52 protein-coding genes and 3 pseudogenes (1 of these 55 running past the window's edge) are annotated in these 55564 nt (G+C 63.6%); 23 read left to right on the top strand and 32 right to left on the bottom strand.

The features are described 5' to 3' along the window. From CXY75_RS04795 to CXY75_RS04805, 4 genes are all read right to left on the bottom strand, one after another. A protein-coding gene (locus tag CXY75_RS04795) for an aldo/keto reductase (RefSeq protein WP_104081699.1) crosses the window boundary here: on the bottom strand, positions 1–444 show its 5' portion. It extends 534 nt beyond the left edge of the window; the window shows 444 of its 978 coding nt (coding positions 1–444); the start codon lies at positions 442–444; its stop codon lies off the left edge, out of view. A gap of 111 nt (positions 445–555) precedes the next feature. Continuing rightward, the gene (locus CXY75_RS04800; protein ID WP_104081700.1) at positions 556–1623 is read right to left on the bottom strand and encodes an NAD(P)-dependent alcohol dehydrogenase; all 1068 of its coding nucleotides are present in this window, start codon (positions 1621–1623) and stop codon (positions 556–558) included. A gap of 206 nt (positions 1624–1829) precedes the next feature. Next, on the bottom strand, positions 1830–2057 hold the full coding sequence (locus tag CXY75_RS20035) for a sulfurtransferase TusA family protein (RefSeq protein ID WP_104190802.1): 228 nt from the start codon (positions 2055–2057) through the stop codon (positions 1830–1832). A 60-nt stretch (positions 2058–2117) separates the two neighbouring features. Next, positions 2118–3230: a YeeE/YedE family protein gene (locus tag CXY75_RS04805; protein WP_199182368.1), complete on the bottom strand. Its 1113-nt coding sequence runs from the start codon at positions 3228–3230 to the stop codon at positions 2118–2120. A gap of 369 nt (positions 3231–3599) precedes the next feature. Between CXY75_RS04805 and CXY75_RS04810 the strand changes: the two genes are divergently transcribed. The 6 genes and pseudogenes from CXY75_RS04810 to CXY75_RS04835 all read left to right on the top strand — a co-directional run bounded on the left by CXY75_RS04810 (position 3600) and on the right by CXY75_RS04835 (position 8944). Beyond that, positions 3600–4631 carry an NADPH:quinone reductase gene (locus CXY75_RS04810; protein ID WP_104081701.1) on the top strand — a complete coding sequence of 344 codons (1032 nt, stop codon included), beginning with the start codon at positions 3600–3602 and terminating at the stop codon, positions 4629–4631. Positions 4632–4696: 65 nt separating this feature from the next. Further along, complete coding sequence (locus tag CXY75_RS04815; protein WP_104081702.1) at positions 4697–6385, top strand: long-chain-fatty-acid--CoA ligase; 1689 nt, start codon at positions 4697–4699, stop codon at positions 6383–6385. A 204-nt stretch (positions 6386–6589) separates the two neighbouring features. Then, positions 6590–7077 (top strand): annotated as a pseudogene (locus CXY75_RS04820) (type I restriction enzyme endonuclease domain-containing protein); the annotation flags it as partial. A 377-nt stretch (positions 7078–7454) separates the two neighbouring features. Next, positions 7455–8375, top strand: a complete 921-nt coding sequence (locus tag CXY75_RS04825) for a pseudouridine synthase (RefSeq protein ID WP_104081703.1) — start codon at positions 7455–7457, stop codon at positions 8373–8375. Between the two features lie 57 nt (positions 8376–8432). After that, entirely contained in the window at positions 8433–8693 is a 261-nt protein-coding gene (locus CXY75_RS04830) for a type II toxin-antitoxin system Phd/YefM family antitoxin (RefSeq protein ID WP_104081704.1), read from the top strand. After that, positions 8690–8944: a type II toxin-antitoxin system RelE/ParE family toxin gene (locus CXY75_RS04835; protein ID WP_104081705.1), complete on the top strand. Its 255-nt coding sequence runs from the start codon at positions 8690–8692 to the stop codon at positions 8942–8944. Before CXY75_RS04830 ends, CXY75_RS04835 begins: the two co-directional genes overlap by 4 nt. Here the strand turns inward: CXY75_RS04835 and CXY75_RS04840 are convergent. Further along, entirely contained in the window at positions 8935–11388 is a 2454-nt protein-coding gene (locus CXY75_RS04840) for a DEAD/DEAH box helicase (protein WP_158251125.1), read from the bottom strand. The two genes, CXY75_RS04835 and CXY75_RS04840, sit on opposite strands and share 10 nt — an antisense overlap. 218 nt (positions 11389–11606) lie before the next feature. Here CXY75_RS04840 and CXY75_RS04845 point away from each other — a divergent pair, with 218 nt between their 5' ends. The 5 genes from CXY75_RS04845 to arfB are packed head-to-tail and all read left to right on the top strand — an operon-like array spanning position 11607 to position 14785. Then, a complete protein-coding gene (locus tag CXY75_RS04845; protein ID WP_104081751.1) occupies positions 11607–12278 on the top strand; it encodes a bifunctional 2-polyprenyl-6-hydroxyphenol methylase/3-demethylubiquinol 3-O-methyltransferase UbiG in 672 nt (223 codons plus the stop codon). Between the two features lie 40 nt (positions 12279–12318). Continuing rightward, on the top strand, positions 12319–13026 hold the full coding sequence (locus tag CXY75_RS04850; RefSeq protein WP_104081707.1) for a histidine phosphatase family protein: 708 nt from the start codon (positions 12319–12321) through the stop codon (positions 13024–13026). A gap of 9 nt (positions 13027–13035) precedes the next feature. Then, on the top strand, positions 13036–13572 hold the full coding sequence (locus tag CXY75_RS04855; RefSeq protein ID WP_104081708.1) for a DUF3090 domain-containing protein: 537 nt from the start codon (positions 13036–13038) through the stop codon (positions 13570–13572). Further along, complete coding sequence (locus CXY75_RS04860) at positions 13572–14339, top strand: SCO1664 family protein (protein WP_104081709.1); 768 nt, start codon at positions 13572–13574, stop codon at positions 14337–14339. The genes CXY75_RS04855 and CXY75_RS04860 overlap by 1 nt, the downstream gene beginning before the upstream one ends. Before the next feature lie 23 nt (positions 14340–14362). After that, a complete protein-coding gene (gene arfB / locus CXY75_RS04865) occupies positions 14363–14785 on the top strand; it encodes an alternative ribosome rescue aminoacyl-tRNA hydrolase ArfB (RefSeq protein WP_104081710.1) in 423 nt (140 codons plus the stop codon). A 71-nt stretch (positions 14786–14856) separates the two neighbouring features. On the opposite strand, the gene CXY75_RS04870 is transcribed toward arfB, so the two are convergent. After that, positions 14857–16728 carry an FAD-binding monooxygenase gene (locus tag CXY75_RS04870; RefSeq protein WP_104081711.1) on the bottom strand — a complete coding sequence of 624 codons (1872 nt, stop codon included), beginning with the start codon at positions 16726–16728 and terminating at the stop codon, positions 14857–14859. A gap of 264 nt (positions 16729–16992) precedes the next feature. Between CXY75_RS04870 and CXY75_RS04875 the strand changes: the two genes are divergently transcribed. Then, on the top strand, positions 16993–17436 hold the full coding sequence (locus CXY75_RS04875) for a VOC family protein (RefSeq protein WP_104081712.1): 444 nt from the start codon (positions 16993–16995) through the stop codon (positions 17434–17436). Between the two features lie 116 nt (positions 17437–17552). Here CXY75_RS04875 and CXY75_RS04880 read toward each other — a convergent pair whose 3' ends face one another. After that, the gene (locus CXY75_RS04880; RefSeq protein WP_104081713.1) at positions 17553–18044 is read right to left on the bottom strand and encodes an FBP domain-containing protein; all 492 of its coding nucleotides are present in this window, start codon (positions 18042–18044) and stop codon (positions 17553–17555) included. Between the two features lie 113 nt (positions 18045–18157). On the opposite strand from CXY75_RS04880, the gene CXY75_RS04885 reads away from it, so the two are divergent. Beyond that, positions 18158–19138: a pirin family protein gene (locus CXY75_RS04885; RefSeq protein ID WP_104081714.1), complete on the top strand. Its 981-nt coding sequence runs from the start codon at positions 18158–18160 to the stop codon at positions 19136–19138. A 108-nt stretch (positions 19139–19246) separates the two neighbouring features. On the opposite strand, the gene CXY75_RS04890 is transcribed toward CXY75_RS04885, so the two are convergent. Then, a complete protein-coding gene (locus CXY75_RS04890; protein ID WP_233201736.1) occupies positions 19247–19813 on the bottom strand; it encodes a class I SAM-dependent methyltransferase in 567 nt (188 codons plus the stop codon). 149 nt (positions 19814–19962) lie between these two features. Between CXY75_RS04890 and CXY75_RS04895 the strand changes: the two genes are divergently transcribed. After that, entirely contained in the window at positions 19963–21012 is a 1050-nt protein-coding gene (locus CXY75_RS04895; RefSeq protein WP_104081715.1) for a helix-turn-helix transcriptional regulator, read from the top strand. Here CXY75_RS04895 and CXY75_RS04900 read toward each other — a convergent pair. Then, positions 20984–21121, bottom strand: a pseudogene (locus tag CXY75_RS04900) (CGNR zinc finger domain-containing protein); the annotation flags it as partial. The gene CXY75_RS04895 and the pseudogene CXY75_RS04900 overlap by 29 nt on opposite strands. Before the next feature lie 93 nt (positions 21122–21214). Between CXY75_RS04900 and CXY75_RS04905 the strand changes: the two are divergent. After that, complete coding sequence (locus tag CXY75_RS04905; protein WP_233201737.1) at positions 21215–22207, top strand: DMT family transporter; 993 nt, start codon at positions 21215–21217, stop codon at positions 22205–22207. Here CXY75_RS04905 and CXY75_RS04910 read toward each other — a convergent pair. From CXY75_RS04910 to CXY75_RS04930, 5 genes are all read right to left on the bottom strand, one after another. Continuing rightward, positions 22204–22842, bottom strand: a complete 639-nt coding sequence (locus tag CXY75_RS04910) for a hypothetical protein (RefSeq protein ID WP_104081718.1) — start codon at positions 22840–22842, stop codon at positions 22204–22206. The two genes, CXY75_RS04905 and CXY75_RS04910, sit on opposite strands and share 4 nt — an antisense overlap. Before the next feature lie 248 nt (positions 22843–23090). Next, positions 23091–24965, bottom strand: coding sequence for a DEAD/DEAH box helicase (locus tag CXY75_RS04915; protein ID WP_104081752.1), 1875 nt, complete (start codon positions 24963–24965; stop codon positions 23091–23093). A gap of 131 nt (positions 24966–25096) precedes the next feature. Next, positions 25097–25606 (bottom strand): hypothetical protein, encoded by a 510-nt coding sequence (locus CXY75_RS04920; protein WP_104081719.1) that lies wholly within the window; start codon positions 25604–25606, stop codon positions 25097–25099. Next, positions 25603–25848: a hypothetical protein gene (locus CXY75_RS04925; RefSeq protein ID WP_146069373.1), complete on the bottom strand. Its 246-nt coding sequence runs from the start codon at positions 25846–25848 to the stop codon at positions 25603–25605. Before CXY75_RS04925 ends, CXY75_RS04920 begins: the two co-directional genes overlap by 4 nt. Before the next feature lie 39 nt (positions 25849–25887). Then, on the bottom strand, positions 25888–26754 hold the full coding sequence (locus tag CXY75_RS04930) for a hypothetical protein (protein ID WP_104081721.1): 867 nt from the start codon (positions 26752–26754) through the stop codon (positions 25888–25890). A gap of 230 nt (positions 26755–26984) precedes the next feature. Here CXY75_RS04930 and CXY75_RS04935 point away from each other — a divergent pair, with 230 nt between their 5' ends. Beyond that, positions 26985–27416, top strand: a complete 432-nt coding sequence (locus CXY75_RS04935) for a VOC family protein (RefSeq protein WP_104081722.1) — start codon at positions 26985–26987, stop codon at positions 27414–27416. Here CXY75_RS04935 and CXY75_RS04940 read toward each other — a convergent pair. After that, positions 27413–28189 (bottom strand): alpha/beta fold hydrolase, encoded by a 777-nt coding sequence (locus CXY75_RS04940; protein ID WP_104081723.1) that lies wholly within the window; start codon positions 28187–28189, stop codon positions 27413–27415. The genes CXY75_RS04935 and CXY75_RS04940 overlap by 4 nt on opposite strands. Positions 28190–28339: 150 nt before the next feature. On the opposite strand from CXY75_RS04940, the gene CXY75_RS04945 reads away from it, so the two are divergent. After that, positions 28340–28750, top strand: a complete 411-nt coding sequence (locus CXY75_RS04945; protein WP_199182369.1) for an ankyrin repeat domain-containing protein — start codon at positions 28340–28342, stop codon at positions 28748–28750. 97 nt (positions 28751–28847) lie between these two features. After that, complete coding sequence (locus CXY75_RS20800) at positions 28848–31034, top strand: YgcG family protein (RefSeq protein WP_158251126.1); 2187 nt, start codon at positions 28848–28850, stop codon at positions 31032–31034. Positions 31035–31073: 39 nt separating this feature from the next. Here CXY75_RS20800 and CXY75_RS04955 read toward each other — a convergent pair whose 3' ends face one another. The 3 genes from CXY75_RS04955 to CXY75_RS04970 form a co-directional block, all read right to left on the bottom strand. Continuing rightward, on the bottom strand, positions 31074–31928 hold the full coding sequence (locus CXY75_RS04955) for a 3-methyladenine DNA glycosylase (protein WP_104081725.1): 855 nt from the start codon (positions 31926–31928) through the stop codon (positions 31074–31076). Between the two features lie 242 nt (positions 31929–32170). Next, positions 32171–34084, bottom strand: a complete 1914-nt coding sequence (locus CXY75_RS04965) for an HNH endonuclease signature motif containing protein (RefSeq protein ID WP_104081727.1) — start codon at positions 34082–34084, stop codon at positions 32171–32173. Positions 34085–34413: 329 nt separating this feature from the next. Continuing rightward, positions 34414–34608: a hypothetical protein gene (locus CXY75_RS04970; protein WP_104081728.1), complete on the bottom strand. Its 195-nt coding sequence runs from the start codon at positions 34606–34608 to the stop codon at positions 34414–34416. Between the two features lie 300 nt (positions 34609–34908). On the opposite strand from CXY75_RS04970, the gene CXY75_RS04975 reads away from it, so the two are divergent. Together CXY75_RS04975 and CXY75_RS04980 are read left to right on the top strand one after the other, a co-directional pair. After that, positions 34909–35907, top strand: a complete 999-nt coding sequence (locus tag CXY75_RS04975) for an LLM class flavin-dependent oxidoreductase (protein WP_104081729.1) — start codon at positions 34909–34911, stop codon at positions 35905–35907. A 9-nt stretch (positions 35908–35916) separates the two neighbouring features. Next, the gene (locus tag CXY75_RS04980) at positions 35917–36267 is read left to right on the top strand and encodes an MmcQ/YjbR family DNA-binding protein (RefSeq protein WP_104081730.1); all 351 of its coding nucleotides are present in this window, start codon (positions 35917–35919) and stop codon (positions 36265–36267) included. 45 nt (positions 36268–36312) lie between these two features. Here the strand turns inward: CXY75_RS04980 and CXY75_RS04985 are convergent, their stop codons facing one another. From CXY75_RS04985 to CXY75_RS05005, 5 genes are all read right to left on the bottom strand, one after another. Beyond that, entirely contained in the window at positions 36313–36972 is a 660-nt protein-coding gene (locus CXY75_RS04985) for a histidine phosphatase family protein (protein WP_104081731.1), read from the bottom strand. Between the two features lie 89 nt (positions 36973–37061). Next, a complete protein-coding gene (locus CXY75_RS04990) occupies positions 37062–37355 on the bottom strand; it encodes a putative quinol monooxygenase (protein WP_104081732.1) in 294 nt (97 codons plus the stop codon). A 32-nt stretch (positions 37356–37387) separates the two neighbouring features. Beyond that, on the bottom strand, positions 37388–37822 hold the full coding sequence (locus CXY75_RS04995; RefSeq protein WP_104081733.1) for a hypothetical protein: 435 nt from the start codon (positions 37820–37822) through the stop codon (positions 37388–37390). After that, positions 37819–38835, bottom strand: coding sequence for a DUF6545 domain-containing protein (locus CXY75_RS05000; RefSeq protein WP_104081734.1), 1017 nt, complete (start codon positions 38833–38835; stop codon positions 37819–37821). The genes CXY75_RS04995 and CXY75_RS05000 overlap by 4 nt, the downstream gene beginning before the upstream one ends. Further along, the gene (locus tag CXY75_RS05005; RefSeq protein ID WP_146069374.1) at positions 38835–39329 is read right to left on the bottom strand and encodes a hypothetical protein; all 495 of its coding nucleotides are present in this window, start codon (positions 39327–39329) and stop codon (positions 38835–38837) included. The genes CXY75_RS05000 and CXY75_RS05005 overlap by 1 nt, the downstream gene beginning before the upstream one ends. A 381-nt stretch (positions 39330–39710) precedes the next feature. On the opposite strand from CXY75_RS05005, the gene metH reads away from it, so the two are divergent. Next, a complete protein-coding gene (metH, locus tag CXY75_RS05010; RefSeq protein ID WP_104081736.1) occupies positions 39711–43328 on the top strand; it encodes a methionine synthase in 3618 nt (1205 codons plus the stop codon). A gap of 139 nt (positions 43329–43467) precedes the next feature. On the opposite strand, the gene CXY75_RS05015 is transcribed toward metH, so the two are convergent. The 9 genes from CXY75_RS05015 to CXY75_RS05050 all read right to left on the bottom strand — a co-directional run bounded on the left by CXY75_RS05015 (position 43468) and on the right by CXY75_RS05050 (position 53215). Next, complete coding sequence (locus CXY75_RS05015) at positions 43468–44274, bottom strand: hypothetical protein (RefSeq protein WP_104081737.1); 807 nt, start codon at positions 44272–44274, stop codon at positions 43468–43470. Positions 44275–44277: 3 nt separating this feature from the next. Further along, positions 44278–44811: a hypothetical protein gene (locus CXY75_RS19410; protein ID WP_146069375.1), complete on the bottom strand. Its 534-nt coding sequence runs from the start codon at positions 44809–44811 to the stop codon at positions 44278–44280. Between the two features lie 139 nt (positions 44812–44950). Beyond that, complete coding sequence (locus CXY75_RS05020) at positions 44951–45178, bottom strand: hypothetical protein (RefSeq protein ID WP_104081738.1); 228 nt, start codon at positions 45176–45178, stop codon at positions 44951–44953. Positions 45179–45661: 483 nt separating this feature from the next. Beyond that, complete coding sequence (locus CXY75_RS05025) at positions 45662–46624, bottom strand: ECF transporter S component (RefSeq protein WP_104081739.1); 963 nt, start codon at positions 46622–46624, stop codon at positions 45662–45664. Further along, on the bottom strand, positions 46621–48663 hold the full coding sequence (locus CXY75_RS05030) for an ATP-binding cassette domain-containing protein (protein ID WP_104081740.1): 2043 nt from the start codon (positions 48661–48663) through the stop codon (positions 46621–46623). The genes CXY75_RS05025 and CXY75_RS05030 overlap by 4 nt, the downstream gene beginning before the upstream one ends. Beyond that, entirely contained in the window at positions 48663–49235 is a 573-nt protein-coding gene (locus CXY75_RS05035; protein WP_104081741.1) for a hypothetical protein, read from the bottom strand. The genes CXY75_RS05030 and CXY75_RS05035 overlap by 1 nt, the downstream gene beginning before the upstream one ends. 20 nt (positions 49236–49255) lie before the next feature. Next, the gene (locus CXY75_RS05040; protein ID WP_369826674.1) at positions 49256–50674 is read right to left on the bottom strand and encodes an O-acetylhomoserine aminocarboxypropyltransferase/cysteine synthase family protein; all 1419 of its coding nucleotides are present in this window, start codon (positions 50672–50674) and stop codon (positions 49256–49258) included. Next, a complete protein-coding gene (locus CXY75_RS05045) occupies positions 50674–51867 on the bottom strand; it encodes a MalY/PatB family protein (protein ID WP_104081742.1) in 1194 nt (397 codons plus the stop codon). The genes CXY75_RS05040 and CXY75_RS05045 overlap by 1 nt, the downstream gene beginning before the upstream one ends. Positions 51868–52705: 838 nt before the next feature. After that, on the bottom strand, positions 52706–53215 hold the full coding sequence (locus CXY75_RS05050; protein WP_104081743.1) for a hypothetical protein: 510 nt from the start codon (positions 53213–53215) through the stop codon (positions 52706–52708). A 451-nt stretch (positions 53216–53666) separates the two neighbouring features. On the opposite strand from CXY75_RS05050, the pseudogene CXY75_RS20405 reads away from it, so the two are divergent. After that, positions 53667–54442 (top strand): annotated as a pseudogene (locus CXY75_RS20405) (DDE-type integrase/transposase/recombinase); the annotation flags it as partial. 500 nt (positions 54443–54942) lie between these two features. Then, positions 54943–55564, top strand: a 622-nt coding sequence (locus CXY75_RS05060) for an ABC transporter permease (RefSeq protein ID WP_104081745.1), incomplete at its 3' end; no start/stop codon positions are given.

The raw sequence follows: 55564 nt of genomic DNA on the forward strand, positions 1-55564 counted from the left end.
CACCACGTCGTGCAGGGCTTCGAGGGTTTCTTCGAGCGGCGTCAGCGGGTCGAAGCGGTGCACGATATAAAGGTCAACGTAGTCGAGGTCGAGCCGGCGCAGGCTGTTGTCAATTTCTTGCAGCACAGCCTTGCGCGACAGTCCGCTCTGGTTGGGTCCCTCGCCGACGGATCCATAGACCTTGGTGGCCACGACGATTTCGTCTCGGTTGGCGTACTCCGCCAGAGCACGGCCGAGGATCTCTTCGCTCGATCCGGCCGAGTAGGCGTTTGCGGTGTCGAAGAAGTTGATGCCCGCCTCAACAGCCTGTCGAATGAAGGGCCGGCTGGTCGCCTCGGTCAGCGTCCACGCGTGGTTTCCGCGCTCCGGTTCGCCATAGCTCATGCAGCCAAGGGCGAGCGCCGAGACATCGAGGCCGGTGGTTCCGAGCTTCACGTACTTCATGGGACTCCTTTAATGACGGATGCCCCGGGCCGCATTAAAAACTGCGGCCCGGGGCGGTTCATGCCTGGGTTTTATCGAGCCGCGCGGCTTATGCCGCGCGGCTCGGAGCGCCTACGCGTCGACGCGAGCCTCGTTGGCAAACGTGGCAACGTCGATAACAAAACGGTAGCGCACGTCGCTGCGGATAACACGCTCGTATGCCTCGTTGACCTGATCGACCGAGATGATCTCAATGTCGGCGCCGATTCCGTGGGCGGCACAGAAGTCGAGCATTTCCTGGGTCTGGCGGATGCCACCGATCTTGGAGGCGGCGATGGCGCGACGCTGGGAGGCGAGCCACACCATCTTCACGCTGTCAGGCTCGGTGGGGATTCCAACGTGCACGAGCGTGCCGTTGAGGGCGAGCAGCTTGAGGTAGCCCTCCAGCTCGAGGTTCGCGGCCACGGTGTTCACGATGAGGTCGAAGTGGTTCTCGAGCTCGGTAAAGGTGGTCGGGTCGCTGGTGGCGTAGTAGTGGTCTGCGCCGAAACGCAGGCCGTCTTCCTTCTTGCTGAGGGTCTGGCTGAGTACGGTGACCTCGGCGCCGAGCGCGTGAGCGATCTTCACACCCATGTGTCCGAGGCCGCCCATGCCGAGAATGGCAACCTTCTTGCCGGGGCCGGCCTTCCAATTCGTGAGGGGGGAGAAGAGCGTGATGCCGGCGCAGAGCAGGGGAGCGGCCTCGGAGAGCTCGATGCCATCGGGGATGCCGAGCACGTAGTTCTCGTCGACAACGATCGCGGTGCTGTAGCCGCCGTTGGTGGGGGAGCCGTCGTGGTTGCGGTCGTTGTAGGTGCCGACCTCGCCCTTCAGGCAGTACTGCTCCTCGCCGGCGAGACAGTTGACGCACTCGCGGCAGGAGTCCACGAAGCAGCCAACACCCACACGGTCACCCACGCGGTAGCGGGTGACGTCGCTGCCGACGGCGGAGACGATGCCGGCAATTTCGTGGCCAGGAACCATCGGGAACAGTCCCACGCCCCACTCGTCGCGAGCCTGGTGAATGTCAGAGTGGCAGATGCCAGCGAACTTGATGTCGATCGCCACGTCGTTGGCGCCGGGGGTGCGCAACTCGATCGTGGTGCGAGCAAGGGGCTGGTTGGCCGCGGGAGCGGCGAGAGCAGAAACGGTGGTCGTCATAAAAGAAGATCTTTCAGTACAGATGATGAAATGCGAGGGAACCCCGTGCCGTGGCACGTGTCGACGGTGACATCCGCTCGAACAACGTTACGCTGTGCCACCGACGTAGTCGGGGCCGGAGCGTGGCACTAACTGACCTACCCAGAGCATCCACTGCTCGCGCCAGCCCGGTCAGCCTGAGCCGGCTGACCAGGCTGCAGCGACGCCTAAGCCTTCTGAACGGTGATGGTCCAGGCAGCGTCGCCGACGCGATCAAAATTGGTGACCGGGTAGCCTTCCTCCGCGGCCCAGCGTGGCAGGGCATCCGTCGCTTGGGTGCAGTCGAAGTTGATGACCAACTCATCGCCCAGATCGAGCAGAGCAATGGCTTCTTTGGCCTCAACGATGGGGAACGGGCAAACTTGACCGTCGGTTTCAAGTACGTGTACTGCCATGGGGAATCTCCTTGTTTTGCGGTAAATTGTTGATGGGAACGTGGCGCGAGGCGACGGATGCTAGCGGCGAACGGATGCCCGGGCGGCGCTGGGACCGGGCGCCGTCGCCTGGCTGGGCGAGCCCGCCGCTGCGGCATTGCGGGCGGAACGGGCCTTGGACGGCCCGGTGATGAAGAGCCGGGTGGCGGCGCCGGTGCCGAGGATCATAAAGCCGAAAGCCACCCAGCCCTGCAGCTCAAAGGAAGCCGTGTTGACCATGGCGTTGCCGATGGTGCAACCGCCGGCCAGGCTGGCGCCGATACCCATGAGGGCACCGCCGGCGATGCTGCGAACGGTGGTGATGGCATCCGGAATTCGAATGCGGAATTCTCCGCTGCCCTTGGCGGCGATGAAGGCTCCGGTCAGGATTCCGATCACCAGATAAACACCCCAGTCGATGACCTCGGCGTCGCCGCTCACCAGATAGTTGACGATGTTTGACGACGGACCGGTGATTCCAAGACCCGCTTCGCGGCCGGTGGCCCAGCTCAACGGCCAGGCCAAAATAGCCAGCGCGGCAATCACGAGCGCGGTCGTGAACGCGCCCCACTGCTTCTCGAAGAGAAGATGGGCGATGCCGCGTTTACGGGGCGGCAAGGTGGCTAGGCGAGCTCCTGGGCGTTTGCGCAGGTGATGCCGGACCAGCAAACCAACCGCACTGGCCAACACAGCGATCAGGAGCCAGGGCGAGACGCCAAACAGTCCGTGCACGGTTGCGGCCTCTACCGTTACGCTGCGCAGGCCGGAGACTCCCGTAGCCAGCACGCCGGTCTTTGAGATCGCGGAGAACAGCGCGTAGAAGATGAGCGCCAGCCAGCTGCCCACCAGACCCTCACCGGCGCGATAGTAGGTACCCGTGGCGCAGCCACCGGCGAGCACGATGGCGAAGCCAAAGAGGAAGGCTCCAAGAACCGTGGCGAGCCAAGGAAAAGCGCTGGACGACAACGAGATGACGCCGACTGCATCCAGGGTGAAGACCCCGACGCTCTGCACGGCGATCACGATCAGAAACGCCGTGATCCAGCGGGTGTTGCCGGTGACCCAGAGATCACGGAATGCGCCGGTGACGCAGAAACGACCGCGTTGCATCGCGAAGCCGAGGGCAATACCCAGGCCCAAACCAGTGAGAAGCATGTCGTATCCCCGTTCATTTCAGCCTTCGTTAAAGACGTGAAGGCACCATTGACGCTACGACTCGTCGTCGGATCAGCGCCGCAGAAGTCGCCGGGTGACCCTGTGAGACGACACATTTGACTGCTTCACGGTTGAGCGCTACGCATCGAGGTCATGAACTCGTGAAAGCGATTCGTTGTGGCGGTCACGGGAGCTTTTCTATCCGCCAAAAATCGCGCTGTCTCGCCGCGTCAGCTAGGTCCAACCACATTTCTGAATCGACAGCCGCATTCACCGGCGCCACCATGCTCGCTTTTGCGCGTAGCCGTGGGGTATCGACTGGCGTTCGGCGGATGGAAACATTTTGCCGCAGAATGCGTTGTGTCTTGCATGAAGACCATTGTGTATAGCCAGACCGGTGACCCGTCCGTGCTCCAACTAGTCGATCGCCCGATGCGTGAACCGGGTGCGGGGGAGGTGCGGGTGCGCATCGTGGTGAGCGGGGTCAACCCCACCGATTGGAAGTCGCGTCGCGGCACGGTGCCGGGAGAAACGCTGGCATTCGCCGACGTCGTACCCAATCAAGACGGCGCTGGCATAGTGGATGCGATCGGTGACGACGTCAAAACCGTCGTCGTTGGCGACCGGGTGTGGCTCGCGCTCGCCGCGTACCAGCGTGCCGATGGCGGCACCGCACAGGAGTACGCGGTACTGCCGGCGGAGCGCGTGTTCGCCTTGCCACCCGAGACGAGTTTCGACCAGGGCGCAAGCCTGGGAGTTCCGGCCGTCACGGCGTATCGCGCTCTGACGGTGGCCGAGGACGGCCCACGCTCGCTGTTGCCGGGAGCCCTGGCTGGCAAGACTGTGCTCGTGGCCGGCGGCGCTGGAGCCGTCGGACATGCCGCCATTCAGCTGGCGCGGTGGGCTGGCGCCATAGTGATCACGACGGTGAGCGGGCCGGCCAAGGCGGCGCTCGCTGCCGCCGCCGGCGCGCACCATGTGCTCACCTATACCGATTCCGACGTGGTCACCCAGATTCGCAGTATCGCGCCCGACGGTGTTGACCTGATCGTGGAGGTCGCCCCGGCCCAGAATTCCACCCTCGACCTCGCCGTTATTCGTAACCGGGGCTCGATCGCGGTCTACGCCAATAATGGCGGTGACCTGGTGACGCTCGACGTGCGCAAACACTTCAGCCTCAACGTGCGCTACCAGTTTGTGCTGCTCTATACGGTCGGCGCCGAGGTGGTGCAGCAGGCCGCCGCCGGCATCAATGCCGCACTCAGTGACGGCGCGCTCGACGTGGGAGCGGATGCGGGACTGCCGCTGCACCGCTTTGACCTCGCGCACACAGCGGATGCGCATGCCCTGGTCGAAAGTGGTGTCACCGGCAAGGTGCTCATCGACGTGGCGGCTGCCTGATCACGGGTGTTGCGGCATCCGCTGGTCACGCGCCGTTCAGCTTGAAATCACGGGAGGATGGGGTCATGGCAAACAATGAACACCAGCAGTGGGTCAAGAACTACCAACCGGGCGTTCCCGCCGAGATTGAACTCCCCACGGAGTCCCTCGTGGCGATGCTCGAGCGGTCAGTGGCCGAGGCCGGCGCGCACCCCGCGATGGAGTTCTTTGGGCGTCGAACGACCTACACCGAGCTCGGCGACCAGATCGACCGGGCAGCGGAGGGATTGCGTCACCTCGGGGTGCGAGCTGGCGATCGGGTGGCGCTGATCTTGCCGAACTGCCCTCAGCACGTCGTCGCGTTCTACGCGGTGCTGCGCCTCGGCGCGGTGGTGGTGGAGCACAACCCGCTCTATACCACCAGAGAACTACGCCACCAGTTCGAAGATCACCAGGCCCGCGTCGTCATCGCGTGGGACAAGGCGACGGCCGCCGTGCGTGAGTTCCCGGCCGACATCGAGATAGACCATGTCGTCTCGGTCAATCTCCTCACGGAGTTTCCCGCCCTGAAACGCCTAGCCCTACACCTGCCGGTGAAGAGCCTGCGTGAGTCACGCGCGGCGCTGTCCGGCCCGGCGCCGGGAACGATGTCGTGGAAAGACCTGCTCGGTCACGGCGTAATTGATTCGGAGCATCCGCGCCCCTCGGTCGATGACCTGGCCGCCATCCAGTACACCTCGGGCACCACTGGCACGCCAAAGGGGGTCATGCTCACGCATTTCAACCTGTATTCCAATGCCCTGCAGGGTGAGGCGTGGATGCACGGCGCGGAGTATCGCAAAGAAATCTTCTACGCCATCCTGCCGATGTTCCACGCGTTCGGAATGACCCTCTACCTGACCTACGGCATCCGCAAGCAGGGGCTACTCGTGCTGTTCCCAAAGTTCGAGCCCGGTCTGATTCTCGCCGCCATGAAGAAGTCGCCCGCCACGGTCTACTGCGCGGTGCCGCCGATCTACGAGCGCACGGCGCTCGCCGCAAAGGAAAAGGGGATCTCGCTGCGGTCGTGCAAGTACTGCATTTCGGGCGCCATGAATCTACCCGATCACGTCGTAGAGCTCTGGGAGTCGGTGTCGGGCGGGCTTCTGGTGGAGGGATATGGCATGACCGAGTCCTCTCCGGTCGCCCTCGGCAATCCGTTTCATGCCAGCCGACGCACGGGCACGATCGGTGTGCCGTTCCCGTCGACTCTGATGAAGGTGGTCGATCTGGATGACCCGAACACTGAGGTGCCTGTGGGGCAGCCCGGTGAGCTGCTACTGAAGGGGCCGCAGGTTTTTCAGGGGTATTGGAACAACCCGGAGGAGACCGCGAAGACTCTCCTGCCCAATGGTTGGCTGCGCACCGGCGATATCGTGACCGTGGATGAGGATGGCTTCACCACGATCGTCGACCGCGCTAAGGAGCTCATCATCACCGGCGGCTTCAACGTCTCGCCCTCCGAAGTGGAGGCCGTTTTACGGCTGCACCCAAGCGTCAGCGACGCTGCCGTGTTCGGCCGGCCGCTCGAGCGGGGTGGGGAGATGGTCGTCGCCGCGATCGAGCTCAAGCCGGGTGCCACCCTTGATGAGGATGCCTTGCGGGCGCACTGCCGGGAACACCTCGCGGCCTACAAGATTCCGCGGCGAGTCGTGCAAATCGAGAACACGCCGCGCTCGATGCTCGGCAAGGTTTTGCGCAAGCAGGTTCGGGAGCAGGTTTTGCCGCTGCTGTGAAAAAGCGCGCTCGGTTTCGCCTGCAGATTAGCGCCGACTAATCGCCGGGCACGTCGCGGCACGTGTGTGAGAAGCCCGCCCGTGTTCAAACCAGTGCCAACTCCTCAAACACGTGCCACGAGAACGCGGCGCCTCTATTCGGCGAGCAGGGTCCAGTTTTCGTCGGCGCTGACGACGATGGCCGACGGGCCGGAGCTGAGTGGCACGGTTCCCGCGTATGCCCCGTCGTGGGGTGATGTTCTCGACATTTACGAAGCGGCCGGCATGCCTAAGTCGTCGCTGAGTGATCTGACCCCGGAGTTCGTTCAGCTGACCTCGGCGGAGGTGATTGCAGCGCTCGTCGAGATGTCGCGCGAGGCCGCTGCCGAGTCGCAGCGTGGCTCGCACTTCAAGCCAGCGCTGACCAATGACGAGCTGGCGTTCTACGACGCGGTGGCGCAAAACGAGTCCGCGGTGGATCTGCAGGGCGTGGGCAAGCTGGCCGACATCGCCCGGGGCTGGTGCAGGTGATGCGGCGTGACGTGCGCACCGACTGGACCGTGCGCGACGACGTGTGCGCCAAGCTGCGCTGGTCGATCAAGCGGCTGCTCGTGTTGCACGGCTACCCGCCCGACCAGCAGCCGGCCGCAATCAAACTGGCAATGGAGCAAATGGAGTCGATGGCGCTGTGGTTTGCGGAGGCGCGTGCCTAGAAAGTCGGCGTTGCACCAGCGGCGGGTGGTCGTTCTGTCGATTTTCGGTGGTGGCTCGGTGGTCAAGGGGGAAGAAATCTCATAAGTCATGGCTGTTCAATGTTTCGTTGGAGGAGAGGGCACCGCGGCCGCGAGTGGCGCGGGACGAGGAATTCGATCAGGCGCGGAGAGTGTTTCGCCGAAGGTATCTGCCGAGAGTCGGACGAGGCCGAAAGCCTGTCGCCCGATGACCGTTCGAGATCCGGTACTCGGATTTTGGAGGTCTCACGAGGAACGCTAGTGGATTGTTCCGGTGAAGCCAACGGAAAATCACGAAGCCCCGCCCACTTTCGATCGGTGCGTGATCGCCAGAGGGCGGGGCGACGTACGATCAGTGGATGCCCCCGCGCTCGCCACTTCCACAACGTCACGGCCTCGAGGCCGCGTGGGTCTGCACGCCGGAACGGGCGCAGCATCCGCTCTGGGAGACCATGGGCGCCTGGCTCGACGAGCGCTTGTCTGAGTTTGTGGATGTAGCCGGGTTTCTAGCCCGGGAGCGGTTTGTCTACGAGTCGGGCGCCGCGGTCACCGGCCTCGACGCGTACCGGCCCACCACCTTTGTCTGGTTCCATCGCGATCTGGCCGAGGAGACCGTCGTTCCGGGGCCCATCCACGTGATTTATCGTGACGATCGCATCGTGGTGATCGACAAGCCAGCTTTTCTCTCGACCATTCCCCGCGGGCGCCACGTCGTGCAGAGCGTGGTGGTGCGCCTGCGCGCCGAGTTGGAGCTGCCCGAGCTCTCGCCGCTGCACCGGCTGGACCGGGCGACGTCGGGGCTGCTGATACTGGCGACCGAACGACGGTGGCGCGGGGCGTATCAATCGCTGTTCCAACGCCAAGAGATCGAAAAGACCTACCGGGCGCTGGCGCCGCTGCGACCGGACCTCGACCTGCCCGTGACGGTACGCAACCACCTCACGACCAGCCGCGGTCAGTGGCAGGCCGAGGTGGTGCCCGATGCGCCCGCAAACGCCGAGTCGTTGATCGAACTTGACTCGGTGATCGACGGCCTGGGCAGCTATCGACTGACGCCCCGCACCGGACGCACCCACCAACTGCGCCTCCACATGCTTGGCCTTGGAATTCCGATCAGTGACGACTCGATCTACCCGGTCGTGCGAGATATTGCGATCGACGATTTCACCCGCCCCCTGCAGCTGCTCGCGAACGAGGTGCGCTTCACCGACCCGATCGACGGGGGAGCGCGCCAGTTTGTCAGCGTGCGCACGCTCCCACTGCGCAGCGAAGTCGCCTGAGCAGCGCCATTATCGTCGACTATGTACATTCACGATGATTTCGACGATCATTGACGTATGAGTGAAGTGACGATCACGGAAGCCCGAAGCAAATTAAGTGCGCTCGTGGATGACGCGCAGCGGGAGCCGGTCTACCTGACCCGACGCGACCGCCCGGTCGCGGCCATTATCGACGCGGGCCAGCTGCGTGCACTCCTCGAGAGCGCCGAAGAACTGGCCGACATTCGCGCGGTTGATGAAGCGTGGGCCGAATCCGAACGTCTCGGCGAGATACCCGTGCCGTGGGATGACGTTAAGCGAGATCTCGGCCTGGCATGACCTATCGGGTCGAAATTCTACCCTCGGCCGTTCGTGCGATTCGAAAGCTCCCACCCGAGGCGAAGCGGCGTATCCAGGCTGTGATCGAGCTTCTGGCCGAGGATCCGCGGCCACCGGCCGCCAAACGTTTGGTAGCCCGTGCGGAGTGGCGCGTCCGCACCGGGGACTACCGAGTTCTGTACCGAATCGATGACGACGCGCTCGTCGTTGTCGTGGTTGACGCTGGCCATCGACGCGAGATCTACCGCTGACGCGCGGCCACCGCGAAGCCCAGTTTCGACAGTACGCGTTGGCGCTTGCGAAACATCCGATCGAAGACAGGAACCTGAGCATCCCAGTAATCGTGGACTTGTGACGCCGATGGCTCACCGGTCACGCCAGTCGTCCGTGAGGCGCGTGAGATGCGTCCGATCTGCTGCACAATACGGCCTTTGAATGCCATCGGAACGGCGAGAAAGAGTGTGTCGAGACTGGGCAGGTCGAACCCCTCGCCAGCGATCCTGTCGATTGCCACGAGAACGAACGGGTCAGCAGGAGAACGGGCATCGAGCTCGGCGCGAATGCGCCGACGATCTTTGGTCGGCAGCTTTCCATGAAGCACGAAGACGGTTGCCGCCGCCGATCGGAGCAATTCGGCCAGTTGTTCAACATGCTCTACGCGAGTTGACAGCACAAGGCTATTCCGGCCTTTCCCATAAGCGCTCAGGACGTCCCCTGCGATGAGTTGGTTGCGATCGACATCGGATGCCAGTTCGGTATAAATCGCTTGGATTTCATCGCTGCTACTCTTGGCGGCCTCGAACGCAGTTTCATGCACGATGAGTTCCTTCGCGAAGGGCTCGCTGTCGTCAATTGTGTGTCGAATCGGACCGCATTGCATGGTGATGATGTCATCCATTTGGTCGGCGCGGTACGGCGTGGCTGTTAGGCCGATCCATCGCCTTACCGCAATCTGACGCACCGCAGCTTCGGTAGCCGCAGCGCCCAAGGCATGGCATTCGTCGACAACGATGAGACCGTAGCCATTGAGTACCGTTGGATCAGCCGCTCGATGCGCGATGCTTTGCAGCATCACGATGTCGACGATTTGAGTTCTTTTGCGACGGCCACCGCCCAGTTGCCCTATTTTCGTGGCATCTATTTCCAAGAATTCAGTGAGACGATCACGCCACTGTTCGACGAGTTCCGCACGATTGACGATAATGGCTGTCGGCACCGCCAGATCTGCGATCAGTGCGCATGCGATGACGGTTTTTCCGGAGCCCGGCGGGGCAACCAAAACGCCGGTGTCGTGCTGTTTCATTACACCAACAGCTTCGATTTGAGCGGGAGTCAGCTCGCCACGAAATGCGAGGTTGATCGGCTGTGCCGCGGGAAGTTCGGAGCTCAACTCAATCTTGATTCCGGCGGACTTCATTATGCGCTTGACTGAATCGAGGAGTCCGCGCGGGAGTCGAAGCGTCGTTTCATCGTGTTCGAAGCAGTAGACAAAACGTGGCGTCCCAAAGGTACTGAATCGTTGTGCTTGGCGACGATAAAATTCAGGGTTTGCCAGAGATGCCGCATGCTTCAGATCGGCGGTGAGTCCTGATGGGAGACCGATAGTTGGAATTGAGATCACGGAGCTGAGGGTGATTGCTACAGTGGATGGCATTGCATCGATGACCTTCCTCTCTCCGCGGTCGATGCTTGGGTCGCCGGTGGCGGGGCGCTGTTGAAGGACAGACTGTGAAGCGACGGGCCCCGTTCTGACGGGACGTAGAGTGCTGGCGGCAGTTTCAATCTCGTTGGTGGAGAGGGGCACGATTCCCGAGAGAAAGGCAAACTGATCGCCGAAGGCCACCCATGTCTCCGCGTCGACGAAAACCGTCGTGCCCCGTCGACGGCATGCCCCTTGTAGCGGGAGCGCGATCAAATTTCCAAGCCGCATGCGCCCGGGCGATCGAATGGGGAGGAGATCCTGAGACGGGAAGAGTCGGTCGTAGCTGCTTAGGCTCATGCCTTTTTGGCGAGCCATGGCGTCTCGCAGCAGACCGAGTCCGAGGCTTCGTGCAAGTTGTGCGGTGATGGGCTCAGCGAAGAAGAACCACACGTGGGCACCGTCGCCGGAACGCGAGATCTCCACAGCTGGGATGACACCGTGACGCGAGCAGGCGGCGGCATAGGCCGCGGCATCCGCTTTCCAAGATCCGTCATCAAAATCGCAGACGAGTAGTCGACAGGTGTCATTGTCCAGCATCGGATAGAGACCCGCGTGCAAGCCATCGCCACCACTGTGGCTACCCATAAGGTGTTTGGCAATCACCTCGTCGGACACTGGAAGTAGGTCCCTGTTAGAGACTGCATCCGTGTAGAACCCGCCGCGAACGACCGGACTCCAGCCGCTCTTGCCAGTCTTGCTACTGGTCCACCGGCTCGCATAAACATCGGTTCGACCAGCGAATAGAGCTCGAAAGAGAGCGATTTTATCGGCCGGGGGCGAATTGCGGTTGACCTGACGCCGGGGTTGCAGATCTCCGGTGGCATCGTCCACGATCGGGGTCGGCGGGGCAATTCGGCTTGAATCTTCTGTTTCGGCAGTTCGCTGGGCGACAAGATCCCGCAGGGTGCGACGCGATTGCGCCAAGTGGGTTTCAAGTTCAGCCATGCGTTGCTCTATCGCAGCAATATCGGCATTCAGGTCGTCGGTACTCACACTGACATTGTGCACGAGCTGGACCCCGGTGGGACCCACCTTCCTGAGACGAAATCTCGAGTTGTCGGTCGTCGTCACCCACGGCGACCCGTCTCGCCGCAATGGATAGTCCATGGGCGTGTGAGGCTGCGGCCGAGCGATCACCTGTCGGGTCGAGGAGTCGGAGTTATCCACCACCAGCATTTGTCGTTCCCCGGCGAAAGACAGATGCTTGCACCATGGAACACGCGAACGAAAACGCCGACGCGGCGGCACCATCCACTGGTCACGCCGCGAGCGATCCCGGCGCCGTGCAGGAGTTCTGGGACGGCCTCTACTCCGACAGAGAGCAGCGCTGGAGCGGAGAACCGAACGGCGCCCTGGTTGCTGAGGTACAGAATCTCGCCGCCGGGCGCGTGTTAGACGTCGGCTGCGGCGAGGGAGCGGATGCCTTCTGGCTGGCGGAACAGGGCTGGCACGTCACCGCGCTAGACGTGTCGCGGGTAGCACTTGACCGAGCAGCGGCTCAGGCCGCAGCTCGCGGAATCACTGTGAACTGGCTGCACACCGGCCTGGTCGAGGCAGCCTTGCCACCGGCATCCTTTGATCTGGTCTCCGCGCAGTACCCCGCGCTGCTGCGCACCGAGGCAAACGTTGCCGAGCACGCCCTGCTCGCGGCGGTCGCCCCCGGGGGAGTGCTGTTGATCGTGCACCACCCGGCACCGACAAAGGAGGAGGCCGAAGGTCACGGTTTCAATGCCGACGACTACGTCAGCCCAGCCCAGGTCGCTACCCTGTTGGACGAGCGCTGGCAGGTTGAGGTTGACGAAACCCGGCCGCGCCATGTGGCGACCGGCTCCGGGGCGCATCACACCCACGACGTCATCCTGCGGGCGAGGCGCCTGCGCTGATCGGTCGGGCACGGGCCAAACGGATGCCTAGGCTAGACACATGGCTACAGTCATTCTCGTGCGGCACGGCCGCACCACCGCAAATGCTACCGGGGTGTTGGCCGGACGAACCGCCGGCGTCGCGCTCGATCAGATCGGACGTGACCAAGCGTCGCTGGCCGGTGAGCGCCTGGCCGTGGTGCCCCTGGTCGGAGTGGTTTCAAGCCCCCTTGAGCGCTGCCAAGAGACCGCGAAGCTGATCCTCGATCATCAAACCGGTTCACCGGTCACTCCGGTAGACGTCGATCTGACCGAGTGCGATTACGGGCAGTGGCAGGGCCGAAACCTGCATGATTTGGCACAGGAAAAGCTGTGGTCGGTTGTACAGACCCAGCCCTCAGCCGTCGTTTTTCCCGGAGGTGAATCGATGGCGGCGATGCAGGCTCGCGCGGTGGCCGCGATTCGCCGGCACGACGCAGCCTTCGAAGCTGAACACGGGCCGGGTGCCGTGTGGGTGGCGGTGAGCCATGGCGACGTTATCAAGTCAATTCTGGCCGACGCACTGGGCATGCACCTGGACCTGTTTCAGCGCATTACTGTCGGCCCAGCGTCGGTCTCGATCATTCGGTACGGCACCGGCCGGCCGAGCGTGCACGCCACGAACACCGACGGCGGCGACCTCGCGTGGCTGGCCGAGAGCATCCTCTCGAATGATGCTCCAGTTGGTGGCGGGGCCGGGCCGCAGGCGCCGCGCAGCTCTCGCGTCTAAAATATTCACATGCCCCAAATCGTTCATGAGTTCGTCTGGCCTGACCGGGTCGTCATTGGAACCATCGGCCTGCCCGGGTCGCGCACGTTCTATCTGCAGGTGCGTAGCGGCGCGCGACTTGTCAGCATCGCGTTAGAAAAACAGCAGTCGGCGTTGCTCGCCGAGAAGATCGACGAGATTCTCGACCAGCTGATCACCATCACGGGCAACCCGTTTAGCATCCCAACCGGTACACCCATCGAGCTCGTCGACAATGACCCGCTCGAGCAACCCGTCGCGGAAGAATTTCGTACCGGCACGATGAGCCTGGGCTGGGATCCATCGACGGTTCAGGTGGTAATCGAGGCCTACCCGATTATCGACGACGACGAATCGGTCGAACCGGTAGAACCCGCCACTGCGCTGCTCGTACGCATCCCCGTCGGAACCGCGCGCGCATTCGCGAAACGCACCCGCGAGATCGTGGGTGCCGGCAGGCCGATGTGCTCCCTCTGCGGCTACCCCATTGACGCCGACGGGCACACCTGCACCCTCCCCGAGGTCTGATGCTGATTCCCGACCTGGTCGACGGTGAGTTGACGCTCACCGGACGAATCACGACGGCCTCGAATGCCACATTCCTCGGCAGTATCGACGGCGCGGTGGTGGTCTACAAACCGGTAGCGGGGGAGCATCCGTTGTGGGATTTTCCGGGCGTAAACCTCGCCAACCGCGAGGTGTCTGCCTACCTGGTCTCGCAAGTGTTCGGCTGGAACGTCGTGCCACGCACCTGGCTGCGCGATGGCCCGATGGGCGAGGGCATGGTGCAGCTCTGGCAGGAGCCTGATCCAGCCCAAAGCGCCGTCGACCTCGTTCTTGCGGAAGCTGTGCCCGAGACGGGTTGGCGCCACGTTCTCGACGGGCGAGACGAGCACGAACGGATGGTCAGCCTTATTCACGAGGACAGCGCCGCGCTTCGCCGCATGGCCGTCTTCGACATCGTCGTGAACAACGCCGATCGCAAGGGCGACCACATCCTCGCGATGCCCGATGGTCACCGACACGGAGTCGACCACGGACTCACCTTTCATGTCGAGCACAAGCTGCGCACCGTGCTGTGGGGCTGGCTAGGCGATGCGCTCACCGACGACGAGCTCGAGGGCATCGACCGGGTGCAGGCTGACTTGAATGGCACGCTGGGTGAGAACCTAGCCGGCCTACTCAGCCCGGAAGAAATCGTTGCGCTCGCCGAGCGCTGCGACCGGTTGCGCGCCGAAGCTCAGTTCCCAGCCCCGAGCGGCGAGATGCCCGCGGTACCCTGGCCCCTGTTCTGAGCCATCTGTGCAACGCTGGGAACATGGATCTTGAGGTGTCGCCCGCGTTGACCATTCCCGAGCGCGAACTCGGCTGGCGGTTTTCGCGGTCGTCGGGGCCCGGCGGTCAGCACGTCAACACCTCCGACAGCCGGGTTGAACTGTCGTGGAACGTCGCCGAGTCGACGGTTCTGTCCGACGACGAGCGGATGCTGCTGCTCAGCCGCCTCGGTCACCGTCTCGTTTCCGGGGTGGTCACCATGGCCGCGAGTGAGCAGCGTTCCCAGCTGCGCAATCGTGAGATTGCCCTGCGCAAGCTCGCCGAGCTGGTGACCGCCGGGCTGGCCGCGGAACCGACCGCGCGCCGCGCGACCAAACCCACGCGCGGTTCGGCCCGGCGGCACCTCGCCGTCAAACAACAGCGCTCAGCCACGAAGCAGAACCGCCAGCGTCCCGCGGCCGAATAGGCGGCGGCCCACCGGCATTCGCTCGCCGAGAAAACCTTGGCGTCCAGGGCGGCATCCTCGTGCCGAGTCGATTACCGAACGAGCAGCATCTGCTGAAAGTACGCGGCCAGCTCGGCGGTCGCCGTCAACGGCAGCACATTTGCAACGTACTGGTCGGGGCGCACGACGACGACGACGCCGGCGCGGCTGATGCCGCGCTTCTCGAAGATGTCGTGCGCGAGGTCTGTGGCATATACCTTTTCGTAGTCGATCAATCCGAATGGGCCGGTTTTGGGCAGGAACACCTCGGACACCTGGCCCAGATCCACCTCCGCGTGCGCCTGCTGGTAGACCACCTTCACGTCGAAGACGCTGTCGATGTCAGTCCCGGCGGGCGTGTGCGCGCGCATCGGCGAGTCGTCAGCGGTACGCATCCACTCGGCCCATGTGGCCAGTATTTCAGCAGATGCGTCGGCGAACGCATACACGCGCCAGCGCCCGTCGGCGCGGTGGTGGTGGCCGAGCTCGACCGGGTTGGCGTCGCCGACGCGCACGACCGGGGCTGACCTGAAGCGCTTACCGATCGGGAACCCGGTCGCGAGCGCCTGGTGGGTGGCTTCGCCGATCAGCATCGACGGCGGATATTGGGTCATGAATCCGGCCGGAAACTCCGCCGTCTGCGTGTAGAAGTCCTCGAGCGGCACCGCGAGGTCTTCCGGCTTAGCGGCCATGAGAGATGACCACTCCCTGTCGAAGTCGATCAGGTTCTTGGCGATCACCTGACGTTCGGCCGAGTAGGTGTTGAGCAGGTTGTCGGGGCTGCGCCCGTCGAGCACGTGGGCGAGCTTCCAGCCGAGGTTGAAACCGTCTTGCATGGAGACGTTCATGCCCTGGCCGGCCTTGGCGCTGTGCGTGTGGCAGGCATCACCGAGAATGAAAACTCGCGGTGAGCGGATGCCGATTTCCTCCGGCCGCAGGTCGTCGAATCGGTCGGTGAGCCGGTGGGCTACCTCGTAGACGCTGTGCCAGGCGACGTTTTTCACATCGAGTGTGTAGGGGTGCAAAATAGCGTTTGCCTTGACGATGATCTCGTCGATCGTCGTCTCACGCACGGCGCCATTATCATCGGGGGATACTTCGCCAAGGTCGACGTACATGCGAAACAGGTAACCGCCCTCGCGTGGAATGTGCAGGATACTTCCGCCGGTTCCGGACTGGATCGCACACTTGGTACGAATGTCGGGAAAGTCGGTGACGGCGAGCACGTCCATGACACCCCAGGCGTGGAAGGCCGAGTCACCGGCCATCGTGCAGCCGATGGAATCGCGCACGGCGCTGTGGGCACCGTCGGCGCCGACCACGTACTTGGCGTGCACGATGCGCTCCTGGCCCTGCTGGTCGCCGGTGGTGTGCACGAGCTTCACTGTGACGGGGTACTCGCCCGCGTTGTTGTTGGTCAGGCTGTGAAAGTCAAAGCCGAAATCGGGCGTCATGCGGGTGGGCGAATTGGCCATCACCTCGGCGAAGTAGTCCAACACGCGTGCCTGGTTGACGATGAGGTGCGGAAACTCGCTGATGCCGGTGGGATCATCGATGGCGCGCGCCGTGCGGATGATGTTCGCCGGGTTGGTGGGGTCTGGCTTCCAGAACGCCATCTCGGTGATGCGGTAGGCCTCGGCGATGATGCGCTCCGCGAAACCGAAGGCCTGAAAGGTCTCGACGCTGCGAGCCTGGATGCCGTCGGCCTGACCGATCGGGAGGCGGCCACCGCGGCGCTCGACGATACGCGTGGTGATGCCGGGAAACTGAGCGAGCTGGGCGGCGGTGATCATGCCGGCCGGGCCCGTTCCCACGATCAGAACGTCGACGTTTTCCGGGAGCTCCTCGGGTCGGTCGATACCGGCTCCGGCCGCGTCCTGGGTGCGGGGATCGGTGGACACGTATCCGTGGTGGTGAAACTGCACGGCTTCCTCACTTCTCTGTGTGGTTCCTTGGTGTGGTTCCTCGGTGTGGCGATATAGCTATCGTTCGATAATGGAACGCGCTGTTCTATTATCGTATTCTGAATCATATATGAAATCAGGTGATCCACAAGGCGCGCTGGCATCATCCGTTCATGGCGGTCTCCTGCGGTGATCAACTTCGCCCTTGACACATCGCTTGTTCTTGAAAGCATGGAGGTAAGCCCGCATTCTTGTGGGCCGCCCTCGACAGACAAAGGAGTCACCATGGTTACCCGCATTTTCGTCAATCTCCCCACGAGCGACCTCGAACGCTCAAAAGCATTCTTCACCGGGCTCGGCTGGACCGTCAATCCGGCCTTCACCGACGAGAACGCCGCCTGCATCGTGATCGAGGAGCACCTCTACCTCATGGTGCTCACGCGGGACTTCTTTGCCACCTTCACCGACAAGCCGATCGCCGATCCCCGTACCGCGGTAATGACCCAGACCGCGTTCACTCGGGACTCCCGCGAAGACGTCGACGCGATGCTCGAGAAGGCGCTCGCTGGCGGCGCGACCGAGCCGCGTGAGCCTCAGGACTACGGTTTCATGTACGCGCGCGACTTTCAAGACCCCGACGGCAACGAGTTCAGCGCCTTCTGGATGGATCCGGTGGCCGCCGAAAAAGGGCCGGCGGCGTACTCAGCCGAGCACCCGGCGGGCGCTTGAACGTTGAGCACGGTCAGCAGCAGCGCCTCACCGACGAAGAGTCCGTCGTAGTGCGCGACCCGAATGTCCAACCTGAATCTGCTCCTCGTCGGTGCTCCTCAAGCGCCAGCCGGCGCTCAGCTTCCGTCGCGCACGTCCTGGAAAAAGTTGCGCACGTGCTCGCCCAACGCTGCAATGCGCTGCAGGCGTGCTGCCTCGACATCGAAGCCGATGTAGGCGACCGACGGGAGCTTGCGCACGTTCGTGGAACATTCGAAATTGGCGCAGGCCAGGATGCCGATGGTGTCGCCGTTTCGGCCGGCCTGCCCGGCGCGTTTGGTGCTGAAGAACGCCACATCGTTGGGCAGCTGCACGTCGTTGCACCATGAACACTGCGGTCTGGTCGCCATCTTTCCCTTGCGCTCGCGCAGCAGCAGCCCGACCGGCTCGTCATTGAGGCGCGCGATGACGTAACCGATTCCCGGGATCTTGGGGTCACGCCAGCCGAGATAATCGAGCTTGTCCCAGGCTAGTGTGGCCAGGTTTGGCGGTAAGGTCACGGCCTTGCGTTCGCTGTGCGAAGCATTGATGAACGATGCCCGCATGTCGGTTTCAGTGAGTTGGAGCATGAGAAGCCTTGTCTGTCGGGGCGCGTGAGGCGGTCTGTCCAGACTACGCTCGCGGTCGCCGTCCAGCCGCGCGCACAGTGGCCCCGTCGATCGGACGCGATTAAGCTGACCCCGTGAGCAATATCGAACGGGATCCTGTCGAAAAGATCTGCGAGTCAACAGGAACCCAGGCCAACGTTGAGATCCTGGCACCGCGGGACGTTCCCCTCGGCGGTCTTCGGGCCATGAACGTGCGACGCACCCTGCCCCAGCGCCAGCGCTCCCTCATCGGGGCGTGGTGTTTTCTCGACCACTATGGTCCCGACCGGGTCAGTGATCGTGGCGGAATGAGCGTGCCGCGGCATCCGCACACCGGATTGCAAACCGTCAGCTGGTTGTTCGCCGGAGAAATCGAACATCGCGACTCGGCGGGATTTCAAGCCATTGTTCGGCCGGGCGAACTGAACCTCATGACCGCCGGCCGCGGCATCAGTCACTCCGAGTTCTCCACCCCCGACACCGAGGTTCTGCACGGTGCGCAATTGTGGGTCGCGCTGCCCGAGCACGCGCGTCAGATCGAGCCCACCTTCGAGCACTACCGGCCCGAGCCGCTCCACGGCGACGGCTGGACCATGCGGGTGTTCCTCGGCTCACTCGGCGGAAGCACGTCGCCGGTGACCACGCACATCCCGCTGCTCGGCGTCGAGATTTTACTCACAGCGGATGCCCACCTCACGATCGCGGTCGACCCGTCGTTTGAGCATGGCGTGCTGCTCGACGCGGGGAAGCTCACCGTGGACAGCACCCCCGTGGCGACGGACCACCTCGCCTATACGCCGGTCGGTCGGTCATCGCTCACCCTAGTCGCTGGCGCTGAGCCGGCGCGCATGCTGCTCATCGGCGGCGAACCGCTGAGCGAACAAATTCTAATGTGGTGGAACTTCGTCGGCCGCAGCCACGAAGAAATCGTCGCCTACCGAACCCACTGGCAGGTCGAGATCGGTGCGGCCGACGGCGACATCACCGACCCGCGCTTTGGCACCTTTCCCGCAGGGGAGCCCGCCCCGATCCCGGCACCGCCGCTTCCCACGGTGCGCCTGCGTCCCCGAAGTTAGTCCAGGTGGTCGGCGGAGTCTGAGACCGACACAGTAAAGACCACCCGTTGTTCTCCCGCAGTGCGCGCGATGACGATTTTTGGAATCAAAGTTTCGTGCAGCAACGGGTCAGTATGCGGTATGGATCACGCGGTAGATCAGTTCGCCGTGGAGAATGGAGATCCAGCCGTCTGTGCTCGCAGCCCACTCTTTCCACGCGTCGCTGATTTGCTGGAGATCTTCTGATGTCGCTAGTTTCGATTCGATGAGTTGCCCTGCAATCGCCGAGTTGAGAATGCGGTCGGCCCACATGCCTCCCCACCAGGCTCGTTCTGCGGGAGTGGAGTAGCACCAGGTGCTCGAGGTAGCGGTGACTTCCTCGAGCCCAGCGGCGTGAGCCCACGAAAGTAAGCGGCGTCCAGCGTCTGGCTCACCACCGTTGGCTCGCGCGGCGGCGCGATACAGCTCAAGCCACCTATCGAGAGCCGGGATCTGCGGCCACCAGCAGAAGCCGGCGTAATCGCTGTCGCGCACAGCCACGATGCCGCCAGGCTTGGTCACCCGCGCCATCTCGCGCAATGCTTGCACGGGGTCGGCGACGTGCTGCAGCACTTGATGCGCGTGGGCTACGTCGAAGGTGGCGTTGTCGAATTCAAGAGCGTGGATGTTTGCAGGCAAAAAATCGATAGTGGTCACGCCTCACTCGTTCGCCGTCGCCCGGGTCAGATCGAGCTCGTCGGTGCCGATCTCGGTCGCGGTGACGTGAGCGACCAGGCCGGCGAGATCGGCCGTAATCTTCCTAGGAGCGCCGCACCCTTGTTGGCGCGTGCAGAGGAGACCGACTGATGCCCAATGAGCTTGGCGAATTCCTTCGGGCACGGCGAAGCGACGCCGAGCTGGAGCCTCAGACGAACACCGGTGCGAACCGCCGCCGGGTTGCTGGATTGCGCCGCGAAGAAGTGGCTGCCGCGTCGGGCATCAGCGTCGACTATTACACGCGCCTTGAGCAAGGACGAGAAACCCATCCCAGCGACCCGGTGCTAGATGCGCTCGCTCGCGCGCTCCAGCTAGGCGTCGATGCCAGCGAGCATCTCTACCGTCTTCGCGCGGCCACCTCATCGCCCCGGAGCGCGCGCAAAGATGAGTTCATACGCGACCAACGCATGGCGGCTCTGGTCGAGGCCGTCCGGCCGAACCCCGCCTACGCACTCGACCGGCTGAGCAACATGGTCGCGGCAAATCCTGAGGGCCTGGCGCTCTATGACGGATTTGCCGATCTCCCGTCGGGGGAGCGAAATACGTGTCGTTACCTCATGACTGAAGATCGGGCGCGCGAGATCTTCGTCGAGTGGGAGGAAGTTGCGCGCGGAGCCGTCGCCCATCTCCGCGCGGCCAACGCCGACAACCTTCACGACACCGCGTTGCAGGCGCTTGTCGCTGAGCTGCGCGAACAGAGCCCCCTGTTCGGGGAGTGGTGGGACGAGCACATCGTCGAGCGCCGACGAGCCTCGCTCAAGCACCTACGCACCCCAGACGGCGACACCATTGCCCGCCGCTACGAAGTGCTGCATCTTCCCGACGAAGGGATACGCATAACCATTTGGCTTCCAGAAACCGGACGGGGTCGGAAAACCTCTGCCCCCGTGTCGCGCCGCAGGCAATCGCTTCTCGCGCTCACGACGCCGCTGCTGCGTGGGAAGCGGGTGTTGTTTCCCCTTCCGAAGGACACTCGAGACGACGTGCTGTTGCTGAAGGGGCTGGTCGAGACCGGCGAATTTCGGCCTCTGATCGACCGCACCTTTTCACTCGAGCAGATCCGAGAGGCGTATGCGTACGTGGCGGCTGGGCAAAAGATTGGCAACGTCGTTATTCGCGTGCGGGCCGAATCGGCATAATTTCGGCGGCCTGGCGCTCGCGGAAGGTGATCATGTTGATGCGGTTGCCGCAGCGCATGCTGCAGAAACGCCTGGACCCGTCACGGGACAAGTCGAGAACCAGGCCGGTGCAGGCATCCGCTTTGACTAGTCACGCGTTCGGTCGTACCGTCAGTGGTATGAGCCAATTCAGGCCATGACAGGCTCGGTCGAAGGGTTCCCCGTGAAGCGGTCATCGGTCCCTGGCGGCCTCGCCATCGCGGTGCTCTCAGCCATTTCGTTCGGAACCTCCGGCGCACTCGTGAAGCCGCTGCTCGAGGCCGGATGGTCGCCGGCCACCGCGGTGACGGTTCGCGCCGTCACCGCCGGACTCGTGCTGCTGCCCCTAGCGGTCGTCGCGTTGCGCGGGCGCTGGGCAGCACTCTGGCTCGGCCGCTGGCGGGTGCTCGGCATGGGCGTCGTCGGCGTCGCGTGCACTCAGCTCTCCTACTTCGCAGCGATCTCGACCATTCCGGTCTCCACCGCACTCCTGATCGAATTTCTGGCGCCACTGATTTTGGTCGGCGTCGCCTGGGCCGTTTCCCAGCGGATGCCCCGCCCGGCCGTGTTCCTCGGCTCGGCTCTCGCCGTCGGCGGCCTCGTGCTGGTGATCGGGCCCGGCGCGATTCAGGCGGTAGACCCGATCGGCCTCGGGTTCGCGTTCCTCGCCGCGATCGGCTGCGCGGCCTACTTCTTCATTGCCGCGCGCCCTGACCGCGACCTGCCGGCCGTCGCACTCGCTGCGTTCGGTTTGCTCGGGGGCGGCGTCATTCTCGGTCTGCTCGGGGCCACCGGCGTGCTCTCGGTCACGGCGACCTTTGACGACCTGCCGCTGTTTGGAGTGTTGGCACCGTGGTGGGTACCGCTGGTGCTGCTCGTGGTCGTCAGCACGGCCATCGCGTACGCAACCGGAATCACCGCGACCGGCGTGCTCGGGTCACGGCTCGCGTCGTTCGTCGGACTGCTCGAGGTGATTTTCGCGTCGCTGTTCGCGTGGCTGCTGCTCGGGGAGCAGCTGAGCCCGCTGCAGCTTGTCGGCGGACTGCTCATCCTCGGCGGCATCGCGGCGGTGCGGTCGAAGCGTGCCGAGGCGGTGCCGACGCCGCGCACGACCGAGGCGGTACCGGAGGCCGCCGCCGCGGCATCCGTTTCGACCTCACCTGGCACATCGGTTTAGGCGGTCAGTACCGGGGGCGGATCGTCGATTGTTGGCGGGGTCAGCACGACCTCGAGGGCGTCGTCGCGGCCGAGTGCCCCGGGAAAGTTGAAGCGAGCAAAGCGTCCGCTGGGGTCATTGGGAGTCTGTGGCACGGCAATCGACGATCGGCGCACGATTTGCGCAAGGACCCCGGTGACTGCGGCGGAGGGGGTCTGACCGGTGCGGCCGCGCAGTCGAACGGATGCCCGCGGCCCGCCTTCGGCGCCAAATCGGAGCGTGAGCATGCGGGTGTGGCTGCGTTTACGGTCGAACAGATCGAGGCGGGCCCAGGTGATGTCGGCCAGTGGCACGACCCGCCGGCCAGCACGCATCTCGCCGGTGTCGAAGTTCACCCAGGCCTGTGGGTAGCGCAGCCGCTGCACGAGATAGAGCACCAGAAGCACCGGAATGGCCGAGCCGAGGGCGATGAGAAATCCCCACCAGGGCGAAACGTTTAGCATGTGCGAGAACGTGGATCCAAGGTTGATCGGTACGATGCCGAGGACAATGCCGTTCATGGGGGTCACCGCGAAGGCGCCCCACCAGCCTGCGCGGTCGAGTCGCAGCCAGCCCGAGGGGAGCGCCGCTGACGGTGGCGAGGTGGTTTCGCTCATGCCTGTAACATACCATTCGCCCCGTTTTGTGATGCGCTGCGGCATCCGTTCGTGGTCGCTCCGCGGGTAGACAATAGACGGATGCTGCCGCCCAATATCGCACGCCACAACCGACTCCATCGCGCCCCGCCCCCAACCTGCTCGAGCCCGCATGAATCTGAGGGAGGCGCGGGCGACCGCACTCGCCCCGATGACGGCCCACACAAAAAACACCCTCGCCGCGAACGACGAGGGTGTTTTTTCGGGGTCTAGTACTCGCGGCGCGGAGCGCGCGGCGGGCGATCACCCTGCTCGGAGGAGCGCGAAGCGCCGCCCGCGTCGACCCGCAGCTCGATCAGTTTGCCACTGATGCGCGTCGCGGAGAGCTTGGAGAACACGTCATTCGACAGGTCAGCTGGCAGCTCGACCAGCGAGAATTCCGGCAGAATCTTGATGTGCCCGAAGTCGTCGCGGCTCAGGCCACCCTCGTTGGCGAGGGCGCCGACGATCTGACGCGGCTCCACCTTGTGACGCTTGCCGACCTCGATGCGGTACTGCGCCATCGGCTTGCCGCTGGAGCGCATCGGGCGTTCGCTGCGCACGGGGCGGTCTTCGCGCGGAGCGTAGCTGCCACGGTCATCGCGGCTGCCACGGTCATCCCGACCAAACCGGTCTGAGCGGTCAGGCCGGTCAGAACGACCGCCACGCTCTGGGCGGTCGCCGCGCTGCTCGGAGCGTTCGACCCGCTCGTCGCGTTCGAGGCGCTGCTGGGCGCGAACATCCTCGGCCGAGAGCAGCAGGGGAGTCGCGCCCTGCCCGACAACGGCCAGGGCCGCGGCCACATCGACCTCGGGCACGTCGTGGTGGGAGACGTAGTGCGCGATGATGTCGCGGAACTTGCTGATCCGGTCAGTCTCATCGAGCGCCGCGGTGATGGCATCGTCGAAGCGAGTCAGACGCGTCACGTTGACGTCCTCAACGCTCGGCAGTTGCATCTGGGTCAGCGGCTGACGAGTAGCCTTTTCGATCGCGGAGAGCAGGCGACGTTCGCGCGGCGTGACGAAGCTGATCGCTGCGCCCGAGCGGCCAGCGCGGCCGGTGCGGCCGATGCGGTGCACATACGACTCGGTGTCGATGGGAATGTCGTAGTTGACGACGTGGCTAATGCGTTCCACGTCGAGGCCGCGAGCGGCGACATCCGTTGCAACGAGAATATCGAGCTTGCCGCTTTTGAGCTGGTTGATGGTGCGCTCGCGCTGCACCTGCTGTACGTCGCCGTTGATCGCCATGGCGGAATAACCGCGCGCACGCAGCTTCTCGGCCAGCAACTCGGTCTCGTTCTTGGTGCGGGCGAAGATGATCATGCCCTCGAAGTTCTCGACCTCGAGAATGCGGGTGAGCGCATCGAGCTTCTGCGGGTACGACACCATCAAATAGCGCTGGGTGGTGTTCGCGCTGGTCGTGGTCTTGCTCTTGACCGTGATCTCTTCGGGGTCGTGCAGGTATTTCTTGGAGATACGACGAATCTGCGCCGGCATGGTGGCCGAGAACAGCGCGACCTGCTTGTCGTCTGGAGTGTCGGCGAGAATGGTCTCGATGTCCTCGACGAAGCCCATGTTGAGCATCTCATCGGCCTCATCGAGCACCAGAAACTTCAGCTCCGACAGGTCAAGGGTGCCCTTGGCAAGGTGATCCATGATGCGACCGGGAGTACCCACAACGATGTGCACCCCGCGACGCAGGGCCGACAGCTGCTGGCCGTAACCCTGTCCGCCGTAGACCGGCAGCACGTGCACGCCGCGCATGTGGGCTGCGTACTTCTCGAAGGCCTCACAGACCTGCAGCGCGAGCTCACGCGTGGGCGCGAGCACGAGGGCTTGGGGGTTCTTTTGGGACAGGTCGAGCCGGTTCAGAATCGGCAGCGCGAACGCGGCCGTCTTGCCGGTACCGGTCTGGGCGAGTCCGACAACGTCGCGACCCTCCAGCAGCGGGGGAATAGTGGCGGCCTGAATGGCCGAGGGGGTTTCGTAGCCGACGACTTTGAGCGCCTTAAGCATGGCGTCATTGAGTCCGAGATCGGCAAATGTCTTGGTGGCAGTGGCAGTTTCTGCCTCGTTCTGCGCAGTGGTGTCTGGTGCGGTCATAGTATCAAAGGTAGCCGACCAGACCGCCCCCGGGGTCAAGGCTGGTCCGGCAACTTTGAAAGCGGATGCCGGCGGCCGCCGCATCCGCTTTCTGCCGCACTCAGCGCGGATGCGTAAAGGATCGCGGCTGGTTAGTACTCATCCGACGGATGCTGCCCCTCCTCCAGCTCGAAGCACGGCGAGAAGGAGGTGATGTAGAGCTGCGTGCCCGAATTCCAAATGGCTGCGGTATAGAACCCACCCGTCTCAACCGTCATATCAACTTCGGCATCGTTACCAGTGGCGGCGGCATTCTTTTCCACGGTGACACCGTCTTTGAGCTTCCACGCGGCTGCAATGGTGTCGACAATGCTCTGGGGGTCAACCTCACCCGCAAACGTCACAACTGTCCTACCGGACCACTGATGGCCTCCATCGACGCAACCGAGCAGGTGCGCGGTCTTCCGTTGAGTCGGGTCAGCCACGTTCTGTGGCGGTACCAAAAGCGCGGTCTCATCCTCCAACGCCACCGCGATGCCCTTGGCTGTCTGCACGTCCAGAGTGGTCTCCTTCTCTGCACCGAAGGGTGCTGCGCAAGCGGTGAGTCCCAGTCCCAGGACGAGTACGCCAACGCCTATGCCAGCAATGATCGTCGATTTCACTTGTACATCCACTTCTCGAGGTCCCTGATGACCTTATTGTTGCGAGGGTCGTCAGTAGCGACGAGGCTGTGAATGTCCACCATCACGTTCGGGTACCAATTAGGCCCCTCATAGTACGGCCCGGAATCAAATGCGCCACTGGCGCGCGGATTGTTCCCGTCTCCGACGACGCCAAGGCCTTGGCCAGTCTGCAAGATATCGTCGTAGGACAAGTCGGCGTAATTGGTTTCGGGATCGGGCATCCAGTTTTTCGGCATCCACGCTCCCGTCAGCGAGACCACCTAGTCGTAGTGGGCTCCTGATACTTCCGCGGAGGTGATGTTGGCAAGCCCCCAGCTGTGGCTGATGGCGGTCGAGATAACGTCGGTGAACCGGTGGTCAGCAGCCAGGCCCGTCTCGAAGTCGGCCAGGACCGGGCCGGTCTGCTTGGCGAACTCTGACGGATTCGCATCCGGTATTCCCTTTACCAGGTCGCCGCGAGGGCCGTCCGAGTCTCCGGGAAAGAGACCATCCTTATAGATAAAGGCGACAGTGTCTGGATGCTGGTTGACGATCCAATCGGACAGCGGCTGGACCGATCCGTCTTGGAACATCTCCATATTGCTCATCGTGCCGGGGACATAGGTGATGCGCTGTCGTGTTTCGCTCGAGGGCGTCCCAAGCATTTGGATGATGCGCGCCCCCTCATAGTCATAGAGGTAGAGCTGATTCTTGCCGTCGATCGCTCGCTGCAGGTAGCTGCGCTCGGCCTCCAGCAGTTCCTGCTCCTTGACGATTTGGTCACTTCTGCCGTAACTCTGCTCCCACCGACCTCGCGTGCGGTCCATTCCGGCGTTTTCGGCGTCGAGCTTGGCGGATTCGGCGTCGATCTCGGTGATCCTCGTGCTGGCATTGAGCCGGTTGGCGGCGACACGGGCGAGCGCGTCCAACCCGTGAATCAGCAGGTCGATCTCGGGAACCAGGGCCACGAGCCGCTCCACGAAGGCGTCGCGGGAGACCGCCGTCCAGTCGGTCGTTTGAGCCTGGGATTGCGCGCCGGCCAGCGTTGTTTGGAGGGTACGGAGGGCATCCGCTTTGCCGGAACGTACTCTGGCCTCAGAAAGGATGCTGTCGGGCTCGCCCAGCCCCGGATTCGCGACGGTCCACATGGTCAGTTCACCGTTCGGCCAAGGGCGGAATCGGTCGCCCGAAACTCTTCGGCCACCGTGCTCGGAAAGTCGCTGAGCACGGAATCGGTGACCCGTAAGGTCGGCATCAGCATCCCCCTGCCATAATCGACGTGCCTCCGACCGGCGGCCACGGAACCGGGCTCGTTTCGAGCCTACGTTACCGCCGCTTCGCGCCTGTAACGCGCAGGTGCCCCTGTAAAACTGGTCTCATGGAACAACGCGTGAACTTCATTACTCTGGCCACGAGGGATCTCGAGGCGGTTCGCACGTTTTATCGCGACGGCCTCGGCTGGACGCCGCTCGTGGATGTTCGCGGCGAGATCGTGTTCTTTCAGGTTGGGCCTGGCCTGATGCTCGGGCTGTTCGACGCCGAAAAGTTCGATACCGACCTGCAGCGCGACCAGACCACCACCGGCGCGAGCGGCATGACTCTCTCGCACAACCTCGAAAGTCGCGACGAAGTCACTGCCACAATCGCGGCGATGGAAGCCGCCGGCGGCACCGTGCTGAAGCCCGCCCAGGACGGCACATTCGGTGGAATCTTTCACGGCCACGTTGCCGACCCCAACGGCGTCATCTGGGAGATCGCGCACAACCCGAGTTGGCACGTCGACGACGCCGGAACCGTGTCGCTGGGCTAAGCCTTCAAAAACGCCCGTGCCGCCTCGCGGAAGTGCCGCGACGTTGGCGCATTGAAGTGATTGCGGCCGGGAATCTCGAAGAAACTGCCGTTCGGCGTGGCCTCGGCCAAAGCTCGGGAGGCACCCAGGATGCTGTCCTCGCTACCGGTTGCGAACAGTAGCGGCTGGCCGGGTGCGTTGGCGGCGCCGGGCTGCGGGCCATCCCGCATGCCCTCGACTAGGGCAACCAACGCCTTGAGATCGTTGCCCGGAAGCGACTTCGCCATCTCGAGGTAGGTACCGGTGAGGCGGTCGGTGACGGCGGCGCCGTGTTCGAGGTGGGCGCGGGCATCCGCTATCTGAAAGCGTTTGAGTGGGTCGCCGTCGGGGATACCGCCGAGAACGGCCTGGGTGATGCGGTCGCCGAGGTCGCGGGCGGCCTTCCATCCGACGCGCGCGCCGAGCGAGTAGCCGACGTAGCGCACCTCGGTGAGCAGGTAGGCGTCGAGCACCGCCTCGACGTCGGCGACGAGCAGCTCCATCGTGTACGCGTCGGGGGAGTGCGGTTTGTCGCTCGCGCCGTGGCCGCGCTGGTCGATGCCGATCACGTGAAAGCCGGCGCGGGTGAGGTCGCGGGTCCATCCGGTTGCGTGCCAGTTCGCGATCACGCTCGACGCGAAGCCGTGCACCACGAACACGGTGGGGTGCTCCGGGTTGCCCATCTCGTAGGTGGCCAGCTGCACGCCGTCCGGGGACAAAACAAAGTGGTGCTCGGGGGCGGTTCGCTGCAACATCCCCCTATTTCACCACGGATGCCCCGGCGCCGGTCACCTTGCCGGGAGCAGGGCGGACTGCACGATGACGACGTCCTTGCGCCAGCGCGGTGGGTGGTGGTGGCAGGCGCCGTTACGCTGGGCACACCGATTATCGAGCAGGAGCAGCCAGTGAACGAGAACAGTGTGAACGAGAACACCCCCAGCCCACAGGTCATCGAGGGCGTCTTCGACCTCGCCCGCGACGGGCTCACCGGCCCCTTGGGCGAAATGATCGATGCCGGTGTGCCCATCAACACGCTCAACCCCCGAGGAGACACGCTATTGATCGTCGCGGCCTATCAGCAGCACGCCGAGACCGTCGCTGAGCTGCTGAGGCGCGGGGCGGACTCATCCGTTATTAATGCCATGGGCCAGACCGCCATCTCGTGTGCGGTCTTTCGCAACAACGAGGCGATTTTGCGCGTGCTCCTCGAAGCGGATGCCGACCCTCTGCTCGGCACGCACAGTGGCGTTGCCATCGCCGACCAGTTTGGTCTGCCGCGCATGCGCGAGATCATCGAGTCGTACCCGCGCGACTGAACGGTATAGAAGTTTTTGGAAAGTCCTGCATAGTGGCAACTTCGCCCGCGGCCCCGCCTGTGGATTGTCGAACCAGAACCGCCACGGCATCTGCCCAGTGATTCGTTTTCTGAAAATGCAGGCCTATTTCTTCTTCAACTCTGCTCAACGACACCAACGCGAGAAAGCAGACCAATTGCGGGCACGTTTCACGTTCGGTACCGGGCTCCTGATTGTGGCACTGACGGTGGGTGTCCCCGCCGCAGCGCAGGCCGAGGACCCGGTCAGTTTCGGCGCCAGCCAAATTGCCGACACCGTGCAGGCGCTCGGTGCGCGGGAAAGTGACGTTTCCGCTGCGCTCGACGATCTCTATGCCGACTCCCGGATCGACCTCTACGTCACCTACGTCGACAGCTTCACGGGCGTCGATCCCCCGGAACAGTGGTCCGATCAGACCGCGGACGAGAACGGAATGGGCATCAACGACGTGCTTCTGTCCATCGCCGTCAGCGACCGGTTATACCAGCTCTCGGTCGCGTCCGACTTTCCGTTGACGGATACCCAGTTAGCCGACGTTGAGACAACCGCGATCGAACCAGCACTGCGCGAGAATGACTGGGCCGGCGCCGCGATCGGTGCAGCAGCCGGGCTCACGGCGAGCATGAACGGAGCGCCGGTCGTCACTGGCCCAATCACGCCGGGGGAGGCGACGCCAAGCGGCGCGGCTGATGGTTCACTCAGCGGGATCTGGATTGCGCTGATTACCATCATTGTGTTCATTGTGGTCGGAGCTTTGGTCTTCTTGGTTGTGCGTCGACGGCGGGTCGGCTCCCTCACTGGCAGCGCGGGGGTTGGCACGCGACCCACGGTGCCGACCGAGCGCCTCAAGCAGCAAGCGGCCAGTGCGCTCATTCATACGGATGACGCCATCAAAACCAGCGAACAGGAACTCGGGTTTGCCATCGCCCAATTCGGAACGGAATCAACGCGGGCATTCACGGTCGCGCTCGGCACGGCCAAAGAGCAAATCATGCGCGGGTTTGCCGTGCAACAACGTCTTGATGACGCGGAACCCGACACCGAACAGCAACAGCGCGACTGGTATACCCAGATCATTGCGCTCTGCGACGAGGCCAACACTGCCCTCGACAAACAGGTCACCGACTTCGATGAACTGAGACAACTCCAGAAGCGCGCGCCGGAGGCCGCCGTGTTGCTGGCCGCAGAAGTAGCCACCGTCGATGCGCGCCTCGCCGAATCTGAGGCCGCCCTGGCCGCACTCGCTCAGCGTTATACCGCAGCCGCGATCGCTACGGTCGCCGACAACCCCGCTCAGGCGAGGGACCGCCTCGCCTTCACTACCAACGCCCTCGGTCAGGCGAATGCTCTGCTCGAAACGGGTAAAATCAGCGCCGCCGCGGTTGCCATTCGCGCCGCCGAGGGGGCGTCAGACCAGGCAATTCTGCTTGTCAATGCCATCGACCGGCTCGGCGTGGATTTGCAGCGAGCCGCCCAGAGCGTCACGGCCGGGCTCACAGAACTCGAAACCGACCTCCGTACCGCGCGTACTCTTGTGCAGAGTTCCACCGCATCGGCCGGCCTCCCCGGCGCGATAGCACTGGCGGAGCAAACCGTTTCCTCGGTCCGAGCGCACCTGGCGGAGCAGACGATCAATCCCATTGACCTCGTGCAGCGGCTTGAGGCGGCCAATGTACAAATGGATGCCGTGCTTCAGAATGCGCGCGACGCCGCGGCTGGGGCGCGGCGCACTCAGGCCGCGCTGAATCAAACGCTGTTGTCGGCCCGCAGCCAGGTCTCCGCTGGCGAAGACTTCATCACGGCCCGCCGCGGCGCCGTCGGGGCAGGGGCGCGTACGCGGCTTGCCGAGGCGAGTCGTCTCATCGCGTTGGCCGATTCCCAAAGCTTTGCCGATCCGGTCGCCGTGCTTCCTCTCGCTACCCGGGCCAACACCCTTGCCGCGGAGGGTATCGCGCTAGCGCAGAGAGACGTGAACGGATTCTCGGCCGGCTCGGGTAATGCTGGCCTCGGTGGCATGTTCGGCAACTCTGGTTCGGGTGGCGGTGCAAATGGCACGATGGGCGCCGTTCTCGGCGGCATCCTGATCAGTTCTCTGCTTGGTGGCGGCGGGGGCCGCGGGGGAATCTTCGGTGGAGGAGGTGGCTTCGGCCGTCGCGGTGGCGGAGGTGGATTCAGCGGTGGTGGCTTCGGCGGCGGAGGCCGTCGTGGTGGCGGAGGAGGCTTCGGTGGCGGCGGCTCGCGTCGTAGTGGTGGCGGTAGATTTTAGAAAACCACCCTGCGATCGCCCCTCAGTAATCTCGGCGACTCAGCCCAGCAGCGCGACGACGCGCTCTCTCAAGACGTTGCTGCGCTCGGTGAAACCGCGCTGGTGGCGTACGTACTCGGCCTTGCCCGCAGCGGTTTCGACCTCGACCGGCGCATAGCCCCAGTCGGCGAGGTCGTACGGGGAGGCCTCCATGTCCAGGGTGCGAATGTCTCGGGCGAGCTCGAAGGAGTCGAGCAAGAGTTCGCCGGGAATGAGCGGACCGAGCTTGATCACCCACTTGTAGATGTCCATACCGGCGTGTAGGCAGCCCGGCTGCTCCATCGCCGGCTGGTTCTCCCGGGACGGCTGCAGCTGGTTGAGCGGTAGCGCCGGCGGGGTGAAGAACCGAAACGCGTCGAAGTGGCTGCAAGCCACTCGGTTGCCGTCGACGACGGCGTCCGTGTCACTCTGCCCGAGCCGCAGCGGCGCAACATGCCGGTGCTCATCCTGGCGATAGACCATCGCCCACTCGTGCAATCCGAAGCAGCCAAAGTGGGCTGGGCGCTGACGGGTGGCGGAGAGCAGTGAACCGATGAAGCGGATGACGCGCTCATTTTTCTCGGAGAAGGCTGCGGCATCCACTTGGCTGTCGGTGCCCGTCGTGCTGTACCACTTCCAGCTTGCGCGCGGTTGGTCGGCGGCGCCCTCCAGGAGCACGCCAACGCCGGGATGCCAGCGGCGCAACAAGCCCGGGCGAAACGGGTAGTAGGTGAAGAGAAAATCCTCGACCGGATGCGTCTGGCCGGTTGCCGCGCGCTCGCGGCGGTCACGGGTGAACGCGTCGGCGCGCTGCTCGTGGGCCTGCTCGAGGGCGCGCCATTCGGTGAACCCGAGCACCCGGGTCTCTTTAGTCATTAGTCCATGTCAGTTGCACCCATCGACACTACGCCGTTCGCCGCGAGGTTTGGTGCTCCATGCCGACGTCGGGCGGCGCGGCCCCATCGATCAGCGAGGTGCCACCCGCACCCGCTGGTCGAGCTTGCCGAGACCACCATCGGCGCACCCGCTGGTCGAGCATGCCGAGACCACCATCGGCCGGCGCTGGCAGTCTGCCCAATCCAGCCATGCCGTCGGTCGAGCTCCGCGGCCGATCGGGCCTATTCTTCCCAGTTGGGTTTCTCGGCGGGTGTGGCGGCGCGGTTTTGGCCGGCGGGTCGCCAGGTTTGGGTGGGGTCGAAGATGAGGGGTCCGCGTACCCAGGGGCGGCCGTCGATCATCTTGATCTCCCAGCCGGACGTTTCGATGCTGGCATGCCCGGCGTTACATAGGAGCACGGCGTTATCGATGTCGGTGGGGCCTCCCTTACGCCAGGGAACAACGTGGTGCGTCTGTGTGAGATGGGGTGGCACGGTGCAGCCGGGGATGACGCAGCCGCCATCGCGGGCGGCCAACGCACGGCGCTGACTCGCGGTGAAGAACCGGTTGCTGTCACCGAGGTGCAAGATCTTGCCGCTGTGGCCGAACAAAACAGGCTGATACCCACCGGCACAAACCAACTCATCGACTTGCTTCACGGTGAGGGGCCCATCGACGCCATCGATCCAGCCGGCCCCGCGCCCAGCGAGGAGGTCATCGATGTTGATGTGCACGAGCACCGTCGGTGCCGCGCCGCCCATCGTCGGAGTGCCGGGCTGCCGAGCGGCCGCCTCAAATATCGCGCGGAGGATCCCGGCCTGCTTCTCACCAATCGACCGCGTATCGACCGGTTCCTGCGGACACGGACTGCGCACCTCGCCCGCGTTTCCCCGGGGTCGCTCGTCGCCGCTGTCCTTCTGGATGTTCTGGTCGTTCTGGCTGTCGGCTTCGTCGTTCTTGCCGTTCGGGCTGTTCGGGCTGCGTCGTTCATCCTGACCCTGGGCTATGTCGCCGCTTTCGCTCAGCGCGTCCTGCGCGGACTGCGAGTCCCGCTCGTCTAGCTCGTCCGGCGCGTCCTGTTCGGCCTGCTCGCCACAGTCAGTCTGTGAGCCGATCGCGGTGACGGCGGTGACGCCTTGACGGGTGTCGCCGTCGCTATCGCTGTCGCTGCTATCACTGCTGTCGCAATCAATGATCATGCCGTCGCTCGTGCTGCCGTCTGTGCTGTCCGCCTCGACCAGATCGGTCTCACGGAACGCGACCGTGGCACGCGGCGCCGCCCCGGGAACCGGGTTGGCCGCAGCCGAGGAGAGATACGCGTCAAAGACGGTGCTGATGATGGCGCGGTCAAGGGTGGTCAGCCAGCCGTTCAGGCTGTAGCCCCCGTTCGCCAGCCCACCGAAGGTGAACCAGCTGCGCCGTTCCGCCGTGGACTCGCCCGGCGCGCACCCGTCAGGTGCGAGACGCGCCTGCCACGCAATGCCCTGCTGACGCAGCAACTCCGGCGCAAACGCGATGCCCGCACCCGGCAGGCCCTCGGTCTGCGGGGTGATCGCACCGGACCCGCTCGCCACCAGGGACCGCTCCACCCGATCCAGGTCATCAACCAGCACCGAGGAACGCAGACCATCGAGCACCGACACGATCACACGGGCCTGCTCCACACCGAGCTCCCCACCCTGCAACGCCTCACCCACGACAGGATAGGCCAGCGCGAGAGGCCGGCCCAGCAGCATCCGCTCACCCGCATTCTTACCCAGCGACGCACGCTGCCGCACCTCACTACGGGACAGACGGGCCAAGGTGGAGACCAGCACAACACCGCTCCGGCAGCCCAGCCGCCGAGCCAGAGACACCGCGCCAGCCGCGGCCAGCTCGCGCTGATCGGCCGGCATCGCCTCGGCAGTCTGGGCAACGGACACATCAAGATATTCGGAACGACGCAACACATCCGTCGTCGACAGCACCCGCGCACCATCAACAACCCGGCCCACACTCTCGAGCGCCAGCAACATGCTCAACGACTCGTCATCACCCAGCGACCCAAACGACACCCCACCCAACGCCGCCAAGAGAATCTCCCGAGCCTGCTCAACCGCCGCAATAATGGGGTTCGAACTGGACTCACCGGGGTTTTCCATGAACATGGGCGCCATCGCCTCCTTCACAACGATTCTACCTCGAATCGAATATAAAAGCGAGAGAAATTCAAATATCACTCCTGAAGTGATGTGGCAATTGCGCGGTATGTTTTCATCGCCACGAAGCCAGAAATTGCTCTATTATCGCCAGACGGCTCGGGTCTGACAGCGAATAGTCCAAGGTCATCACCATAGAACGCACAACCTATTTCCCGTCATATTTTGATCAAGAAATCTGCACTGGAGGTTGTGTCATTGAAGCGCAATGCGGTGCCAGGCCCCGGGCGGGAACGTGGGCGCGGCTCACCACTGGCGGCGGTAGGGCGCAGCCCTCAGCAGCGCGGCTACGCAGCCAGGGAAGAGGCATCCACTTTCCAACGGATGGCGCGCACGCCGGCCCGAGTACCGTGCGGCTCGTCGCCGTGGCCGCGCAGGCGGCGGCACTCAACCAGGTCGGCGGCGGGCGTGACGTGCGGATCTCGGCAGGAGCTGTCGTAGCCGGTGTAGTCGATTTCAAGAAGAAGTTCGTCATCGGTCATGATTGTGGTTCCAGTTCAGCGGGGCACCTCGTCTGAGATGCCGAACAAACGCGAGTGCCGAAGCACGTGCTTGCCTCGACTCAATCATGCGTACGGCACGATCCACATCGAAGCCCGATGTCACTCTCCGACAGCGCGGAGCTGGTCTCTACAGTCGAGGCTAGGTCGCCATCGTGTGGATTGACTGCACGACAGCTAAATTAAACTCACTTCGTGACGCGGCCCGCGGGTCAAGGCGCTAATCCCGCGCCCATTTCGGGCAGCGGGTAACGATTTGGGCGCGCGCGTGTTGACCCAATTATGACTATTCCGCTGTCCATTCTTGACCTCGCCCCAATTGCCCCAGGGCAGACCGCTCGGGAGAGCTATGCGGCGAGTGTCGCGCTCGCCCAAAGTGCCGAAAAATACGGGTATGAGCGCGTCTGGTATGCCGAGCACCACAACATGCCGACCATCGGATCGTCAGCGACGAGCATTCTGATCGGCCACGTTGCCGGGCAGACCAGCACCATTCGGCTCGGATCCGGCGGTGTCATGCTGCCCAACCACTCGCCGCTGGTGATCGCCGAGCAGTATGGCACCCTCGCGGAGCTCTACCCCGACCGCATCGACCTCGGCCTCGGTCGGGCTCCCGGCAGCGATCAGAATACCGCTCGGGCCATGCGCCGCGACCCGCGCGCCTCCGACCAGTTTCCGCAGGACGTCATGGAGCTACAGGCGTATCTGCGCGGCCAGTCGATCGTGCCCGGTGTGCAGGCCGTTCCCGGTGCCGGCACCAACGTACCGCTGTACATCTTGGGATCGTCGCTGTTTGGCGCCGGGCTCGCCGCAGCCCTCGGGCTGCCCTACGCCTTCGCGTCGCACTTCGCGCCCGATTTGTTGCACGAGGCCATCGCGCTCTATCGCCGCGACTTCACGCCCTCTGAACAGCTCGCGGCGCCGTACCTCATCATTGCCGCCAACGTGATCGCGGCCGATGAGAAAACGGATGCTGAGCAGCAGTTTGACGAGACCCGCCGCACCCGGGTGCGCGGCATGCTCTCCCGCGGACCGGCTACCCCGGAGTACAGCGACGACCAGATCGACGTGTTCTTGACCACCCCCGAGGGCCGCAATATTGCCAACATGATGCGCTATTCAGCCGTCGGTACGGCCGACGAGGTGCGCGCCTATCTCCAGGAATTTGCCGAGGGAACCGGGGCTGACGAACTGATTCTCGCCCACCAGTCACCGTTCATCGAGGGCCGCCTACGCTCGGTCGAGCTGACGGCCGCTGCTATGAACCTCGTCGCGGCCTAGATTGGCGGCATGACACCGGACGCGCTCGTCGATTTCTGCCTCAGCCTGCCGCAGGCCGTGGAGACCTTTCCCTTTGGTGAGGAGACGAGCGTGTTCAAGACCAGCGGTAACGGCAAAATCTTCGCGCTCTCGGCCCTGGCCGGCGACCCGCTTACGGTGTCGCTGAAGTGCGACCCGGAAGAGAGCCGCGCGTTGCGTGAGGAGTTTCCGGAGTGGATCACACCGGGCTATCACCTCAATAAGAAGCACTGGATCACGATCGTGCTCGACGGTCACATACCAGTCGAGCTCACCGAGCAGCTGCTGCGCGACAGTCACGCCCTCGTACGCCCTCGAGTTGCCCGCGCCAAAACGCAGTAGCGTTTTCGCGACCCCCATCGACCAACGCTGGCGGCCTGCGACAGGTTAGTCGTCGAGCGGATCGCCGATCGGATCGGCAGCGCCGAGGTCGGCCAGCGCCATCCCGCCCATCGGCAGGCCGGCCCAGGACAGCAGGGTCCAGCCTTCCTCGGGCGAGCCGGTCAGCTCGACCACACCGGTGTTGTCGAGCTCGTTCTCGCCCGCGAAGGTTGGCGGCACGTTGCGCGCGCGGCCAGCGGTCCATACCCGAATGGCCGCGCCGTGGCTGAACACCGCGGCGACCTCCGACTGCTCGGCCGCGGCGGCAATGTCGGCATCGAACCGACGAAAGAATTCGTGACCGTCGTGAGCCCCCGGCATCCGCTTATCGAGGTCACCGGAGCCCCAGGCGATCGCCATTTCCAGATAGGTGCGAACGGATGCCCGATCACGCAGCCCCTCCAGAGCCCCGGCGTCAATCTCGTGCAACCCCGGTGCGACCTGCACCTCGAGGCCACGATCGGCGGCGAGTGGATTCGCCGTGAGCCGGGTGCGCAACAGCGTCGACACGAAGATAGCGTCGACCGGGTCGGAGCGTAGCGCATCGGGAATGGCGGCTGCCTGGCGCAGGCCGAGATCGGTCAGCCCCGGACCGGGGCGCGCGGTATCGAGCCGCCCGAGAACGTTGCCGGGAGTCTGGCCGTGGCGGATCAAAAGAAGTCGCATATCTCTTCAGCATAGGCACAGCGGCTGGGCGTAAGGGGACAACTGTCGGTGGCCGTCAGCCTCTGTGGTTCAAAGGCTGACACGCCGCCTTAGATATCTGTGGCGATTTCGAACTTGGTCAGCGCAGGCGGACCGGTCAGAATTGCTCCCAGGGGTGACTTTCCTGGCCCGGCTCGAAAGGTGCGATAAGCGGCGTCATGCTCCAGCGACGCCCACTTTTCCACCAGTACGAAGTGGGTGGGGTCTTCGGTATCGACGAGAACATCCACGCCGAGACATCCGTTGAAGGCTCTCGTTGCGATAAGCGTCTCGCGCAGCACGTCGGGGGCGTCGGCGAGCGATTCGGTTTTTACATGGATGTCGAGAAAAGCAGTGATGGGCACGAAAAGCTCCTAGCGGTTAAGGGTGGGGACGGTTATTCCTGGTTAGGTGTGTCGGTTTCGAGCAGCTCGGTGATCGACCGGAGGGTCTCGGGGGAAACATCGCTCAGGGTTCGGGCCGCGAAGCTCACCACGCGCGCAACGCGCAGGTTCTTCACGAAGGCGAGTTGAGCGTCGACCCGCTCAGGCAGGTCGTCATCGGAGCCGAGCATGTATTCCGGGGGGATGCGGAAGAACTCGGCGATGCCGGTCAGCAGCGCCGGATCGGTGACGAGTGGGCCTTCGCCCGTGATCATGTAGGCCCAGCGTGCGCGGGACAGGGTCAGTCCGCGTTCGTTCAGCCCCGCTTCGATTTGGCGATAGGTGTACGGAGTGTTGCCTTCGGCGACAACGACGTCGAGCAGCAAATTAAGCTTGCGTGCCAATTCCAGCTGCGGGCTTACCTCGCCTGAGTTCCGCGCGGCGGTCATCGTGTCGATCCGATGAGTGGCGGGTGCTCGATTGGCAACGCGGTCTGAGTGCGCACTTCGGCCCGGTCGATCAGGGCCAGTTCGACCTGGCTGACGGCCTGCTCGGGGTGTAGCAGCACACTGTCCCGAATCTCGACATGCCGCCGATACAGGTGCGCCCCTGGCTTACGAACGGTGAGCAGCTGCACCGGTGACAGCGCGCGCTCGATGCTGAGTTCCGGGGTGTTCGCCAGGAGCCGGTGCCACAACGGTGTGATGCGCCACAACAGCACGCGGTCGAGAAGGTTTTTGCGAGCGGATGCCAGCCCATCGACGGAGGCGGTGAGGCCCAGGCCGATGACAAGGCTGATCGGCGAGAGGAGCAAGCTCAGGTTATAAGCGATTCGGCCCCAACCGACCAGAAGATAGTCTGCGTACAGCACAGCCAGGATGGCGCTGGTCAGGCTGATGATGGCGTACGTGAGAACTCCCAGGCACGCCAGGAGTATGAGACTCACCGAGATCAGGGTCACCGGGCGGTGCTGCCGTCGCAGGTCTCGAATGCACGCGATACCGAACGACACCGCGAAGATGCCCATCGCTATCCAGGTCGTGGCCGCGTACGCGGTGAAATCCCACCGGGGAATGAACGACGCGGCGATATCGTCAGTGATGCGCCAGTCGCTGCCGAAGAACAGACCGGCTTGCACGAGAACGATCGCCGCGGTAATGAGGGTGGTTGCGCGTTTGCGAGCTCGCGTGAGACCGCGCGGTGACATGGCTTCCTGCACAATGACGTCGAGCAATGCGATGGCCACGATGGTGAGGGCGTGGAAGATGAAATAGGTCACGTTGCCGTTGCCGAGCAACGCATCGACGGGCTCGTATACCCGTTGGGGCATCAGGGTCATGGTTAAGGCAAAGACCACCAGGAACAGCAAGAGCGGCCGGCGTAATCCGCGAATGGCCGATGGCACGCAGGCCACTGCGGCGATCCAAAAGACGGCGGACAGAGTGAAGAGAATCGTTTGCACTACAGCACCCGTCCGAATCCGGTTTGGGTGCCGTGGGCAGCCTCCGGTGCATCCGCGAGAATGATGAGGGCCAGTCGATCGCCGATGGCTTCGGCCAGCGCTTCCTGCTCGTCGGTGAACTGGCTGCGCGAGAGCGCGTAGACGATGGCATCCATGGGGATAAGCGGCGCGAGCAGTGCGACGCGTTCCGCCGAAAGCAGCTCTTGTTCCTGATTGAGAATCATGTGGCCGAACTCGTGATTGATAAATTGTTGCCGGTGCACGAGTGACGTCGTTGGTGCGTGGTGGATGCGTTCAAAACTTTCCCCGGCCACTGCGATCCAGAGCCCGCAGACCCCGACCTCGAGCATGCGTGGAGTTGCGCTCTGCACCACGATCTTCTTACCGCGTACCGATTCCATGTGCTGGTGCAGCAACTCGGCCGTGAGCGGTCGGGGCAAACAGAGCCGGGCGACCATCGTGTGCGCCCGTTTCCGACGTAATTCGTAGCTCATGCACTGCCCCCTGTTTGCGCGTTTAGCCTACCCCTTGGTGGGGTCAGCCAGCGTGAGGGTGTGCGTCCGGCCCGAAAAAGCAGTACGATAGACATGTCTAACGTGGGTCCTCGGGGGAGGATCGGCCAGGGCATCGCTCGATAATGATGGAAACGCGGGGGCTCTAATACCGGTGTCTGACATACGGTATGACCACCATTCATCGAGTGGGCTCTGGCTCCACGTGGCATTTGTGCACTCGGCGCCCTCGAATCGGAGTAGTTGATTCGGACTACTTGAATCGGGGGTGTCGAAGGGCAGATCACTTCAACCCAGTCACGCACGCTAAGAAACGTTACTTCGGCGCCGCGCACGGTTCGCGCCCGCCGTTAAGCTGTGCGAATGACTTCTGTGCCCATGAATGACGCCGAAACATCCGTTGATGCGGCGCGCCCGGCTCGATCGCAGGCCCTGCTTGATGCTGTTAATTCCAGCGTCGTCATTGCCGATGGGGCCATGGGAACCATGTTGCAGGAACACAACCCCACCCTCGATGACTACCAGCAGCTTGAGGGCTGCAACGAGATTCTCAACGTGAGCCGCCCCGACATTATCGCGGCCATTCACGACGTCTATCTCGAAACCGGCATCGACGCTATCGAGACGAACACCTTCGGTGCGAACTGGTCCAACCTCTCGGACTACGGGATCGAAGATCGGATCGAGGAGCTCGCCAGGCTCGGCGCCGAGATCGCCCGCGCCAGCGTGGAAAAAATCGAAGTCCGCGACGGTCGCGTGCGCTGGGTGCTCGGTTCGATGGGGCCCGGTACCAAGCTGCCGAGCCTTGGCCACACCACCTATGCCAACCTCAAGGCCACGTTTGCCGAGCAAGCGCTCGGGTTGATCCGTGGTGGCGCTGACGCGTTCCTCATTGAAACCTCGCAAGACCTGCTGCAGACCAAGAGCGCGGTGAACGGATGCAAGCAGGCCATTAGCGAGACCGGCATCCGCTTGCCCATTTTCGTCGAGGTGACGGTGGAGACCACCGGAACCATGCTGATGGGCAGCGAGATCGGCGCCGCGCTGACCGCGCTCGAGCCACTCGGCATCGACGCTATCGGCTTGAACTGTGCGACCGGGCCGACCGAGATGAGCGAGCACCTGCGTCACCTCTCCAAGTTCTCGCGCGTGCCCGTCATCTGTATGCCCAACGCCGGCCTGCCCCAGCTAACGAAGACCGGCGCGAGCTATCCGCTGACCCCCGACCAGCTGGCCACGGCGCACGAACAGTTCGTGAAGGAATTCGGGCTGGGGCTGGTCGGCGGATGCTGCGGCACGACTCCCGCACACATGACGGCCGTGGTCGAACGGTTGCGTGGCGTCACGGTGAAACCCCGCACCCTCGAACAGGACCCGGGTGTCGCAAGTCTGTACCAGCACGTCAGTTTCGACCAGGACAGCGCTTTTCTGGCCATCGGGGAGCGTACCAACGCCAACGGCTCGCGCGCTTTTCGCGATGCCATGCTCGCTGAAAACTGGGACGACTGCGTCGACATCGCCCGCAGCCAGGTGCGCGACGGCGCCCACCTGCTCGACGTCTGCATCGACTACGTCGGTCGCGACGGCGTCGCCGACATGAAGCAGGTCGTCTCCCGACTGGCCAGCGCCTCGACCCTGCCACTCGTCGTCGACTCCACCGAGCCGGCCGTGCTGCAGGCCGGTATGGAACTCATCGGTGGTCGTCCGGTCGTGAACTCGGTCAACTTCGAAGACGGCGAGGGGCCCACGTCGAGGTTCGGCCGCATCATGCCGCTCGTCAAGGAGCACGGCGCGGCCGTGATCGCCCTGACCATCGACGAGGAGGGCCAGGCCCGCACCGCTGAACACAAGGTACGCATTGCCACCCGTCTGGTGGACACCCTCGTGAACACGTGGGGCATGCGGGTTGAGGACATCATCGTCGACGCGTTGACCTTTCCCATCGCGACCGGCCAGGAAGAAACCCGCCGGGACGGCATCGAGACCATTGAGGCGATTCGGCAGATCAAGGCGAAGTACCCCGGCATCCACACCACGCTCGGCGTCTCGAACGTGTCGTTCGGGCTCAACCCCGCCGCGCGCTCGGTGCTCAACTCGGTCTTTTTGCACGAAGCGACGGAGGCGGGCCTTGACTCGGCCATCGTGAACTCGGCCAAGATCGTGCCGCTCGCCTCGGTGCCCGACGACCGCCGCAAGGTGGCGCTCGACCTGGTCTGGGACCGCCGCGAATACGACGCCGAGGGAACCCTCACCTACGATCCGCTGGTGGCCCTGCTCGACCTGTTCGCCGGCGTCGACTCCGCCGCCCTGAAAGACGAGCGCGCCGCCGAACTCGCCGCCTTGCCGGTGGGCGAACGCCTCGAACGCCGCATCATCGACGGCGAGGCCAAGGGCCTGGAGGCTGACCTTGACCTGGCCAGAGCCGAGGGGTTGAGCGCGCTCGATATCGTCAACGTGCACCTGCTCGTCGGCATGCAGGTCGTTGGCGCCCGCTTCGGCAGCGGCGAGATGCAGCTGCCGTTTGTGCTGCAATCAGCCGAGGTGATGAAAGCCGCCGTGGCCCTGCTCGAGCCGCACATGGAGAAATCCGAAGCGGCCGGCAAGGGCACGATCGTGCTCGGCACCGTGCGCGGTGACGTGCACGACATCGGCAAGAACCTCGTTGACATCATCCTCACCAACAACGGCTACGACGTGATCAACATCGGCATCAAACAATCGATAGCCGAGTTCATCCGGGTCGCTGAGGAGAACAACGCCGACGTCATCGGTATGAGCGGGCTGCTCGTGAAATCTACCGTGGTGATGAAAGAGAACCTGCTCGAGCTTCAGTCGCGCGGCTTTGCCGACAAATGGCCGATTCTGCTCGGCGGCGCGGCCCTCACCCGGTCCTACGTCGAGGACGACCTCGACAGCGTCTTCGCCGGGCAGGTGCGCTACGCCCGCGATGCCTTCGAGGGCCTCGCCCTGATGGAACCGCTCGTGGCCATCGCCCGCGGCGCTGACCCTTTGTCGGTGGGCTTGCCGCCGCTGAAGAAACGTATTCACAAGAAGAGCCTGCTCACCTTGACCGAACCCGAAGAGATGCCGGGGCGTTCCGAGGTCGCGAGCGATAACGCGATTCCGGTACCGCCGTTCTGGGGCACCCGCATCGTCAAGGGTGTGGCCCTCGCCGATTTTTCCGCGTTTCTCGACGAACGCGCCACCTTCATGGGGCAGTGGGGGCTCAAGCCCAGCCGGGCCGAAGACGGCGCGAGCTACCAGGAACTGGTCGACACCGTCGGTCGGCCGCGCCTGCGCTATTGGCTCGACCGCATCCTGGGTGAGGGCATGCTTGATGCCTCCGTCGCCTATGGCTATTTTCCCGTGGTCGCCGAGGGCGATGACATGGTCGTGCTGCACCACGGTGATGACCCGACCGGTATGGTCGGTCAGGCCGGACTGCTGGCTCCCGACGGCGGCTCCGGCGGCGAACTCGGCTCTGACCGACTGCGGTTCAACTTTCCCCGGCAGCGCCGTGACAAACACCTGTGCCTGGCCGACTTCGTGCGGGGGAGGGAAACAGGCCAAACGGATGTCGTCGCCCTCCAGCTGGTCACCGCCGGCTCACACGTCGACGAGGTCACGGCGAAAATGTTCGCCGCGAACCAATACCGCGACTACATGGAACTCAACGGGCTCACTATGCAGCTGACGGAGGCCCTCGCCGAGTACTGGCACTCGCGCATCCGCTCGGAATTCGGTGTCGGCGACGAGGACCCGAGTGATGTGGCCGGCATGTTCAAGCTGGAGTATCGCGGGGCTCGGTTCTCCCTGGGCTACCCGGCCTGCCCCGAGATGGAGGACCGTCGCAAGGTGGTCGAGCTTTTGAAACCAGAGCGCATGGGCGTTGTACTGTCAGAGGAGCTGCAGCTGCATCCGGAGCAGTCGACCGACGCGTTCGTCTTCCACCACCCGGAGGCGAAGTACTTCTCGGTTTAGTTTAACGGCGGCGAGTTGAATGGCACGGCGTTGCCCAAGATCGCTTGACGGCATGGCGGCGCACGCGTCGAAGCAGTCAAGAGCGAATCAACGACTGCGCGCATGCAAACGCGTCACCCTGCGCACCTTCACTGCTGTTCTATCTCCCGAGGAACACTCCGTTCACGAAGATGATCGCCGGAAATGTCGCGGTGAAAGCCCAAAAGAAAGTGTCGAGGCCAATCAGTACGGCTGTTCCGAGATGGAGCATGGCCCCGGTAAAAAGCAGCGCTACCAATACGCCAGGGGGAGCTATAAGAGCTACGGGAAAAATGATCTCCGCGACGATAACTGACCATCCGACGAAGCCTCCAAGCCAAGGCCGTCTACGAAGTACGGCTGCGGCCGTGGAGTGTCCATAAGTAGCGGTGTTGAGAATGCTTTGCAGCGCTGATCCTTGACGCCACTGTGCGTTGGATATCTTCGATATTCCTGCCGCGAAATATGCCAACAAGGCCTGCGCCGCGATGAAATATAAACCCACGGCTTGAAAAGGACTCGACGTTGGGAGTAAAAAGGTGAATGCCAAGCCAGCAAGGATGATGAACGATATTTGATTGGATCCATCTTTACCATAGCGAATTTGATAGGCCAGGAAAAGGCTTGATAGCAAAATGATCGTTGCGTAACTGGCGTAGAGCAGGTTGCTTTGAAACGGAATAATTAGCGCTATGGAACAGACGATTCGGGCAATCACGACAATACGCAGCCACACTGAGCCGCTGTGCCCGACCATCCATCCACGTGACGTACCGTGTGACCCAGCGAGGACCTGTCTGCTATTCCAGTCGAACAGACCGCTCGAGACGAATTCTTTCAAACTCAAAAGCAGTTGCAAAGAACCTTGAAGAATTCCTATGCCCACGATGACGGCGGTGATTCGTGCGGCGCTTTCGATTGTCAACATGGCTTATGACACCGGGTGAGTCAGCGAATAAAAACGAACGAGTGGCACAGAAGCTTCGCTAGGACCGCGTGTTTCAACCAAGGCAAATTGGTAGAACGCCTGAGACGACAATGGACTTCCGAGTCGCTTGCGCGCAACGTCAAGCAAGATTATGTATGGCGCGGTGAACTGTAGCCGCTCTGCAGAGCAGCTGATACTGGAAAGTGCCAGTAGCTGAAACAATTCGATCATGCCCTCTCGGTAGCGCTTTCGAGGGTTCCAGAGGGGAAAGAAAAATCCTCTCGGGGATAGATCCAACTCCAACCATGGACTGACGCTCGTTTCAGCGCCGCGACTGCGATACACAAAGTGATAGTTACTTGCGCCGGGATCTGGCGTAAAAAATGACCATTTTGGTATGAGAGTGAAACGGTCAAACCGTGTTGTTAGCCGGCTGAGCCGATTATTTTTCTGAAATACGATCGACAGTAAAAACCAGATAGAGAAAACGACGATTCCAATCACGCCGAAAACGGAGCTTGCAACATCAATCATCATGTGTTCTTCCTCAGATCGAATCGGTCGGCGAACGGCTTGTAACGGAGGCGACTTGACGAACGAACTTGTGGCGGGATTATTCACCGATTCTGGTAGCACGCAGCTGTTGATGATTTGAGAATACGACGCAGAGTTCGGGTCATTTCGATCGTGCGGCACTGACGTTCGCGTGGTAGGCCCGAAGTACCTCCAACGTCTGTGCCGATCGGTTCTCGACGGGAACTTTTTTAAGCTCTTGGCTCATACCCTCTGTGTCGCAACGGATAGCCGAACCGCCGTCCGTGACCACCCAGTCGTCATGGGGGTCGACAGGGGTGATGAGGCTGTCGAGGGATGAGAGTTCGAGATCGGTGAGGCTGATAGCCATGTGCGTTCCGTCTTTCGGGCTCGGAGTCGTCTCGACGCGCTCTCACTGTGAATTCAGGATGACCGGCGGCCGCTCATAATTAAGCGCGCCGGTCCACAGAAACGCGAGCCGTATCGGTTCAACTACCAATGTCTATTCTGAGAATCCAGTTTCGTCAACTATAAAAAAATAAAAAGTTTCACGGACAGATCAGCTCGATAGGGGAAGCCCCTGCAGCGATGTGTTCGGGGGTAGCGGAGCATCAACCCGCCATCCCTGTTCAGTGCGATTATCTCCTGACGGCAGGAAACCTGCGACAAGACATTCGGAATTTGTCAAGGAAGATGAGGCAGTGAGAGTTTAAGCGGCTCGTTCGAGTCCTTCATTACTGCGCGGTCGAACGCGAGTGCTGGCCCCCCGCTGTAGCTCAACATCTGCCCTCGGACCGGCTTGACGCACCGTCGTCCCGGCGGGGTTTGCCTGAACGGGTCCGCGGCCGCTCGGTCAACTGCGTAGGGAAATCTTCGTTCGCCGCAGAGCCGCGAGCACGGCCGGGCCGACTGAGGCGATACCGACCACGGTCGTGATGGCGCGTACCGTATCCCAGGTGAGGGTCGACGTGACGAGTGAGTAGAGCGCGAACGAGGCGAGGTTCTGGCCGGGGTCGGCGGTGGCTTCGTAGGAAATGCCGGTGCCGCTGCCCACCACGAAAGGCCAGAACCAGAGGTTCATAATGAGACCGAACAGGTAGGACGCGACTACGCCGTAGGCGGCGAGCAGGGCGATTTCGAGGTTGGCGCGCATCCGCTGGCCGGAAGACTCTCGCCGTGCAGCGTTCTGCCAGCGTGGGAGCAGCCCGGCGCCGGCAGCGACCCAGCCGCACGCGAACATCTGGAACGGGGTCCACGGGCCAAAGCCGCCCCAGAGCGCCGAGGAGACCGCGATGGTGAGCAGGCCGAGCAGAAAACCGAAGCGCGCTCCGTAGACGCGTCCGGCCAAGATGAGCAGCACGAACACGGCCTCGACCCCGCCGGCGCCGGCGCCGGCGATGCGCACCGCGGCGCCGACGGCCGAGAGTACTCCGAGCAGCGCGACAGTTTGCGCCGTGTACATCTCGCGGTCGAGGGTGAGCGCGAGGGCCACGATTAGTGCCGGGATGAGCGCGAACGCCACGATCGGAACGGCGACCTGCGCGTCTGCCGGCACGGCCCCGACGAAGAACGGCCACGCGAACGCGGAGACGGCGAGCAGGCTGCCGGCACCGAGAATCCACTTCGTCCAGCGGATGCTGCGGTGTGGCCGTGCCTGATCTGCGCGTTCGCGGGGGCGGTCGCTGAATGCGATCCCTGCGTCGGGGGCACTCTGGGCATCTGGAGCCTCGTCGGCGAAAGTACCGACGACGTCGTCGTCGCTGACGTTGCCGGCGGCGGTTGCGTTCGCGCGGGTCGTGGTTGATTCGTTGGTCATGAAAGCACCTCGATCGGGGCGGCGAGCCGCCCGGCCTGCATGTGCAGGTTGCGCGTGGCCAGGTCCTGCGCAAAGTCGTCGTCGTGGGTGGCGAAGATGACCGCTGAGGCTGCACCGGTAGCCGTGAGCAGCGCCGCACTCACGAGTGCGCGCGCAACCTGATCGAGGCCGCGAGTGGGTTCGTCGACGAGGAGTAGGGCGGGCCGGGCCGCGAGCTGAATGGCCATAACGAGGCAGAGCCGTTCGCCGGCGGAGAGGTCGCGCGGGTGGCGCTGCAACAGCGGCGCGGCATCCGTTGGGGCATTGAAGCCGAGCAGATGGGCAAAAAGAGCTGCGGTGCTGCGTTCGGTATCGGTAGCGGCGGGAAGAGCGCGCCTAAAATTCGGTTCGCGCAGCGTTCGATCAGCGCGGCGACATTCCTCGGCCACGGTGATCGCAAACAGCAGGTCGTCGAAGTTCTCGGGCACGAGCGCCACGGTCTGCCGGCGCGTTCGCCGCTTGAGGGATCGAACATCTTGCCCGGCGACGATGACGGTGTCGGCAGATGTCGGCAGCGCGATCGCCCGCAGCAGGCTGGTCTTGCCAGCGCCGTTGCTGCCGCGCAGGGCCACGAGCTCGCCCGCCTGCACCTCGACGGACACGTCGTTGACGACCAGATTGGTTTTGTGCCGAACACTCAGCAGACGGATGCTCGCGAGCGGCACCGCAGGCACAGCGCTGATATCCCGTATAGCGCCCTGCGCCGCCGTTGCGATGCCTGGACCGCTCCCGGAAGATGGCAGTGCGCTGCCCCACGAATCGGCGGGCGAATCGGCGGGGAGCTGGTGCAGCCGGCTGCCTCGAATCTGGAGCCAGGCATCCGCTATGGAAGCGAACTCCTTCGTGTTGTGTTCGGCGATGACGACGCAGACGTCGGCCTCGTGGGCGAGCTGGCCGAGCACGGCGCAGACCCGGTTTCGGGCGACCGTGTCGAGGTCGGCGAGCGGCTCGTCGACGAGCAACAGGATGGGATGGTTTACGAGGGCGGCGGCGATCGCGACGAGGCTGGCCTCACCCGCTGAGAGCCGCTCGATCGGTCGGTCGACCAAGTGTTCGATCTTCAGCCGAGCGGCGACCTCGAGAATACGGGCGTGCACGATGGACGGGGTGACGTTACGCACGGCCAGGGCGAAGCCGATCTCGTCATGCACGGTTTCCGCCGTGAAGCCGAGCCGAACGTTTTGCGCTACGAGTCCGACGAAACCGGCCGTGTCACGCGGGGGAGTCGAGGCCCGATCGGCGCCGACAATGTCGATCCGCCCGTTTTGGGTTCCGTCATAGAAGTGTTGGAACAGCCCGCTCATGCTGTGCAGCAGGCTGGTCTTGCCTGACCCGGTCGCGCCGACGATAACGGTGAGAGTGCCGGGCTTGAGGGTAACGTTGAGCGCGTCGAGGTGCCAGCTTGTCTTGTCAGGCACAGCACCGAAGTTCAATCCGACATCCCGGAGCACCACCGGTGCCTCGCACACGCCGGTTGCGAAGCGGGTCGCCGCGAATCCGCGGGTTTCCATCGAAGCGGCCAACGCGAGCGCGCGCTCGATTGTCTGCTCGAAAATGGGCACGAGCAACGACGCGATCGATCGTTCTCCGCGCAGGGAGCGGGCGACGCGCACGCGGCGCACCGACTCCAGCAACGCCGGAAAGGTCGCCCAGGCGATGACGAGCGAACGGGAGATGGCGCGCAGCGGGCCGCGACCGGCACCGCGCGCGAACAGGGATTGCACGTTGATGACCGCGTTCAGCAGGCCGAAGAACACGATGATGGCGGCGACCGGCAGTGCGCTGAGCGCGGCATTGCCGAGACCGACCAAGGTGATCGGGCCCAGCAGCGAGATGTGGCTGAACGGCCCGTCGAGTCGGAGCCGGGGAAGCTCCAGGAGCACCGGGCCGGTGCCTGCGCCGACGCCACCGAAGACCACGCGGTAGACGATCCGCAGCGAAACGAAGCCCACCGCGAGCACGATTGCCGCGAGAAGCGGGGCGAGGCGCAGGCGAAACACTAGCTGCCGGGCGTCGGCGTTTCAGTGCCGGTCGTGTAGACGAGTCCCACTGACTGGCCGGGTTCGACCTCGAGTGTGCCGATGCCCTCTTGGGCGTAGGCCCAGTCGGCGTCGGGAGTAGCCTTCACCCAGAGCGCCCAGTAAGCGTAAGCCGGTGGCATCGAGGCGCAGGATTCGCTGAAGGATTCCTGGCCCTCGACCACGACGGTTTCGTCGGCGGCCGGGCGGTCGTTGACGCGGCAGACGATGGCGTCGCCGTATTCCACGCTGCCCTCGGTCGTGGTGCCCGTCGTTGCGAGGGTCTCGCTCGCAGCGATGGCCTTGGTCGCGTCGACGCACTCGGTAATCGTGGCAGCGTCAAGCGTTCCGAAGTCCACGACGACGGCGACGCCGGCGCAGTCGGCCGAGGAAGCTTCAGCGGTCGCGGCAGGTGAGACCGACGAGCCGGAATCAGCGGGAGCGCATCCGCTCAGTGCAGCGAGCAGAACGAGCGCGCCCAGCGCCATCGAGGTGCGGGCACCCGTGCTGCGGGAGAAAATGGGCGCGGTAAAAAATGGCGCAGTGCGGTTCATGAATTCAGAATACCTAGCGTTTAGAGGATGCCGGCGACTCGGTCGAGCCCCCCGCGGAGGTCGAGCAAAAGATCGTCGAGCGCTTCGATGCCCACCGACAGGCGCAGCATTCCGGCGGTGATGCCGAGGCGTGCGTTCAGATCGGGGGCAAACGATGCATGGGTGGTGGTGAGCGGATGCAGCACCATCGAGCGGGTGTCGCCGATTCCGGTCATGCGGCTGAACACCCGCAGGCCGTTTGTGAAGGCGCGAGCGCCCTCGGTGCCGCCCTTGACGGTGACGGCGAAGACTGATCCGGTGCGACCGTTGTAGTACGTCTGCGCGATCTCATGCAGCGGGCTGCTCGGCAGGCCGGCGTAGTCGACGACCTCGACCTCTGGCTGTTCTTCGAGCCAGTGCGCGAGGGCGATCGAGTTGTCGACGTGGCGTTCCATGCGCAGCGACAGGGTTTCGATGCCCTGGTGCAGCAAGAACCCATTGAACGGCGACAGCGACGGGCCGACATCGTTGACGACGGCCTCGCGCACGTATTGGGCGTAGGCGGCCGGGCCGAACCGTTCGAGCAGCGAGGGCAGGCCGGGGCGCAATGAGTCGGTCAGCAGCGGGTAGCGGCGGGAGCTCGCCGCCCAGTCGAAGGTGCCGCCGTCAACGACCGCGCCCGATACGCCGGCGCCGTGGCCGCTGAGAAACTTGGTGGTCGAGTGCACGACGATGTCGGCGCCGTGTTCGAACGGGCGAATGAGGTACGGCGTGGCGACGGTGTTGTCGACGACGAGCGGAATGCCGTGGCGGCGGGCGACGGCGGCAACGCGGGCGATGTCGACGACGTCGTTGCGCGGGTTCGGAATGGTTTCGGTGAAGATCGCCTTGGTTTCCGGCCGGATCACCGCGTCCCAGGCGGCATCGGAGTCGGTGTCCCACACGTAGTCCACCGCGATGCCCATGCGTCGAAAGCTCCGGCCGAGCAGAATGCGTGTGCCGCCGTAAATGCTCGCGGTCGAGACGATGTGCTCACCCGATTCGGCGAGGGCAAACAGGGCGGCGCTGATCGCTGCCTGTCCACTCGACACGGCGACGCAGGCCGTGCCGCCCTCCAGCGACGCCAGGCGCTGTTCAGCAACCGCGTTGGTGGGATTGCCTTGCCGGGAGTAGATGGGTTCGCGGGATCCGCCGTTGAACCGGGCAGCTCCGTCGTCGAAGGAGTCGAAGACATAGCCGGCGCTCAGGGTGAGCGGTGGAATGCGCGCGCCGCGGTTCTCGTCGGCGTACTCGCCCACGTGCACTTGGCGGGTGTCGAAGCTGAAGGTGTCCCAATCGGTGATCGGCGCGACCACCTCGGTGGCGTCAGAATTCAGTGAAGTCGATGCTGGTGCGGGCGTGGCCATGAAACTCACTGGTGCGTCGGTGTCGGGCTGGAGCGGGGCATCCGTTGTCGTCATCAGCCGGCCGCCGCAGTCGGGAAAGCGGCAGAAGCGGCTTGAACCCGCGCGACGAGCGCCGCGATGCGAGCGACGGCCTCGCGCAGAGTGTCTGGCGAGCAGGCCAGGTTGAGGCGGGCGAAACCAACTCCGCCGAGGCCGAAGCTCTCGCCGTTGTTGAGGGCGACGCGGGCGTCGTTGAGAATGCGCTGGTACGGGTTGTCACCGAGGCCCAGCTGGCGCAGATCCAGCCAGGCAAGGTAGCTGGCGCGCGGCCGGTGGTAAATCACGGCGGGCAGATGTTCGTACAGTAATTCGGCAAGCAGAGAATCGTTGGCGACAATGTGATCGATGGCAGTGTCGAGCCAGTCGGTACAGCCGAACGCGGCGATGTTCGCGTGCAGGCCGAGGATGCTGGTGCGACAGGCGACCTCTTCGGGCAGTCGGTTCAGCAGCTCGTTGGTGGCATCATCGGCGGCAATGACGAGTGCACACTTCAGGCCGGCAATATTCCAGCCCTTACTCGCCGAGGTCACGGTAACCGCGCGGGCGCCGGCGGCCAAGGCCAGCGGTGCGAATGGAGTGAAGGTGGTGCCGGGGTGGGTCAGCGGCGCGTGAATCTCATCCGAGATCACAAACACGTCGTACTGGGCCGCGAGCCGGGCAAGCGCCTCCAGAGTTGACCGCTCCCAGACAATCCCGTGCGGATTGTGCGGGTTGCAGAGCAGAAAGGCAGCGACGCCGGTCGCGAAACTGCGTTCCAGCCCGGCCAAGTCGAGTGCCCAACTGTCAGCTAGTTCGATCAGCGGCGTTTCCAAAACGGATGCCGCGGCCTCCTCCACCAGTTCGTAGAACGGCGGGTAGACCGGCGGGGTGATCGCCACTCGGCCGCCGGCCGGAACTGCCAGCCGCAGGGCCTCGACGATGCCGACGCTCACGTCGGTGGCGAGGTGCACGTGGCTCGGGTCGACCTGCCAGCCCCAACGCTGAAGCGCAAACTGCGTGAAGACGGGTGCGAGCGGGCCGGGGCCGTCGAGGTAGCCGGTATCGGAGGCCTGTACGCGCTGCACGAGGGTCGCGACGATTTGCGGAGCTAGGGGATAATCCATCTCGGCAACAAACAAGGGAAGTACGTCGGCGGGAAACCGAGTCCACTTGACGCTGCTGCGCTCGCGCCGGATATGCTCCAGCGGTGCGACCTCGATGACTGACATGACCACAGCATGTTCTAGCCGCCACAAATAAGCGAACAGGTCCGTAAATATTCGACACATGAGCGGATGCCGCCGGTGGCTAGCCGCAGCGGGTTATCACCCCTGACGGAGGTCTTGCAGACTCCCGAACTGCTGCGGCTGGCGGCGCGGCGCTCACGATAAGCGCCCGCAAGTCGAACCCTCTACGGGACGGGCGGGCGCCGGGGGACGTGCTTGGAGCGCTAACTTGTAAAACTCGTCGATGGGCGGCTGGCGATTATCTTGGCCGGCAGCTCGAGTTGTGCGCCGCACGTGGACTCAGCGGATCTGGCGACGATGACCTTCGGATTCTCGGTCGATACCGAAGGCCCGTGCACAGACGATTTGGCCCCCACGACGTACGAGTTCGACGTGCCATCAACCGAGAATCTGCCGATGTTCATCACGATAAACTTCACGTCCAGCTCTCAGCTACCGGTTCTGCGGTAAGCATCGATCGCGCACGGCCGTGCCGGCAACCAACCAATACTTTCTCACGGCGGGACCGCATGAAATCGTCGCGACTTTGAGGCTGCGCTAGAACTGCAAAAGACTAACATTCGCTGCGATTCCCAGCGAGATCATCCTGCATGATGCCTGGCCGCAGGATGACCTTCTCATCGCTGCGCACGGGGAACGACGACCGGGACGATTAGCGTGAAAGAAACCACACGCTACCGCTGACTGGGCCTGAAGCAAGCCGACGAACGTCAATCAGCTTGCTTCCCGGAGGTTGGGGTTGCGCCCAGGTGGGTGCCACGCGGCAGGGTGCCCTTCAACTTCGGTAAGCGATGCCCTTGGCCTCATCGCGTTCTCAAGGTTATTGAGTCTGCATCGGAGTGATGGTGAGATCGACTGAACCAAATGGGAACGGGTAGAAGAATGTGCCGCTGCCATTCCAATCGGTAATGGGAATCATCGCAAACCAAATCTGGCTAATCGCGACCGATGTGACAGCGAGAATCACGACCGTGACAGCGCCTCGGTCGAGGTAGCGCAGCGCGGCGGGAACATCACTTGCCCGGCGAAGTACGAAGGTAAGCGCTCCGATCACGATGGCGAAGATGCCGATATAGATAACGACACTCGGTTGGAGCGTCAGGTTAATGCACCTCGGCGCCAGCTCGGTTACGTTTCCGGCTGCATCGATAAATGTGCCATCAGCGTTCACTCCACCTGGGCAGTAGCCCTTGCTGGCCGCAGTGAACGCGGTGTACCCCAGAGCAGCGAGCATGGCAAGCACAACGAGGCGCCGGATGCGCACAACGATTGGCCGCAGCGGCAATGCGTCTGCGGCCTGCGCACCTTCGGGCTGAAGCGACAACGACATTGTGACCCCCGATCGGCCTGCAGCGGCCGTACGTGTAGCCTACCGACGGGTTTTAAGGTGCCGGCAAAGCCGCCCGGCGGCCATTCCCTCCGCTGCCAGCGGAACGGCGGACCGGGGATACGCCCACCGGAGAGCCCGCGCGCGCCGTCCGCTAGTGTTCGTCACCGTCACCGTCACCGTCACCGTCACCGCCACGCCGTCGCCGCACGCGTTTGGGAAGTTGGTCCTGGTTTGGACACGTGCCAATGCAGCGAACAGGGGCCACGAGCGCTGGTCGCCGCGCGGACACGCACATCGCACGACCATGGCACCGTCCGTGATGCCTGACCCGACCTGAACGTGCCCGCAAGCCGGAGGCCGAACGGGCCGAAGCCGACGCGGCTGACCTGCTACCGATATCTCGGACAGTGGGTCCTTTTAAAATGAGGGTTCACTGAAAGTAGAGATCAGCATGACCGCAGCGCGTAGGCGTTTCGTCCGAGACGTCACAGACGAGCTGTGCCGCGAGTTGATCAACACGTCCACACCGATCAAGGACGTCGCCACCGCATGTGGCGTCGGGCCGAGACGCTTCGGAACTGGCTGGGCAAATATCGTGAGGCCAACGGCGGGACGGAAGCGGACGTGGCGGTGTCGGAACGGGCCCGTCTGAAGGAACTTGAGCGGGAAGTTCACGAGCTGCGGGCGGAGACCGCCTTCTTAAACAAGCCAGCGCTTACTTCGCGCGGGCGCAGCGGTAGTGGGCAAGTACGAATACATCGATTCCCAAAAATCTGAGCCCACCAACCGGGATTCGGTGGTGAAAATGTGTCTTTGGCTAGCCGTCTCCACGTCCGGTTTCTACCACTGGGCAATCCGGCCGCAGTCCGCGACCGCGGCCCGCTGAGAGGCCTTGGTCTCCCGGATACAACACTTTTTTGAGGAGTCCGACGGCACCGACGGATACCGCCGAATCCACGCCAACCTTGCCGCCGAACAGACCGAATGCGTGCCAGAGCTGGTCCGTCGACTGCTATTCCCAGAAAGTCGTCGGCTGGTCCATCGCCGATCATATGCATCAGAGCTCGTCGCCAATGCCTGCGGAACGCCGCTGCGACGACCCTGATCGAGCCTGATGCGATCTGGCACTCCGACCGCGGCAGCGTGTATGCCTCGGCCGAGTTTCGGGCTCTGGCGACCGGACTGGGGATGCGGTCCTCGATGAGCCGCACCGGTGTGTGTTGGGACTGTGACACGATCAGCTCACCAGGCTTGGTCGCGGCTTGACCCGTGTTGGGATTGACCGCCGCTCAACCGTGGCGTGTCCTTGTGCTGATCTGTCGACCTCGGCCCAGTCTGGAGCAGGTTTCCGCCTGCTCAGCCATGTCCGACAGGTGTCGAAATTAGCGGGGTGATGGGGTCTGCGCGTCCTTTTCCGTGGCAGCCCGCGAGGGTTGGCCGGAACAGTCACCGGCCGGCTCAGGTCAAGGCAGTGGCTTCGAAGACGCGCAGCCCGGTACTGATCAGCGTCATGCACGTGTCCTCGTCCTCATTCGCGGGGATCGGAGCACGTGACTGAACCGTAACGTCGCCTTGTACTCATCTGAGGCTGGCCGTGCGAGACTGGGGGCACACCTATGCCTACGGCTCTCAGCCCGCGTCCCCATCCAGCTCCGCATCCGCGCCTCCAGTTGTGCCCGTGCCGGTGGCCGTAGATCAACGTGTGATCGAAGCGAAGGGGTTTTGATGTGTGGGATTTTTTAGGGGCTCAGTTTGAGCAGATCCTGTTCAGCAGCTGGCAGCACTTCAGTCTCGTCGTGCAGTGCCTGATCTTGGCGACAGTTATCGCCGTCGTGCTGGCCGCCCTCGTGTACCGTAATTCCGCTCTGACCGGCGTCGCCAACTCGGTGTCGGCCATTGGCTTGACTATTCCATCGTTTGCGTTCATCGGGCTGCTTATCGCGCCGCTCGGCTTCGGTGTCACTCCGGCCGTCATTGTCGTGGCGTTCTTCGCTACGCTGCCCATTCTGCGCAACGCGGTCGTGGGACTGTCGGGTATTGCACCGTCGATCGTGGAATCCGCCCGTGGCATCGGTATGAGCCGGTTCCGTACGCTCCTGCAGGTGGAACTGCCAATGGCGTGGCCGATTATCCTCACAGGCATTCGGGTATCCGCCCAAATGGTCATGGGAATCGCCGCGATCGCCGCATATTCCCTCGGCCCGGGCCTGGGCGGATTCATCTTCTCCGGCCTTTCCCGCCTCGGCGGTGCCAACTCCCTCGAATCCGTGCTGACGGGCGTCATCGGCGTTGTTGTGCTCGCCCTCATTCTTGATCTTCTTCTCGTCGGCCTCGGCCGCCTGACCACAC

This window comes from Cryobacterium sp. Y11 (genome assembly GCF_002929535.1).
Lineage (GTDB): Bacteria > Actinomycetota > Actinomycetes > Actinomycetales > Microbacteriaceae > Cryobacterium.

Coding starts and splice junctions, on each gene's coding strand:
- CXY75_RS04800 (WP_104081700.1), bottom strand. CDS start 1,623: ATGACGACCACCGTTTCTGCTCTCGCCGCTCCCGCGGCCAACCAGCCC.
- CXY75_RS20035 (WP_104190802.1), bottom strand. CDS start 2,057: ATGGCAGTACACGTACTTGAAACCGACGGTCAAGTTTGCCCGTTCCCC.
- CXY75_RS04805 (WP_199182368.1), bottom strand. CDS start 3,230: ATGCTTCTCACTGGTTTGGGCCTGGGTATTGCCCTCGGCTTCGCGATG.
- CXY75_RS04810 (WP_104081701.1), top strand. CDS start 3,600: ATGAAGACCATTGTGTATAGCCAGACCGGTGACCCGTCCGTGCTCCAA.
- CXY75_RS04815 (WP_104081702.1), top strand. CDS start 4,697: ATGGCAAACAATGAACACCAGCAGTGGGTCAAGAACTACCAACCGGGC.
- CXY75_RS04825 (WP_104081703.1), top strand. CDS start 7,455: ATGCCCCCGCGCTCGCCACTTCCACAACGTCACGGCCTCGAGGCCGCG.
- CXY75_RS04830 (WP_104081704.1), top strand. CDS start 8,433: ATGAGTGAAGTGACGATCACGGAAGCCCGAAGCAAATTAAGTGCGCTC.
- CXY75_RS04835 (WP_104081705.1), top strand. CDS start 8,690: ATGACCTATCGGGTCGAAATTCTACCCTCGGCCGTTCGTGCGATTCGA.
- CXY75_RS04845 (WP_104081751.1), top strand. CDS start 11,607: ATGGAACACGCGAACGAAAACGCCGACGCGGCGGCACCATCCACTGGT.
- CXY75_RS04850 (WP_104081707.1), top strand. CDS start 12,319: ATGGCTACAGTCATTCTCGTGCGGCACGGCCGCACCACCGCAAATGCT.
- CXY75_RS04855 (WP_104081708.1), top strand. CDS start 13,036: ATGCCCCAAATCGTTCATGAGTTCGTCTGGCCTGACCGGGTCGTCATT.
- CXY75_RS04860 (WP_104081709.1), top strand. CDS start 13,572: ATGCTGATTCCCGACCTGGTCGACGGTGAGTTGACGCTCACCGGACGA.
- arfB (WP_104081710.1), top strand. CDS start 14,363: ATGGATCTTGAGGTGTCGCCCGCGTTGACCATTCCCGAGCGCGAACTC.
- CXY75_RS04875 (WP_104081712.1), top strand. CDS start 16,993: ATGGTTACCCGCATTTTCGTCAATCTCCCCACGAGCGACCTCGAACGC.
- CXY75_RS04880 (WP_104081713.1), bottom strand. CDS start 18,044: ATGCTCCAACTCACTGAAACCGACATGCGGGCATCGTTCATCAATGCT.
- CXY75_RS04895 (WP_104081715.1), top strand. CDS start 19,963: ATGCCCAATGAGCTTGGCGAATTCCTTCGGGCACGGCGAAGCGACGCC.
- CXY75_RS04910 (WP_104081718.1), bottom strand. CDS start 22,842: ATGAGCGAAACCACCTCGCCACCGTCAGCGGCGCTCCCCTCGGGCTGG.
- CXY75_RS04915 (WP_104081752.1), bottom strand. CDS start 24,965: ATGACCGCACCAGACACCACTGCGCAGAACGAGGCAGAAACTGCCACT.
- CXY75_RS04925 (WP_146069373.1), bottom strand. CDS start 25,848: ATGCCCGATCCCGAAACCAATTACGCCGACTTGTCCTACGACGATATC.
- CXY75_RS04930 (WP_104081721.1), bottom strand. CDS start 26,754: ATGTGGACCGTCGCGAATCCGGGGCTGGGCGAGCCCGACAGCATCCTT.
- CXY75_RS04935 (WP_104081722.1), top strand. CDS start 26,985: ATGGAACAACGCGTGAACTTCATTACTCTGGCCACGAGGGATCTCGAG.
- CXY75_RS04940 (WP_104081723.1), bottom strand. CDS start 28,189: ATGTTGCAGCGAACCGCCCCCGAGCACCACTTTGTTTTGTCCCCGGAC.
- CXY75_RS04955 (WP_104081725.1), bottom strand. CDS start 31,928: ATGACTAAAGAGACCCGGGTGCTCGGGTTCACCGAATGGCGCGCCCTC.
- CXY75_RS04965 (WP_104081727.1), bottom strand. CDS start 34,084: ATGGCGCCCATGTTCATGGAAAACCCCGGTGAGTCCAGTTCGAACCCC.
- CXY75_RS04970 (WP_104081728.1), bottom strand. CDS start 34,608: ATGACCGATGACGAACTTCTTCTTGAAATCGACTACACCGGCTACGAC.
- CXY75_RS04975 (WP_104081729.1), top strand. CDS start 34,909: ATGACTATTCCGCTGTCCATTCTTGACCTCGCCCCAATTGCCCCAGGG.
- CXY75_RS04980 (WP_104081730.1), top strand. CDS start 35,917: ATGACACCGGACGCGCTCGTCGATTTCTGCCTCAGCCTGCCGCAGGCC.
- CXY75_RS04985 (WP_104081731.1), bottom strand. CDS start 36,972: ATGCGACTTCTTTTGATCCGCCACGGCCAGACTCCCGGCAACGTTCTC.
- CXY75_RS04995 (WP_104081733.1), bottom strand. CDS start 37,822: ATGACCGCCGCGCGGAACTCAGGCGAGGTAAGCCCGCAGCTGGAATTG.
- CXY75_RS05005 (WP_146069374.1), bottom strand. CDS start 39,329: ATGAGCTACGAATTACGTCGGAAACGGGCGCACACGATGGTCGCCCGG.
- metH (WP_104081736.1), top strand. CDS start 39,711: ATGACTTCTGTGCCCATGAATGACGCCGAAACATCCGTTGATGCGGCG.
- CXY75_RS05015 (WP_104081737.1), bottom strand. CDS start 44,274: ATGTTGACAATCGAAAGCGCCGCACGAATCACCGCCGTCATCGTGGGC.
- CXY75_RS19410 (WP_146069375.1), bottom strand. CDS start 44,811: ATGATGATTGATGTTGCAAGCTCCGTTTTCGGCGTGATTGGAATCGTC.
- CXY75_RS05020 (WP_104081738.1), bottom strand. CDS start 45,178: ATGGCTATCAGCCTCACCGATCTCGAACTCTCATCCCTCGACAGCCTC.
- CXY75_RS05025 (WP_104081739.1), bottom strand. CDS start 46,624: ATGACCAACGAATCAACCACGACCCGCGCGAACGCAACCGCCGCCGGC.
- CXY75_RS05035 (WP_104081741.1), bottom strand. CDS start 49,235: ATGAACCGCACTGCGCCATTTTTTACCGCGCCCATTTTCTCCCGCAGC.
- CXY75_RS05040 (WP_369826674.1), bottom strand. CDS start 50,674: ATGACGACAACGGATGCCCCGCTCCAGCCCGACACCGACGCACCAGTG.
- CXY75_RS05045 (WP_104081742.1), bottom strand. CDS start 51,867: ATGTCAGTCATCGAGGTCGCACCGCTGGAGCATATCCGGCGCGAGCGC.
- CXY75_RS05050 (WP_104081743.1), bottom strand. CDS start 53,215: ATGTCGTTGTCGCTTCAGCCCGAAGGTGCGCAGGCCGCAGACGCATTG.